General features: G+C 69.3%; 54 protein-coding genes (2 of these 54 cut by a window edge). 8 read left to right on the top strand and 46 right to left on the bottom strand.

Annotation, left to right across the window (positions count from 1 at the left end):
* Window positions 1-906, bottom strand: partial view of a ferric reductase-like transmembrane domain-containing protein gene (locus ACOGW9_RS11240; RefSeq protein WP_419853915.1) — the 5' portion only. Its footprint begins 453 nt before the window's first position; the window shows 906 of its 1,359 coding nt (coding positions 1-906); it begins with the start codon at window positions 904-906; its stop codon lies off the left edge, out of view.
* Between the two features lie 168 nt (window positions 907-1,074).
* Between ACOGW9_RS11240 and ACOGW9_RS11235 the strand changes: the two genes are divergently transcribed.
* The 3 genes from ACOGW9_RS11235 to ACOGW9_RS11225 all read left to right on the top strand — a co-directional run bounded on the left by ACOGW9_RS11235 (window position 1,075) and on the right by ACOGW9_RS11225 (window position 5,239).
* On the top strand, window positions 1,075-1,872 hold the full coding sequence (locus ACOGW9_RS11235; RefSeq protein WP_419853916.1) for an RNA-binding domain-containing protein: 798 nt from the start codon (window positions 1,075-1,077) through the stop codon (window positions 1,870-1,872).
* Window positions 1,873-1,907: 35 nt separating this feature from the next.
* A complete protein-coding gene (locus ACOGW9_RS11230) occupies window positions 1,908-4,454 on the top strand; it encodes an HAD-IC family P-type ATPase (protein WP_419911266.1) in 2,547 nt (848 codons plus the stop codon).
* A 200-nt stretch (window positions 4,455-4,654) separates the two neighbouring features.
* Window positions 4,655-5,239 carry a hypothetical protein gene (locus tag ACOGW9_RS11225; protein WP_419853918.1) on the top strand — a complete coding sequence of 195 codons (585 nt, stop codon included), beginning with the start codon at window positions 4,655-4,657 and terminating at the stop codon, window positions 5,237-5,239.
* A 153-nt stretch (window positions 5,240-5,392) separates the two neighbouring features.
* On the opposite strand, the gene ACOGW9_RS11220 is transcribed toward ACOGW9_RS11225, so the two are convergent.
* Window positions 5,393-5,593 (bottom strand): hypothetical protein, encoded by a 201-nt coding sequence (locus tag ACOGW9_RS11220; RefSeq protein WP_419853919.1) that lies wholly within the window; start codon window positions 5,591-5,593, stop codon window positions 5,393-5,395.
* Window positions 5,594-5,996: 403 nt separating this feature from the next.
* Here ACOGW9_RS11220 and ACOGW9_RS11215 point away from each other — a divergent pair, with 403 nt between their 5' ends.
* Window positions 5,997-8,450: a fibronectin type III domain-containing protein gene (locus ACOGW9_RS11215; protein ID WP_419911263.1), complete on the top strand. Its 2,454-nt coding sequence runs from the start codon at window positions 5,997-5,999 to the stop codon at window positions 8,448-8,450.
* Window positions 8,451-8,658: 208 nt separating this feature from the next.
* On the opposite strand, the gene ACOGW9_RS11210 is transcribed toward ACOGW9_RS11215, so the two are convergent.
* Entirely contained in the window at window positions 8,659-9,234 is a 576-nt protein-coding gene (locus ACOGW9_RS11210; protein ID WP_419911261.1) for a hypothetical protein, read from the bottom strand.
* A 178-nt stretch (window positions 9,235-9,412) separates the two neighbouring features.
* Between ACOGW9_RS11210 and ACOGW9_RS11205 the strand changes: the two genes are divergently transcribed.
* Entirely contained in the window at window positions 9,413-10,081 is a 669-nt protein-coding gene (locus ACOGW9_RS11205) for a response regulator transcription factor (RefSeq protein ID WP_419911259.1), read from the top strand.
* A 56-nt stretch (window positions 10,082-10,137) separates the two neighbouring features.
* Window positions 10,138-11,766: an ATP-binding protein gene (locus ACOGW9_RS11200; RefSeq protein WP_419911257.1), complete on the top strand. Its 1,629-nt coding sequence runs from the start codon at window positions 10,138-10,140 to the stop codon at window positions 11,764-11,766.
* Window positions 11,767-11,829: 63 nt separating this feature from the next.
* Here the strand turns inward: ACOGW9_RS11200 and ACOGW9_RS11195 are convergent, their stop codons facing one another.
* The 18 genes from ACOGW9_RS11195 to pyrR form a co-directional block, all read right to left on the bottom strand.
* On the bottom strand, window positions 11,830-13,062 hold the full coding sequence (locus ACOGW9_RS11195) for a serpin family protein (protein ID WP_419911255.1): 1,233 nt from the start codon (window positions 13,060-13,062) through the stop codon (window positions 11,830-11,832).
* Window positions 13,063-13,280: 218 nt separating this feature from the next.
* Complete coding sequence (locus tag ACOGW9_RS11190) at window positions 13,281-13,568, bottom strand: hypothetical protein (protein WP_419911253.1); 288 nt, start codon at window positions 13,566-13,568, stop codon at window positions 13,281-13,283.
* Between the two features lie 82 nt (window positions 13,569-13,650).
* Window positions 13,651-14,226 (bottom strand): YfcE family phosphodiesterase, encoded by a 576-nt coding sequence (locus ACOGW9_RS11185; protein ID WP_419911251.1) that lies wholly within the window; start codon window positions 14,224-14,226, stop codon window positions 13,651-13,653.
* Window positions 14,227-14,307: 81 nt separating this feature from the next.
* The gene (locus ACOGW9_RS11180; RefSeq protein WP_419911249.1) at window positions 14,308-15,204 is read right to left on the bottom strand and encodes a methionyl-tRNA formyltransferase; all 897 of its coding nucleotides are present in this window, start codon (window positions 15,202-15,204) and stop codon (window positions 14,308-14,310) included.
* Window positions 15,205-15,315: 111 nt separating this feature from the next.
* Window positions 15,316-15,885, bottom strand: a complete 570-nt coding sequence (gene def, locus ACOGW9_RS11175; protein ID WP_419911247.1) for a peptide deformylase — start codon at window positions 15,883-15,885, stop codon at window positions 15,316-15,318.
* Between the two features lie 38 nt (window positions 15,886-15,923).
* Window positions 15,924-17,780, bottom strand: a complete 1,857-nt coding sequence (locus ACOGW9_RS11170) for a hypothetical protein (protein ID WP_419911245.1) — start codon at window positions 17,778-17,780, stop codon at window positions 15,924-15,926.
* A 26-nt stretch (window positions 17,781-17,806) separates the two neighbouring features.
* Window positions 17,807-18,967 (bottom strand): methionine adenosyltransferase, encoded by a 1,161-nt coding sequence (gene metK / locus ACOGW9_RS11165; RefSeq protein ID WP_419911243.1) that lies wholly within the window; start codon window positions 18,965-18,967, stop codon window positions 17,807-17,809.
* A gap of 125 nt (window positions 18,968-19,092) precedes the next feature.
* Complete coding sequence (coaBC, locus tag ACOGW9_RS11160; RefSeq protein WP_419911241.1) at window positions 19,093-20,352, bottom strand: bifunctional phosphopantothenoylcysteine decarboxylase/phosphopantothenate--cysteine ligase CoaBC; 1,260 nt, start codon at window positions 20,350-20,352, stop codon at window positions 19,093-19,095.
* Window position 20,353: 1 nt separating this feature from the next.
* Complete coding sequence (rpoZ, locus tag ACOGW9_RS11155; protein WP_323672173.1) at window positions 20,354-20,692, bottom strand: DNA-directed RNA polymerase subunit omega; 339 nt, start codon at window positions 20,690-20,692, stop codon at window positions 20,354-20,356.
* Between the two features lie 13 nt (window positions 20,693-20,705).
* The gene (locus ACOGW9_RS11150; protein WP_419911239.1) at window positions 20,706-21,326 is read right to left on the bottom strand and encodes a guanylate kinase; all 621 of its coding nucleotides are present in this window, start codon (window positions 21,324-21,326) and stop codon (window positions 20,706-20,708) included.
* A 10-nt stretch (window positions 21,327-21,336) separates the two neighbouring features.
* Window positions 21,337-21,672: an integration host factor, actinobacterial type gene (mihF, locus tag ACOGW9_RS11145; protein ID WP_419864354.1), complete on the bottom strand. Its 336-nt coding sequence runs from the start codon at window positions 21,670-21,672 to the stop codon at window positions 21,337-21,339.
* A 67-nt stretch (window positions 21,673-21,739) separates the two neighbouring features.
* A complete protein-coding gene (gene pyrF, locus ACOGW9_RS11140) occupies window positions 21,740-22,474 on the bottom strand; it encodes an orotidine-5'-phosphate decarboxylase (protein ID WP_419911237.1) in 735 nt (244 codons plus the stop codon).
* A gap of 279 nt (window positions 22,475-22,753) precedes the next feature.
* Window positions 22,754-23,764 (bottom strand): dihydroorotate dehydrogenase, encoded by a 1,011-nt coding sequence (locus ACOGW9_RS11135; protein ID WP_419911235.1) that lies wholly within the window; start codon window positions 23,762-23,764, stop codon window positions 22,754-22,756.
* Window positions 23,757-27,101, bottom strand: a complete 3,345-nt coding sequence (gene carB / locus ACOGW9_RS11130) for a carbamoyl-phosphate synthase large subunit (protein ID WP_419911233.1) — start codon at window positions 27,099-27,101, stop codon at window positions 23,757-23,759. The genes ACOGW9_RS11135 and carB overlap by 8 nt, the downstream gene beginning before the upstream one ends.
* Window positions 27,101-28,291: a glutamine-hydrolyzing carbamoyl-phosphate synthase small subunit gene (carA, locus tag ACOGW9_RS11125; RefSeq protein WP_419911231.1), complete on the bottom strand. Its 1,191-nt coding sequence runs from the start codon at window positions 28,289-28,291 to the stop codon at window positions 27,101-27,103. Before carA ends, carB begins: the two co-directional genes overlap by 1 nt.
* Complete coding sequence (locus ACOGW9_RS11120; protein ID WP_419911229.1) at window positions 28,288-29,649, bottom strand: dihydroorotase; 1,362 nt, start codon at window positions 29,647-29,649, stop codon at window positions 28,288-28,290. The genes carA and ACOGW9_RS11120 overlap by 4 nt, the downstream gene beginning before the upstream one ends.
* Window positions 29,642-30,721 carry an aspartate carbamoyltransferase catalytic subunit gene (locus ACOGW9_RS11115; RefSeq protein WP_419911227.1) on the bottom strand — a complete coding sequence of 360 codons (1,080 nt, stop codon included), beginning with the start codon at window positions 30,719-30,721 and terminating at the stop codon, window positions 29,642-29,644. Before ACOGW9_RS11115 ends, ACOGW9_RS11120 begins: the two co-directional genes overlap by 8 nt.
* Window positions 30,718-31,263, bottom strand: coding sequence for a bifunctional pyr operon transcriptional regulator/uracil phosphoribosyltransferase PyrR (gene pyrR, locus ACOGW9_RS11110; protein WP_416246650.1), 546 nt, complete (start codon window positions 31,261-31,263; stop codon window positions 30,718-30,720). Before pyrR ends, ACOGW9_RS11115 begins: the two co-directional genes overlap by 4 nt.
* Before the next feature lie 213 nt (window positions 31,264-31,476).
* On the opposite strand from pyrR, the gene ACOGW9_RS11105 reads away from it, so the two are divergent.
* Together ACOGW9_RS11105 and ACOGW9_RS11100 are read left to right on the top strand one after the other, a co-directional pair.
* Window positions 31,477-31,707 (top strand): CopG family transcriptional regulator, encoded by a 231-nt coding sequence (locus tag ACOGW9_RS11105; protein ID WP_419911225.1) that lies wholly within the window; start codon window positions 31,477-31,479, stop codon window positions 31,705-31,707.
* 6 nt (window positions 31,708-31,713) lie between these two features.
* Window positions 31,714-32,145 (top strand): type II toxin-antitoxin system VapC family toxin, encoded by a 432-nt coding sequence (locus ACOGW9_RS11100; RefSeq protein ID WP_419911223.1) that lies wholly within the window; start codon window positions 31,714-31,716, stop codon window positions 32,143-32,145.
* 81 nt (window positions 32,146-32,226) lie between these two features.
* Here the strand turns inward: ACOGW9_RS11100 and ACOGW9_RS11095 are convergent, their stop codons facing one another.
* The 25 genes from ACOGW9_RS11095 to ACOGW9_RS10975 all read right to left on the bottom strand — a co-directional run.
* Window positions 32,227-32,598 carry a hypothetical protein gene (locus ACOGW9_RS11095; protein ID WP_419911221.1) on the bottom strand — a complete coding sequence of 124 codons (372 nt, stop codon included), beginning with the start codon at window positions 32,596-32,598 and terminating at the stop codon, window positions 32,227-32,229.
* A gap of 91 nt (window positions 32,599-32,689) precedes the next feature.
* Window positions 32,690-33,112, bottom strand: a complete 423-nt coding sequence (locus tag ACOGW9_RS11090; RefSeq protein WP_419911219.1) for a hypothetical protein — start codon at window positions 33,110-33,112, stop codon at window positions 32,690-32,692.
* 123 nt (window positions 33,113-33,235) lie between these two features.
* Complete coding sequence (locus tag ACOGW9_RS11085) at window positions 33,236-33,664, bottom strand: hypothetical protein (RefSeq protein WP_419911217.1); 429 nt, start codon at window positions 33,662-33,664, stop codon at window positions 33,236-33,238.
* A 39-nt stretch (window positions 33,665-33,703) separates the two neighbouring features.
* Window positions 33,704-33,985, bottom strand: coding sequence for a hypothetical protein (locus ACOGW9_RS11080; protein WP_419911215.1), 282 nt, complete (start codon window positions 33,983-33,985; stop codon window positions 33,704-33,706).
* Window positions 33,982-34,749, bottom strand: a complete 768-nt coding sequence (locus ACOGW9_RS11075) for a type II secretion system F family protein (RefSeq protein ID WP_419911213.1) — start codon at window positions 34,747-34,749, stop codon at window positions 33,982-33,984. Before ACOGW9_RS11075 ends, ACOGW9_RS11080 begins: the two co-directional genes overlap by 4 nt.
* Before the next feature lie 97 nt (window positions 34,750-34,846).
* Window positions 34,847-35,620 (bottom strand): hypothetical protein, encoded by a 774-nt coding sequence (locus ACOGW9_RS11070; RefSeq protein WP_419911211.1) that lies wholly within the window; start codon window positions 35,618-35,620, stop codon window positions 34,847-34,849.
* Complete coding sequence (locus tag ACOGW9_RS11065; RefSeq protein ID WP_419911209.1) at window positions 35,614-37,614, bottom strand: ATPase, T2SS/T4P/T4SS family; 2,001 nt, start codon at window positions 37,612-37,614, stop codon at window positions 35,614-35,616. The genes ACOGW9_RS11070 and ACOGW9_RS11065 overlap by 7 nt, the downstream gene beginning before the upstream one ends.
* A 3-nt stretch (window positions 37,615-37,617) precedes the next feature.
* A complete protein-coding gene (locus ACOGW9_RS11060; RefSeq protein WP_419911207.1) occupies window positions 37,618-38,427 on the bottom strand; it encodes a hypothetical protein in 810 nt (269 codons plus the stop codon).
* Window positions 38,424-40,796, bottom strand: coding sequence for a hypothetical protein (locus tag ACOGW9_RS11055; protein WP_419911205.1), 2,373 nt, complete (start codon window positions 40,794-40,796; stop codon window positions 38,424-38,426). The genes ACOGW9_RS11060 and ACOGW9_RS11055 overlap by 4 nt, the downstream gene beginning before the upstream one ends.
* An 83-nt stretch (window positions 40,797-40,879) precedes the next feature.
* Window positions 40,880-42,805, bottom strand: coding sequence for a hypothetical protein (locus ACOGW9_RS11050; RefSeq protein WP_419911203.1), 1,926 nt, complete (start codon window positions 42,803-42,805; stop codon window positions 40,880-40,882).
* A gap of 177 nt (window positions 42,806-42,982) precedes the next feature.
* Window positions 42,983-44,230 (bottom strand): multidrug effflux MFS transporter, encoded by a 1,248-nt coding sequence (locus ACOGW9_RS11045; RefSeq protein ID WP_419911201.1) that lies wholly within the window; start codon window positions 44,228-44,230, stop codon window positions 42,983-42,985.
* Between the two features lie 34 nt (window positions 44,231-44,264).
* On the bottom strand, window positions 44,265-44,690 hold the full coding sequence (locus ACOGW9_RS11040; RefSeq protein ID WP_419911199.1) for a transcription antitermination factor NusB: 426 nt from the start codon (window positions 44,688-44,690) through the stop codon (window positions 44,265-44,267).
* A gap of 38 nt (window positions 44,691-44,728) precedes the next feature.
* The gene (efp, locus tag ACOGW9_RS11035) at window positions 44,729-45,295 is read right to left on the bottom strand and encodes an elongation factor P (RefSeq protein ID WP_419911197.1); all 567 of its coding nucleotides are present in this window, start codon (window positions 45,293-45,295) and stop codon (window positions 44,729-44,731) included.
* Between the two features lie 107 nt (window positions 45,296-45,402).
* Window positions 45,403-45,891, bottom strand: coding sequence for a type II 3-dehydroquinate dehydratase (locus tag ACOGW9_RS11030; RefSeq protein WP_419911195.1), 489 nt, complete (start codon window positions 45,889-45,891; stop codon window positions 45,403-45,405).
* A gap of 16 nt (window positions 45,892-45,907) precedes the next feature.
* Entirely contained in the window at window positions 45,908-46,966 is a 1,059-nt protein-coding gene (locus ACOGW9_RS11025; protein ID WP_419911194.1) for a 3-dehydroquinate synthase family protein, read from the bottom strand.
* 23 nt (window positions 46,967-46,989) lie between these two features.
* Window positions 46,990-47,706 (bottom strand): hypothetical protein, encoded by a 717-nt coding sequence (locus tag ACOGW9_RS11020; protein WP_419911192.1) that lies wholly within the window; start codon window positions 47,704-47,706, stop codon window positions 46,990-46,992.
* Between the two features lie 55 nt (window positions 47,707-47,761).
* On the bottom strand, window positions 47,762-48,622 hold the full coding sequence (aroE, locus tag ACOGW9_RS11015; RefSeq protein ID WP_419911190.1) for a shikimate dehydrogenase: 861 nt from the start codon (window positions 48,620-48,622) through the stop codon (window positions 47,762-47,764).
* 71 nt (window positions 48,623-48,693) lie between these two features.
* Entirely contained in the window at window positions 48,694-49,803 is a 1,110-nt protein-coding gene (gene mltG, locus ACOGW9_RS11010) for an endolytic transglycosylase MltG (protein ID WP_419911188.1), read from the bottom strand.
* Window positions 49,804-50,047: 244 nt separating this feature from the next.
* Window positions 50,048-50,464, bottom strand: coding sequence for a Holliday junction resolvase RuvX (gene ruvX, locus ACOGW9_RS11005; protein ID WP_419911186.1), 417 nt, complete (start codon window positions 50,462-50,464; stop codon window positions 50,048-50,050).
* Between the two features lie 13 nt (window positions 50,465-50,477).
* Window positions 50,478-53,090 (bottom strand): alanine--tRNA ligase, encoded by a 2,613-nt coding sequence (alaS, locus tag ACOGW9_RS11000; RefSeq protein ID WP_419911184.1) that lies wholly within the window; start codon window positions 53,088-53,090, stop codon window positions 50,478-50,480.
* Between the two features lie 62 nt (window positions 53,091-53,152).
* Complete coding sequence (locus ACOGW9_RS10995; RefSeq protein WP_419911182.1) at window positions 53,153-53,422, bottom strand: hypothetical protein; 270 nt, start codon at window positions 53,420-53,422, stop codon at window positions 53,153-53,155.
* A gap of 1 nt (window position 53,423) precedes the next feature.
* Entirely contained in the window at window positions 53,424-53,807 is a 384-nt protein-coding gene (locus ACOGW9_RS10990) for a hypothetical protein (RefSeq protein ID WP_419911180.1), read from the bottom strand.
* A complete protein-coding gene (aspS, locus tag ACOGW9_RS10985; protein WP_419911178.1) occupies window positions 53,804-55,627 on the bottom strand; it encodes an aspartate--tRNA ligase in 1,824 nt (607 codons plus the stop codon). Before aspS ends, ACOGW9_RS10990 begins: the two co-directional genes overlap by 4 nt.
* The gene (hisS, locus tag ACOGW9_RS10980) at window positions 55,627-56,979 is read right to left on the bottom strand and encodes a histidine--tRNA ligase (protein ID WP_419911176.1); all 1,353 of its coding nucleotides are present in this window, start codon (window positions 56,977-56,979) and stop codon (window positions 55,627-55,629) included. The genes aspS and hisS overlap by 1 nt, the downstream gene beginning before the upstream one ends.
* A 52-nt stretch (window positions 56,980-57,031) precedes the next feature.
* Window positions 57,032-57,316, bottom strand: partial view of a RelA/SpoT family protein gene (locus ACOGW9_RS10975; protein ID WP_419911174.1) — the end only. The gene runs 1,989 nt beyond the window's last position; the window shows 285 of its 2,274 coding nt (coding positions 1,990-2,274); its start codon lies beyond the right edge, outside the window; the stop codon is at window positions 57,032-57,034.

Here is a 57,316-nt window from a genome sequence, read left to right as displayed (position 1 = left end):
TTCTACGAGCACTTCGACTCCGGTGAGATCGGCGTCATAGAGCTTCGCCGTCCAGTCGCCGAGCCGACGGATGAAAAAACGCAGATGCCCCGACCGGGGCGGTGCCGCCACCGTGAACACATGCGGTTCGGACAGGCCCTGCTTCTGCACCTTGATGACCGCGAACTGCCCAGGCCGGTAGTCGAGTTCCTTGCCCATCGGCTCAAGCACCAGGTCGGTGGCGGTGCCGACCCGGGCGGCAGACACGACCCGGTAACGCAGCCCCCGCCGGAACATGTCGCGCACGATGACCCGATAGGCGAACGCGACAAGCCCCGCAGCCATGATCACGTTCAGGTACGTGCCCCACCCCGACCAGTTCTGATAGGGCTTTTCCACGGTGTAGATGTGCCAGGCCGCGAAGACATAGACGACACCGAACAGCTTGTGCGTGAGCCGCCACCAGCGGTAAGGCATCCATCTCAAGATGCTGAGCACGAACAGCGCAATGCCCATGATCAGCGCGGCGCTGGCCAGCGCAAGGCCGGTGTCCGACGCCGAGCGGGACAGTTCGAGAAACCCGTCTGCGACCTCGGCGGAACCGGCGTGGAACAGCATCATCGGGATCGACAGCGCACCGGCCCAGCGGTGCACGCGATAGGCGCTGTCGAGACCGCCGAAGATGGGTTCGATTAACGGGATGCGAACCGCCAGGACGAAGCTCCACGCCATCAGCGTCATCGACGCCGCGCCGATCGTGAGGCCGGAGACCGATGCGGTGCCCTGCGGACCCGATCCGCCCGATACCGCGATCATCGACACGAACGTCGTCACTAGCACCAGCAACGGGCCGATCCAGCCGCGGTGGGGCCGCAGGATGCGCACGCTGGGGATCTTCAGCCGCCAGTCGTGACGGCGACCGAGCATGCGTCGGAGCCGCGGCGGCCGAGGACGATCCCCAAGTCGCGACGCCGGACACATAGGGCAGCGAAAGTAACATGGGCCTGATGCGATGCAGAGTCGCGTTGGCACCGTGAGTGCTGCAGTGAGCCTCACCGCCAGCGGTCGCGGCGACGCCGTCGGCGGCCACCGCTGATGTCGGGCGGGCTGGGCTGGATCGGGCTGCTGTTCGGCGGCCTCGTGCTGGGGTCGGTAGCCCGTCTCGTGCTGTGGAAGCGGATCTCGCTGTCGTGGGCTGCGACCATCCTGGTCGGGATCGTCGGCGCGGGCGTGGGCACCACGCTGCTGTCGGTGTTCCGGGGCAGCGGGGCGTTCGAGTTCACCCTGCTGTCGGCGGCGTCGGCCCTTGGGGGCTCGATCGGGGTGCTCGCGATCTACGCGCTGGTGGCCTCGCGGCTGGGCGGCCAATCGGCCACGCCGGTCGAGGACATCATCGAGGCGGGCGAGTCAGATCGGGTGGAATTCAAGCAGACAGCGCGCCACAACATCCACACCGGCGGCCGAGACCCCAAGGTCGAATTCGCCGTGGCCAAGACTGTCGCCGGTTTTCTCAACAGCAGCGGCGGGACGCTGCTGATCGGCGTCAGCGACGACGCCGAACCTGTCGGGCTCGACGCCGACCTCGGGCACATGAAGCAGCCCGATCTCGACCGTTACCAGCTCTGGCTGACCGACATGCTCGAATCCGCGCTGGGAAGCTCGGTGCTGGCGTCGGTCACGGTCTCGTTTCCCAGATGCGGCCCTCACCGTGTCGCCCGCATCGACGTCCGCCCGCACGCCCGGGCGGTGTTCGCCAACCCGTCGGGCGGCCAGCGATCAGCCGATTTCTACGTTCGCACCGGCAACTCCACCCGGCTCCTGCTCACCGACGAGGCCATGGCCTACGCCGCTGCCCGCTGGCGGTGGTGGCGCCAGGTCATCCGCCGAACCTGAGGAAACCGCCCGCGCACGTGTCCAGCAACCCCGTCATGGCTGATGCCCGCACCGGTCTCACCGAAGCCGACGTGCGCGAGCGCACAGCAGCGGGCAGCACCAACGCGGCGGCGACCGCGCACACCACTCGCAGCATCAAAGACATCCTCGTCGCCAACACGCTCAATTCCGTCAACATCGTCCTGCTGGTGCTGGGAACCGCGCTGGTCGCGATGGGACGCACACGCGACGGCGTCATCAACCTGAGCTTCATCATCGCCATCGTGGCCATCGGCAGCTTTCAGGAGATCCGCGCCAAGCGCCGGCTCGATCGCATCGCCATCCTCTCCACGCCGACGGTCACCGTGCGCCGCGACGGGCGCGATGTGCACATCAGCCCCGCCGGCGTCGTGCTCGACGACATCGTGGTCGTCGGCCCCGGCGAGCAGATCGTCGCGGACGGCATGCTGATCGAGGGCGGACCGGTCACGATGAACGAGTCGCTGCTGACCGGCGAGTCCGAGCCGGTCGCCAAGCGGATCGGCGACGAGCTCCACTCGGGCACGTTCTGCATCAGCGGCACCGCGTCGGCGCTCACCACACGGGTCGGCAACGACTCGCTGGCGACTTCGCTCACCGCGGCGGCGCAGGGGTCGACCGCTGCCAAGACCCCGCTCCAGCGCCTCGTCGACGACGTGCTGCGGGTGCTCATCACCGCCGCCGCCTTCTTCGGCCTGCTCTTCGTCGCCCAGGGCATCGTCTCGGAGACCTCGGCGGTGCGCGTGGTCGAGACCGCCACAGTGACCGCCGCCATCGTGCCCGTCGGCCTGTTCTTGATCTTCGTCGTCACCTATTCGATGAGCGCCGCCCGGCTCACCCGCCATGACCTGCTCGTGCAGCAGCTCAACGCGCTGGAGTCGATCAGCCATGTCGATGTGGTGTGCTCGGACAAGACCGGCACGCTCACCGCCAACCGGCTGCAGCTCGCCGCCATGGAGCCCGTCGGTGAGCAGACGGGCTCAGGGCAGGCCGCAGGGCAGGCCGCCGATGACGGCCGCTCTCGGGAGGCCGTGGCCGAGGTGCTCGGCACGTTCGCGAACAGCGTCACCAGCGCCAACGCGACCACCGGTGCGCTGCGTGCAGCATTTCCCGGTCGGATCGAGGCACTGGCCGACGAGGTTCCCTTCGAGTCGGCCAACCGCTGGAGCGCGGCGTCCTTCGGCGGCGCCTCCTACGTGCTGGGCGCCCCCGAAGCGCTCGAGCCGCACATGCCCGCCGGCTTCGAGGGGCGCGACACCATCGACCAGTGGACCGCGGCCGGTCACCGTGTGCTGCTTTTCGCCGCCGGCCACGGCACCGACGCGCTGCACGACCATGAGGGCCGACCGGCGCTGCCCCCGCTCGAGCCGCTCGCCCTGGTGGGGTTCGCTGACGAGCTGCGTGACGACGCCCGCGAGACCGTCAGCGGGCTGCTCGACGATGGCGTCGCCCTCAAGATCATCTCCGGCGACAGCCCCGACACGGTCGCGGCACTGGCTCGCCAGGTGGGCCTGCCAGAAGATCTCGCCGTTGTCTCGGGCCCCGAACTCGACGAGCTCGACGAGAGCGAGTTCGCCGCGGCAGCCCGCCGAGCCGATGTCTTCGGCCGCATCGCCCCGCACCAGAAAGAGCGCCTCGTCACCGCCCTGCGAGACGGCGGCAGCTACGTCGCCATGATCGGCGACGGCGTCAACGACACGCTCGCACTCACCGCCGCAGATGTGGGCATCGCCATGGAGTCCGGCAGCAGCGCAGCCAGGGGCACCGCCGACCTCGTCCTGCTCAACGACTCGTTCGCCGCCGTCAGGCCCGCCATCACCGAGGGGCGTCGCATCGTCTCAGGCATGCGCGACATCCTGCGGCTCACCGTCGCCCGCTCCGCGACGCTCGGAATGGTCGCCGTGGCGATGATGATCGTCAACCAGGTGTTCCCGTTCTCCGCAGGCGCCCAGACCGTCTACGGCCTCATCACCATCACCATCCCTGCCGTCGGGCTTGCGCTGTGGGCACGGCCGGAGCGAGCCCGCACCGTCGACGCCGCGGAGCTCACACGCTTCGTCATGCCCGTGGCCCTGGTGAACCTCTTCTACGGCGGCAGCGTGTTCGTCGCGACCTACTACATCACCAGGCACGGGCTGCAGCTATTCGACGGCCGCTTCGACAGCATCGTCGGCTTCGCCCTCGGCGCCGACCAGGCAAGCGCGCCCGAAGTCGCCGCCATCCTCGGCCGCACCGCGCTCGTCGTGTTCCTCATCCTCACGGGGCTGCTGACCATCCTGTTCCTGCAGCCCCCCATTCGCTTCTTCACCGCCCCAGGCCAGCCCCTTCACGCCGACTGGCGGCCCGCCGCGCTCGTCGTCGGCAGCGTCGCCCTGCTCGTAGCGATCATGACCACCGGGCTGCGCTCCTGGCTGCAGCTTGCCCAGATCCCCGGATGGGGCTACACCGCCCTCGTCGCTGCGGTCGTGGCGTGGACGCTCACGCTGCGCGCCGTGCTGCGCCGCACAGTCCCCCTGATCAGCCACTGGCGCCGCACCCCACACGACCACCCCACACCGACGTAGCCATCACGACCAAGGCCGGGGCCGCGCGCGAAGTGCCCTACGCGAACTCCGAAGCCCGAGGCATCCTCACCACATAACCTCACCCCGCCGTCGGCACCGGTATGTGGTTGCCCTGCGAGCACGACTCCACGTGGCCGTACATCGCAGGCTGAACTGGCCCAGCCTGCATTCCCAGCAGCGAGGAACAGCGAGCCACTCCAATGACGAGACTCAGCGATGGCAAACCGATCCACGGCGACTTGGTTGCTGTCATCGACGAGTCATCGCCGGAAGCCGGCGGCGGCATCTACTACATCGTCGCTGCCGTCGTGATCTTCGACTGGCCGGATGTTCGCGAACGCGTAGAGAACGTCGTCGGCGGACGGACCTCGCATTTTCACTACCGCAGCGAGGGTCGTGAGGCGATCGGACGGATGGCAGCCGTGCTGGAAGAGTCGGGCGCGTTGGCATCGGTGCTGTGGCGTTCAGTAGGGCGGCGCCACCAGGTTGAAGCGCGCCGGGACCTGCTCGCTGTGCATGCTCGCCAGTTGGCCAGCGACGGTGTCTCGCACTTGATCATCGAGTCCGGCGATGAAGCGACCGATCAACGCGACCAAGACACCCTGCTGGACACCTTCGCCGCCAGCGGTGTCCCGTTCAGCTACGACTGGCGGTCGAAGTCTGAGCCGTTGCTGTGGACCGCCGACGCCGCTTGCGGCATCGCCTCTGAGTTCCTGCTGGGCAGCGAAAGCGAACACTTCGATCGACTCGCCGACGCGGGGACCATCGAGGTGACGAACGGCTGACCAGACATGCGAAAGCCCCGGCTCCCGCCCTAGTCGACTCGCCTTGCGGCAAGTCCTCGGGCCGGCACTCCGGGACTCACGTCTTCCCTCCAGAACAGCACTGAAGGGCCTCATCAATATAGGCCACTCGGGTTCAGAGGTCAACACCTGCCCTCAGAAGACCATCTGCGTGACCATTGCGACGCTGCGCTCGCCATCGGGGCGCTGGCCGCCGACGCATGCCGCCAGTGGGGCGTTTCCGAAGGGCTGCTCGACACCTGGGATGAACGCGTCCGGGCCTGCAACGAAGCGCTCGCCGGACCGATCCGCCAACGCGATGCGCCCGGGCGCGGCCTCGGCCTCGGCCTGTGACACTCGGCGAGGCTGCGGACCCTCGGATCACGCCCGGTTACACGAACTTCCCGACGGTCCCACATCCGCGGCGGCGTCCGCGCCGGCGGGCGTCCGCGTGTGTATATTGCCGCCCGGCCGGCATCGCTTGAAGATCGAGGTTGCCGGCCACAGCACGTAGTGGTACTGGTAGCGAGATGACTTCAGCCGGGAACCTGCGTGCTCGCGGCACAGGCTGGCGAACGAAGCAGACGAGGGCGACTCGGGTGGCAATGTCGAACCGGAACAGCAGCGGCGGCGCGCAGGGCATGCGACCCCCCCCCCCCCCTTATTCGGCGCCTCTGAACATCGTCGGGGACCCGGCCTGACCGCACGGCGGTCCCTTTCACGCAAGCCGCTGCTCCTGCTGACCGCTGTGACGGTCGGCATGACTGCGATGCTGCTGCCGGCACCCGCTGCCGCACGTCAGCAGGCTGCGGCCCGAATCGAGCCGGGAGGCGCCCAGCCGGTGCCGCAGTATCAGCAGGTGCTGTCGGGACATCGGTCGCAACCGCAGAGCAGCGCGTGCGCGGTGCCGGCCGGCGGCGATTACGACATCGACAATGACCGGCTCATCGAGGTGTGCAGCCTGGCGCAGCTGAACGCCATCCGCTGGGACGGCGACGGCGACGGTGCCGCCACCGCCGCCGGCCATGCTGCCGCCTTCGGTGGCGCGGCGACCGGCATGGGCTGCCCTGCTGCGGGCTGCAACGGCTACGAGCTGACCGCCGACCTCGACTTCGACACTGACGGCGACGGCAACGCCGGGGCCGGGGACACCTACTGGAACGCAGGCAAGGGCTGGACGCCTGTCGACCGGTTCAGCGGCAGGCACGGCCGACACGTCGTGTTCGAGGGGAACGGCCACACGATCAGCAACCTGTTCGTCGACACCACCAGCTCCAACGCCGGGCTGTTCGCCTGCGTGTGCTCATCGGTTGTCCGCAACTTGGGACTCGAGTCGGTCGACGTCACCGGCACGAAGAACGTCGGCGGGCTGGCCGGCACCACCAGTCAGGGCGGAGCGATCACCGGCAGCTACACCACCGGCGAGGTGTCGGGCGGGTCCAGCGTGGGCGGGCTGGTGGGGCAGCAAACGTCTGGATCCATTGTGGACGGCTACTCCACGGCCCAGGTGTCCGCAGACGGGACCGGCGGCAACGAATTCATCGGCGGGCTGGTGGGGAGACTCTTGCTCGGCAGCGTCAAGGGCAGCTATGCCGGGGGCGATGTGTCGGGTGGCACCGCAGTGAAGGTGGGCGGGCTGGTGGGCGTGAACTATGGCAGCATCGTCGCCAGCTACGCCAGCGGCGATGTGTCCGGCACCGGCATTCTGGTCGGCGGGCTGGTGGGCTTCAACCAAGGGCCCATCACCGCCAGCTACGCCGTCGGCAACCTGTCGGGCGCCCAGGCGGCAGGCGGCTTGGCGGCCTATCCCGTCGAGAACTTCGAACACTACGTCCGGATTACCCCCACCACAGCCAGCTACTGGGACACCCAGACCACCGGCGTGAGCTGGCGCAGCGGCGACGGCGACGGCAAGACCACCGCCGAGCTGCAGGGGCCCACGGGCTACACCGGCCTGTACGCCTCCTGGAACGTGGACCTCGACGGCGACGGCAGCGCCGATGACCCGTGGGACTTCGGCACGTCCGCCCAGTACCCCGCCCTGAAGCGTCTCGGGATCAGCGTGGCCGACCAGCGCAGCCAGATGCCAGGCGCAGCCGGAAGCCAGCCCGCCGCCTCGTCGGAACAACAGCCGGCGAAGGCGGATGGGACCTACTCGGTCACTGCCACGGCCAGCGTCGTCGAGGGCGAGACCGCCACCGTGACCATCACCCTCAGTGAGGCGGCGCCGGAGGACGGCGTGAAGTTCGCCTTGAAGCGAGGCTGGCACCGCGACGGCCGTGACGCCTCCAACGCCGACGTGGGCAGGCTCGCCCGCTCGGCCACCGTCCCCCAGGGCAGCCGTACTGCGGAGGTCGACATCGTCACCATCGACGACGGATATGTCGAGGACGACAAGATCTTCGCCGTCATCGTGACCGCTGACACTTCCGGCTGGGCGACCGAGGGCAGCGGCAAGGACACAGCCCAGATCACCATCCGGGACAACGACACAGCCGGGGTGACGGTCAGCCATGGCACGCTGGACGTGCCCGAAGGCGGCACCGCCACCTACACCGTGGTTCTGGACGCCGCTCCAGTAGGCGACGTGACCATTGCGCCGAGCAGCGGTGACGTGGGTGCAGTCAGCGTCAGCCCGGCGTCGGCAGTCTTCGGGTCGCACAACTGGAACGTCCCCCAGAGCTTCACCGTGTCCGGCGAAGCCGACGCCGATGCCGACGACGAGAGCGTCACCATCAGCCACCGAGTGACCGTTGGCCGGGGCACCGTGTACCTCGGCGTGACGGCGCCGTCGCTGACCGTGACAGTGACGGACAGCACCCCGCCCCCCATCCTGAATGTCCAAGAGCCCGAGCCGGAACCGCCGGAGCCAGCTTCCGAACAGCAGCAAGCGACGGAGCAGCCGCTGGACACTGTGGCAGTGCCCGGCCCGGTACAGGGCTTAGTGCTGTCGCTCACCGCAGACGGCGCGATTGACGTGACCTGGCAGGCCCCCCAGTCCGGCGACGCGCCCGAGAACTACATCGTGCACCTGAGGAATCAGGACAGCGGCAAGGGCAAGAACCGCAAGGTCAAGGCCCCAAAGACCACCACCACCTGGCGCAACCTGCAGGCCGGGGCGACCTACCGGGTTTGGGTGCGCGCTCAGAACGCAGGCGGCAAGGGCGAACGGGTCCGGGCCGTCATCACCGTGCCCGCTCCGCCGGCCCAATAACAGCCCCGCAGGAGACCGACGCTCCCGTCGCCTGCCTCGGTGGGCACCTCCTGGGCACGATCGTCCGCGACATACGGCGTCCGAGACATGCGGCTGGACATGCGGTTGGGCGGCTCTGCACGCGACGAACCCCCCTTGGGCCGGTCGGAGGGGGGCCGGCCCAAGGGGGAGGTCTGAGGGGGAGGCCTCAGGGGGTCGAGTGCGAGAGCTATGCGGCCGGGTCGCCTTCGGGTTCGGGGTTCTCGAAGCTGATCGTGTCCACGTTGTCGTCGCGGACGATGGTGAACTCGGTGGGCCTGCGGCACTGCTCGTCTTGCGGGCAGTCTTCGGTGCACATCTCGTGGGCGGGGCTGTGCGGATGCACCTCGGGTGTGCCGTCGGGGTCGGAGATCGTCGCGTCGCCGTCGCCTGTGCCGGCCGTCTTGAACGGGTCGGGCGCATCGCCGGCGGGGTCGCCTGTGGAGCTGCCGGCACTGGAAGCCTCCTCGGGCGGTCCGAAGGCGGCGAACGCGGCCTTCACGCACTCGGCGTAGCTCACCTCGGGTCCGGACGGCTCGGGCTCAGCCGTATCGACTGCGGGACCGCCAGAGGGCACCGGCGGCGGGGTGCTGCCGTCCGCAGCGGCCGGGGTAGCGGCCCAGCTGATGATCAGCAGTGCCAGCAGCGTGACGGCGGCGACCGCGGCGGCCCACACTGCGCTGCGGAGCAGACGCTCGCGGCGCCTGAGGTCCGCAGCGGCCCGTGGCCCGGTGCTCGCTGGGGGGTGGTGGTCGATGACCGACATGTTCTGTCTCCTTGCTGTGGTGGGGTCGTGGCCTGGGTTCTCATCGGGTCGAACTGTCCGGCCCGTGCTGAGTCGACGCCCACCGTGGCAGCCCGACGCTGAAGGGAGCCTGAGAGCGGCTGAGAGCGTTCTCAGGGTGACGAATTGCAGCCCACGCCGGCTGAGACAGACTCGCGGTGTGCGAATCCTGGTTGTCGAAGACGAGCAGCGGCTGGCAGCCGCCGTCCAGCACGGTCTCGAAGCCGAGGGTTTCAGCGTCGATGCGGTGCACGACGGACTCGACGGCCTGTGGCGTGCCCGCGAGGGACGCTACGAGGCGGTGGTGCTCGACATCCTGCTGCCGGGCATGAACGGCTACGAGATCTGCCGCACGCTGCGATCCGAGGACAACTGGGTGCCGATCCTGATGCTGACCGCGAAGGAAGGCGAGTACGACGAAGCCGATGCCTTCGACCTGGGCGCGGATGACTACCTCCGCAAGCCGTTCTCGCTGGTAGTGCTGGTGGCACGGCTGCGGACGCTGATGCGCCGCGGGCAGGCACAGCCGTCGCTTGCCCTCGACGTCGGGGACCTGAGACTCGACCCTCGTACCCGCCGATGCTCGCGAGGCGACACCGACATCGAGCTGACGCCCAGGGAGCTGGAGGTGCTGCATGCGCTCATGAGCCGTTCCCCCGAGGTGGTGCCCAAGCAGGAACTGCTCCACACGGTGTGGGGATTCGACTTCGACGGCGACCCCAACATCGTCGAGGTGTACATCGGCTACCTCAGGCGCAAGATCGACCGCCCGTTCGGGGCTTGCTCGATCCGCACTGTCCGCGGCGTCGGCTACCAAGTGACGAGATGACCGGGGAAACCGCAGCATCCGACCGACGACCGAAGTTCCCGGGCAGGGGCAGTGCGATGCGGGCGCGCCGCTCGGTGACAGTGCGGACCCGGATGACCGTGCTGGTCGGGCTGGCCGCAGCGCTGGTACTGATCCCCGCCACGCTCATTGCACCGGGCCGGATGGGCCAAGCACTGCTCGACGACGTGTTCGACGACGTGTTCGAGTCGCAGTCGCTGGACACCGAAGCTCTGGCCGACCTCATGGCACAGCGAGCCGCAGGCGTGCCCGGTTTCGTCGAGGCCGCCGCGGAGTCGGCGGGCAGCCTCGAGCACGCCGGCCCGCCCGAGGTGGAGATACGCGGCTTCGACCCCGACGAGGCGCGCATGCTGGCCAACGAGGCGCTGTTCATCCACGAGGCGCTGGCCCGCCTCGACGGCCGCGGGCACCTCGACGGCCTGCTGGATGCCACCGGTTCCGAGCGCAGTGCGGGCGTGCCGGTTGCGATGACCAACGGTGCCGTCGCGACCTTCTCGCACCGGGATCGCGCCAGTGCAACCCTGCTCGCGCCCGGCTCTGCCACCGGCCCCATGATCACTCTCTTCAGCCTCAGCGACCTGTTGTACAAGACGGGCGGGTTGGGGCCTGAGACATTCAAGGACGACGGGACGCCTGCGCCCTTCGGCGACCAGTGGTTCGCCGGGCACCAGCGCATCGCGTTCGCCACTCGCAGTGTCGACGGCTTCGACTTCGTGGTGGCGGCCGACACGAGCGGCGTGGCGCTCAGCGTGGACCGCCTGCGCTCCAGCATGTGGCTCGCGACTCCGCTGGCACTGGTGGCAACCGCAGCGGTGGCCTGGCTGCTCACCGGACGGGCGCTCCGCCCGGTGGAGCGCATCACTCAGCGAGTGCGCCGGATCAACGCCGGGACCCTGGGCGAGCGAGTCCCCCAGCCCCACAGCGGCGACGAGATCGACCGGCTGGCAGCCACCATGAACGCGATGCTCGACCGGCTCGAAGGCAGCGACACCCGGTTGAGGCAGTTCGTGTCCGACGCCTCCCACGAGCTGCGAACGCCGGTTGCGGTGCTGCGCAGCGAAGCCGAAGTTGCCCTGCGCAGCTCTGACAGCGTCCCGGCGGCCGATCTCGCAGCCGGCGTGCTCGTCGAGGCCGAGCGGATGCAGCGCATCGTCGACGACCTGCTGATCCTGGCCCGTCACGACGAGGACCGCAGCCGGGCTTCGACCGAGGCGATCGATCTCGACGACGTCGTCTTCGAAGAGGCCGCCAGACGCCGGGCTGTACCGGTCGACGTGACCGCTGTCTCTGCTGGCAGGGTGGCTGCCCCACGCGAGGACGCCAGGCGCATCGTCGCCCACCTGCTCGACAACGCAACCCGCCACGCCCGCGAGCGTGTCACGGTGAGTCTGACAACCCGCCCCAGCCCCGACCCTGCTTCGACGACGGGCTACGAGGCAGTGCTGAGCATCGACGACGACGGGCCCGGCATCGACGTGGCCGACCGCGACCGGATCTTCGAGCGTTTCGCCAGGCTCTCAGAGGCCCGCGACCGTGACGCCGGAGGCACCGGGCTGGGTCTCGCGGTGGTGCGCGCCCTCGTCACCGAATCGGGCGGCCACATCACCGTCGAGGACTCCCCCTCAGGCGGGGCTCGCTTCACGATCGTCCTGCCGACAGCTCCTTGACAGCGGGACCCAGTGGTGCCCCGGCGCTGACCTCGCGAGCATCGAACGGCTCTGCGGGACCCGTCACTCCGCGGGATTGACGACCCGGCCCACGAACAGCAGCGCACCGGTGTCGTGGTGCACGATGGCCCACAGGAATGGACGATCGGCAACGATCGTGACATCAGGCGTCGGAGGCGCCGATTCGGTGAACGCCATGGCCGTGGCCGCTGCGGCTTCGGTTCCCTTCTCGTCGACGATCACTTTGGCGCCGTGCAGCGCCGAGGTGACGAAGAGGTCCGGGGCGATGCCGTCGAAACCCGCGCCAGCGCAGAATCCCTGCGGGCACAGCCACTCGAAGAGATCTGTGGGCGGCAGCGTCTGCTCCCAGGTGGGCATGGCCAGATCCACCATGCCGTCGCCGGCCGTGCGGTCGAGTTCGATCAGGGCCGCCGCGTCGAGCGAGGCTTCGACTGCTCCCAGACCATCGAGCTCGTGGGGAACGACGAGCCACATCGCCAGCTCGCCGCCCTCGTAGGGCAGTTCCACCGCGTCGGCATTGTCGAGCCGGGCGTAGCGGCGCCACTCCGGCTCGCGGTCGCGCATGAACGGCACGCTCACCCTCTGGCCGGCGCCGGTAGTGAACGTTTCGTCGCTGGTCAGCTCGGCCAGGAACGGCAGCTGCCAGTCGGCCTTGAGATACACCGTGTTCACCAGGATGAGCCGCTGGTCTTGGACGGTGTCGCGGTTGACGATCTCGGGGATGAGGTCGCGAGTGCGCTCCGAGATCCACCGGTTGACGATCCGCGCAGCCTCGGCGCCGTCGGAGGTGTCGATGGGCTCGATCGACGCTCCGTAATGCCCGGCGGCGGTCTCCACGAATGCAGGTTCCGGCGTGAAGTCGTCGTCGGGGAACAGGCGGTTGGCGACTTCGACCGTCGTAGGTGCCACCGAGGCCTGCTGCACCATGAGATCGACGGCGTTCGCGGCGCTGTGAAGACCGGTCGGGGGGAATCCGAATATCCCGTCGAGCACAGTCCCGGTATCGGCTGAAGCTCCTGCGCGGCTCAGGCTGAACGCGGACCCGATGCTCAACGGGCTCGAGACGGCATTGCCCTCCAAGTGTCGATGAAACTGCCATCCGGCGGCGTTGACACCGGCCACCCATTCGGCCGTCGGGGCATCGGCGTCAGCCGGCAAGCGCAGTGCCGCCAGCTCGGCCGATGACGAGTCCAGTGCACCGGTGGTCCCGGAGGCACCGCATGCCGCAGCGAGCACCAGCAGCAACGCCAGCGACGCCGCTCTCATCTGAGCCATGACCCGCAAAGTACAGCGCACCTGCCGGATCGGACGCGCGGGCGAGGCTGCAATCTGCGAGCTGATCCCTTTGAGGTTCGCGAGAACTAGAGCGTGTTGACCAGAACCCAGCACGCCGTGCCGGGTTTGTACGGAGCGCTGCGAGAACGGGCCTCCGATCAGAACCGTCGACTACGCGGCAGCTCCGGGCGGCAGCGCGGGTTTGGGCCGGTACCGGTTTACGAGCTGCCGGTGCGCCGTATGAGCGCCCGGAAGCCTCGCGTGGTGGCGAAGTAGACCACGATGATTGCCACCACGGCGAGGGCCGGGGAGTACGGGCCGATCACCAGCCCGCAGAGGGCGATGGGCACGAGCGTCAACCACTTGACGGCAGTGCCTTGATATCTGCTGCGGGTTGCTGTCCACGAGTCGTCACCGTCGCTGACGCGCTCCCCCCCGAGGTTACGGGCGACCCAGCGCACCGACCGGTCGAGCGCTGTCTTAGGCGGGGCGAGGTTTCCCGGCACGGCTTGACCCTACTCGCAGCGGTGAATGAAGCCGCTCTGGCCAGGGAATGCCGCTGACTTGCGGGCTGGCCTCCAAGCCGCATCAGATCTCGCGGTCCCAGGACTCGGTGGGTTCGAGGCCGCCGGGGGTGAGCTGCCACAGCGACGGTGTTGCGCGGCCGTCTTCTATGTCGAGATAGCCGACGGTGCCGAGCTGGGCGCTGAGGTTGCGCGGGAACGTGGGCGATCCTGGATTGACACAGAGCACGCCGGACAGCGTGTCGATGCGGTGGACGTGCGTATCGCCGTACACGCACACGTCGAGCCGCTCGTCGGCGCCGAAGTGCCGCTCGATTGCGTCTGCCACGGTGTAGAACGACAGCTCGGGTACGGGCAGGTGGTGGGTGAGGCCGACCCGAACGCCGCTGAAGGTGTGCGCCCACGCGTTGGCCAGCAGCGGATGATCGGGCTGCACGTCTCGCCCTGACGAGCCGTCGTCGCCGTTGCCGCGGGCGGCCCAAGTGGGCGCGATCTCGTTGAGCCGATCGACCACCGAGATGTCGTAGATGTCGCCAGCATGCAAGATGGCGTCGCAGCCCTCCATGGCCGCGTAGGCCTCGGGCCACAGCTCGGGAGCGGCTTCGGGAATGTGCGTGTCCGAGATCAGCCCGATGCGCATCCGAACACGCTACGAGACTGACCGGCGACGCGATTGGCCGGCGAGAAGACTGATGGGCTGGACTGCCAATCGGGCCCGTGGTCAGCCGAAGCGGGTGCCGGACGGCAGGCGCGCGCCGCGCAGCCAATCTTGGGCATCGATCGCAACCCGGCCGGCGGGCTGCACGACGGCCGGGCGGATCATGCCGTCTCTCGTCGCCACGGAGCCATCGCGCAGGGTTCCGGGCGGATCATCGGGCCCGTCCGCGAGCGGGTTCGCCTTGCGGACGATGAAGCGCTCGCCGTCGAGCGTGGTCCACGCACCGCCGACCCGGATCTGCCGGTCGATGACGGCCGTCGGCTGGGACCAGTCGATCTGGCGGTCCGCTGGGGTCAGCTTGCGTGCATAGGTCGGCTCGCCTGCTTGCGGTCGGGGCGCGCTGAGGCCCCCATGGAGCGAATCTGCAAGGCGCAGTGCGCCATCTCGCGCGAGGCGGCGGCGAAGGCCCGCTGCAGTATCGGCCGGGCCGATGGGCACCTCGCGGTGCCAGTAGACCGGTCCCGTGTCGAGCGTCGCTTCCAACGCCATGAGTGACACGCCCGTGCGATCGTCACCTGCCAGCAGCGCCCGTTCGACCGGAGCGGCGCCCCGCCAGCGCGGCAGCAGCGAGAAGTGCAGGTTGAGCATGGGCATGACCGCCAGCAGGTCCTCACCGATGAGCTTCCCGTAGGCCACCACGACCGCGCAGTCGGCGTCGCAGCCGGCGAGATCGGCCGGATCGTGGCTGACCGGCAGGCTCAACCCTTCGGCGGCAGCGGCGACCGAGCTCGGGGTATCGCTGCCTCGGCGACTACGCCGACGTGGAGCGCCCGTCACCACGACGGGAATCTCGAACCCAGCCTCGGCGAGCGCCTGCAGGGCCGGCACTGCGTCATCCGGGGTGCCAGCGAAAGCGATCCGGCGTGGCCGTGGTGGCGGCAGCGGCAAGCTGAGTGACATCACGGGAAGACCGCCCTGTGATCGGGCCTGCCCGAGGAGGCGAGCCAGCGCGGCCGGATCCCGGACAGCGGTTTCGCCTTGCACACGTTGCGAGCGACAGCCGGGGAGTGCTCAGTCCCCCGCGGCATTGCGGCCCACGAGCGGGACGGGGCCGCTTTGCGCCGGCCCATTGGTGCCGGATTGCAGCTGCGCGAGCTGGACTCGCCACTCTCGCAGTGCCTCCTTGCGCTCGGCCTTTTCGAGATGGTCGACGAGCAGGACGCCGTCGAGATGATCCAGCTCGTGCTGGAACAGGCGGGCCTGTAGCTCATCGGCCTCGATGCTGACCTCGTTGCCGTCAAGGTCACGTCCGACGATGTGCACTTCTTTCGGACGCACGATCTCGAAGGTCAGACCAGGCACCGACAGACACCCCTCGGTGTAGGTCCACTCGCCGTCGCTCTCGACGATCTCGGGATTGATGAGCGTCTGGGGGCCGTCGCCCTCGTAGAGGTCGAAGATGAACAGACGGCGCTGAATGCCCACTTGCGGGGCCGCTAGCCCGATGCCCTCGGCCTCGTACATGGCCGGCAGCATGTCATCGACCATGCGCGCCACGCGGCCGTCGATGTCGGTGATCTCGGCGGCGCGCTGGCGCAGCACCGGATCGCCCATCAGCCGGATCTCGAACGTGCCTGCCATGGATTTCGGAGGCTACCGGCGTGCCCGCGCACGCCCAGTCAGGCGCGCAGAGGATCGACCGCTACTCGCAGCCTCCCCGACGGTCGCTCTGCGGTTGCCAGAGCGTCCAGCAGCGTGTCGCTGTCGTCGCTGCGAATGCGCCATGTTCCGTCGGCGGGTCCCGCTATGTCGAGCGAGCTGGCATGCAGGCCCGCCGCGAGACTGTCGATGTAGCCCGGGGCCGCGGCGCCGGACACCAGCGCCCACGCTGCAGCGGGCGGCTGTCGCATCGCCGAACGACGCTCGACCTCGGCACGCAGCCAATCGCTGGGATCGGCCTCGGCTGCCGCCGTCAGAACCGGATGATCAGGCAGCCGGGTCTGCACCAAGATGCTGCCGCTGCCCGAACGCGGGCCCACCAAGCGTGCTGCACGCACGAGCAGAGCGAACGCCTCTTCACCGGCCCGGTAGCGGGGCGCCGTGAGTTCCTGGTCGAAGTCGACGAACACGACCGCGTCTGCCGACGGCACCCGGTGCAGCACTGCTTCGGTGCCGATGTAGAGCGCAGGCTGCCGCGTCTGTGGTCGCGGTTGCTGGCGACGGGACGATGCTCCAGCGCCGCCGTCGGCAGCACCGGGGCCCGTGCTGGCGCCGGTTGCATCTGGCGCTACGCCGCCGACTATCTGGGCGACAGGACGGCGAGCCAAGCGCTCCATCTCTTCGGCGACGCCCTTCACCCCGACCCGGGCACGCCGGAACTTTGTGGCTCCGCAGAACTCGCACACCGCGGGCCGGACTTCACCACTGTCGGGGTCGGTGAACTGCTGATTCTCCAGCCGCAGCGCACGGCCGCTCACGTGCGAGCGCGCCAGTTCGCCGCACGAGGCGCAGTAGGCGAGGCGCGCCCGGCCGAGTCGGTTCAGCACGCACACCACGGTGTCATCGCTGCGCAGCAGCTCCGCGAGGTCTTCACCGCACCACTCCCCCGTCGCTGGGTCGTCGTGGCGTCGGTCTGCAATCTGCACTCGAGGCCAGGCTTCGCGCTCATCTGAGCGAGGAGCGGTGGTGACCGATGACGCTGATGACATCGCTTCCGGCGACGGCATCGGCCCCACCAGCAAGCAGCGGGCACCGTCGCGACGGGCCCGCTCGACCGCCACATCACGGGCATTCCACGTAGGTGCCGCCTCCCCCTGGTACGCCTCGTCGTGTTCGTCAAGCACGACGACCACATCGAGCCGGCCGCTCGGGGCCCATGCCCCGGCGCGGGTCCCCACAACCGCATGCGCCGAGGCTGCCCCGGCCCAGTCGCGTGGAGCGAGTGCAGTTGACACGCCCGCTTGGCGCAGCCTGCCCACCAGCCGTGCCGCCCACGCCACGGTAGGCACGAGCACGAGAGCGCGACCGTGGCGCAGTGCTTCGACTACCAACGGCCACTCGTCGACGCACGGGCCGAGACGAACGACGGCCGGCAGCCCACCGCCGGCTGGCGCAGGCACAGCGAACGCTTCTCCGACCCATTCGGGAGTGTCGGCCCCCTCATCGGACACGACGCTCGGCAGACTCACCGGAGGACTCGTCGGAAGACCCTTGACGACGCGATCCGGGCTTGCCGTACGCAAGAAGTGGGCCCTGGTGCCGGCCCATCGCCACGCGGCCCAACTCGCCAACTCGACCACATGCGGCGGCGGCCCCACGCCGACGACGCTGCTGATCGGCGCCAACTCCAAGTCGGCGGGCATCGGTGCATCGAGCGCGGTCACCCAGCCGCGCAGGCGGCGACGGTTGAGCACCACTCGCACGATGGTGCCGACGGTGACCGGTACACGTCCGGAGGCCATCTCCGGCGGCAGGAGGTACGTGAACTCGCGGTCGATGGCTGGCTCGTCCACCAGCACCTGCACCGCCTGCCGCATCGACGCAGTCTGCCTTGGGTGGCTCCTTAGAGGCCCAGTGCGGACTTGAGTTCGTCGACCCGGTTGAGGCGTTCCCAAGGGAATGTCGCGCCGTCAGGTTCGCGGCCGAAGTGCCCGTAGGCCGCTGTCGCCTTGTAGATGGGGCGTCGCAGATCCAGTTCAGCCACGAGCGCCGCTGGCCGCAGGTCGAACACCTCAGCCACTGCCGACGAGATGGCCGCCGGATCGACTTCTGCAGTGCCGAACGTCTCCACCAGCACCGAGACGGGGTGGGCACGCCCGATGGCATAGGCCACTTGCATCTCGCAACGGTCTGCTGCCCCGGCCGCCACGAGGTTCTTCGCGACCCAGCGTGCGCCGTACGCCGCCGAGCGGTCGACCTTTGACGGGTCCTTGCCGCTGAATGCGCCGCCGCCGTGACGGGCATAGCCGCCGTAGGTGTCAACGATGATCTTGCGCCCCGTCAAACCGGCGTCGGCGACCGGCCCGCCGCTGACGAAGCTGCCCGATGGGTTCACGAGCAGTTCGAAGTCTTCCTCGGCGAACTGTTCGCCAAGCGTGGGGCCGATGACGTGCTCGAGGAGATCGGGGCGCATCATGGCCGCGATCTCGATCCCCTCCCGGTGTTGAGCCGACACGACCACGGTGCGCAGTGCGACCGGCTCGCCGTCGTGGTACTCGAAGCTCACCTGGGTCTTGCCATCGGGCCGCAGGTACGGGATGCGGCCGGATCTGCGGGCCTCGGTCAGCTGCTCGGCCATGCGGTGAGCCACATAGATCGGCAGCGGCATCAGCGCTTCGGTCTCCCGGCAGGCGAAGCCGAACATCATGCCTTGGTCGCCGGCCCCTTGATCTTTGCCGCCGAACACGCCTTTGGTGATCTCCGGCGACTGCTCGTCGAGCGCGATCATCACGCCGCAGGTGTTGCCGTCGAATCCGAGCTCGCCGTGGTCGTACCCGATCCCGATGATCGTGTCGCGGACTACCCGTGGAATGTCCACGTAGGCCTCGGTAGACACCTCGCCCGCCACCACGACCAGCCCAGTCGTGACCAGTGTCTCGACGGCCACGCGGGCATCCCGGTCGTGCATGAGCAGGGTGTCGAGGATGGCGTCGGAGATCTGATCAGCCATCTTGTCCGGATGGCCCTCGGTCACCGATTCTGAGGTGAAGGTCCACTGGTTCAATGTGGCTCCCGATTCGGTCGTGATCAGTCGGTGGTCTGGGCCTGTCGCTGCATGCATTCGGAGCAGCGCGGCAAGGCTAGACGAACGAGGTCGCGACGCAGCAAAGGGTGCGCCAGCGCAGAGAACTACCGGCGCAGTTCGGCGACGGTGTCGAGAACGGCGTCGGCGACCTCGCGCTTGGAGCAGATCGGCAGCGGCCGCACCGTGCCGTCGGCCAGCAGGATCGTCACGATGTTGGTGTCGTGCGCGAAACCTGCGCCGGCCGCCGAGACATCGTTGGCCACCATCACATCGAGGTTCTTGCGAGCCAGTTTCGCCGCAGCATTGTCGAGTACGTCAGCGGTCTCGGCGGCGAAGCCGACCAGCACCTGACCCGGTGGCTTTGCCGCCCCGAGTCCGGCGAGGATGTCGTGAGTGTGCTCAAGCACGATGACGGGGGCTTCGGCGCTGTCGGCGGGGTTGCCCTTCTTGATCTTCTGCGGGGCTACGTCGGCAGGCCGGAAGTCGGCCACTGCCGCAGCCATGATGATCACGTCGGCGCCTGCGTGCGACACCACAGCGGCCTCCATCTCAGCTGCCGAGGTGACGCGCACTTCCCGAACACCCTCAGGCGGTTCCAGCGGGGCGCTGGTAACCAAGGTCACTTCTGCACCGCGATCCCGAGCGGCAGTGGCAATGGCGTATCCCTGCTTGCCCGATGATCGGTTGCCAATGAAGCGAACCGGATCGATGGCCTCCCGGGTGCCTCCGGCGCTGACGGTAACGCTGACGCCGGCGAAGTCGCGGCGCGGCGGCGGTGACTGCCGGGCAGGGTCTGGTTCGGGCAGCTCAGCGAGCACCTCGGCCACGGCTTCGAAGATGGTGGCCGGCTCGGCAAGGCGGCCCGTGCCGATGTCGCCGCCGGCGAGACGACCGGCCTCGGGCACCACCATGTGCACTCCCCGGCCGGTCAGCACCTCGATGTTGTGCTGCACGGCGGCGTGCTCCCACATCTCGGAGTGCATGGCAGGGCACACCACCACAGGTGCCCGCGTGGCGAGCAGCGTGGCGGTGAGCAAACCGTCGGAGATGCCCGCGGCATAGCTGCCGATGACGCGTGCCGTGGCGGGCGCCACGACCACCACGTCGGCCGTCTGGCCCAGCGTCGTGTGCGGGATCGGGTCGTCCTCGCCGAAAATCGACGTCTGCACGCGCTCGCTGGCCAAGGCGTCGAACGTTGCGCGGCCCACGAACCGCTGCGCCGCTGCGGTCATCACCGGGGCCACATGGGCGCCCGCATCCACCATCAGCCGGCACAGGATCACTGCCTTGTACGCGGCGATGCCACCGCTCACGCCCAATACCACGCGGCGCCCGGCGAACGGCGACGCCGCAGCGTCAGGCAAGTCAGGCCTCGAGGTCGGGAACCACTTCGAGCATGGCTGCGTCAGCCTCCGCCGCGGCGAGCGCTTCGGCCTCCAGCCGTGCTCGCTCTTCGGGGTCGAACCGCTCGAACGTGATCTTGTCGGCGTCGATCTCCTCGAATGCGATCGACAAGGGCTTGCGGGCAACCGAAGCAACCTGCGGCGGCACAACCGAGCCGATGCCGCCGTCGAGCTGGTTGTAATACGAGTTGATCTGCCGCGAGCGCATGGCAGCGAGGCTCACCAGCGTGAACTTCGAGTCGACCTTGGAGAGCAAATCTTCAAGCCCTGGGGTGATCATGGTGTCGGTTGACTCAGTCATCGCAAGTCGCAGGCTACCGGCGGGACCTGGTGCGCTCCACGAATGAGGCGATCTCCGACACCGTGCTCGAGATATCCCGGTTCACAACGATGAGATCAGCCATCCGGTAGCCGACGGGCAATTCCTCGTCGGCCTTGGCGAGCCGGCGTGCTACATCTGCATCAGGATCGCCCCGGCGGCGCATGCGCCGCTCCTGTTCGGCGCGGCTCGGCGGCAGCACCATGATCACCAAGGCGGCAGGATCACGGTTCCGCACCGAAACAGCACCCTGCACGTCGATTTCGAGCACCAGATCCCGGTCGAGATCGGGCGGCGGCATCGGGGTGCCATAGCGGTACTCGAAGAAGTCGGCCCACTCCAGGAACCCGCCTGCTGAGATCCGGGCGTCGAACTCCTCGGCCGTCACGAACGTGTAGGCCTCGGCAGGCTCCCCGACGCGACGAGGGCGGGTCGTCCACGATCTACTCAGCAGCAGCGTGGGGTCCTGCGCCACCAGCTCGGCCACGATGGTTCCCTTGCCAGCCCCACCTGGCCCGCACACCACGTACAGCGTGACGCCCCAAGGCGCGCTGTCGCCCGGTGCGCGCCCAAGCGCGCCATGACTCGCAGCGCCGCTGGGCGCCGGGTCGGTCATGCGACTGTCTTCACGCGCCTGAGGCGGAATCCTGTGCGAAATGCTCGCTCAAACGGCGCCGCTGCGTCTCGCCGAGACCCCGCAGCCGCCGGTTGTCGGCGATGCCAATCTCAGCCATCAGTCGGCGGGCCTTGACCTTGCCGAGACCGGGCATCGACTCCAAGGCAGCGAGTGCCTTGAGCTTGCCGACGTTCTCGACAGTGTCGGCTTCGGCCAGCAACTCGTCGAAGGTGAGCAGGCCCATCTTCAACCGATGCTTGACGTTTGCGCGGACCTCGCGGGCCTCCTTGGCCTTGGCCAGCGCCTCGGCACGCTGCTCGTCACTCAGTTCAGGCAGCGGACTCATTGAGGTGCAGTGTAGCTATGCGCCAGATAGGCCCTAGGGACACCGGGCTCGATGGCGGCGAGGCTTCTTACGGCTGACCCAGGGCGGCAGCGACCTCGGCGACGATGGCTGCCGCTGCGGCATCCGGATCGGGCGCTGCGGTGACCGCTCGGCCGATGACGAGCACATCGGCGCCGGCGCCGATGGCTGCGGCAGGGGTGGCGACGCGGCGCTGATCGGCCGACGGCGCCCCGGCGGGGCGTATGCCTGGGACCACCCGGAGCATTCCCGGAACGGTGTCGGTCACCACCGCAAGATCGGGCGCGGCGCACACGACGCCGTCGCATCCGGCTCGCTCGGCCAGTCGCGCGCGGCCAATCAGCGCCTCGGAGGGGGCGTCAGCGTCCGAGGTGAGCACGGTGACGCCGAGTGCGATCGGCACTTCGGCACCCGAGCCCGCATCGGCGGCACTGCGGCGTGCGCTTGCGGCACCGTCGCTCAAGCCGCGAGCGCCCGCGGCCAGCATGTCCGGACCGCCCTGGGTGTGCAGGGTGAGCAGCCAGACTCCCATCTCACCAGCGCAGCGAGCAGCGTGCTCCACCGTGTTCGGAATGTCGTGGAGCTTCAGGTCCAGGAACACGCGGCTGCCCGCCGACACGATGTCGCGCACGATCTGCGGGCCCACTGCGAGGAACAGCTCAAGGCCGACCTTCATAACGCCGAAGTCGGCCCCGAAACGCTCCACGAGCGCTAGGGCAGCGCTCCGATCGGGCACATCGAGCGCGAGGGCCAAGTGGTCACGAGCTGGGACGCACCCGAGCACGGATGCCGTTGCTGTGGCTGTTGGCGGGTTCAACTGGTCTCCGCCGTGTCGTAGACGGCATTGACCGCTGCCTCCATTGCCTCTGTGAGCCACATGGTGCTCCATCCTTCCATTGTCGCTCTCTCACCGAATCGCAATCGAGCAAGTACTCAGCGCAGTGACGATCAGGCTGAGCATCACGATCACTCGGTACCATCCCATTGCTCTTTCGTGGTTCATGTATTTCACTCCTCGCCAGAGGTTTCTGTCGGTTGCCGGACGGTTCAATCGCAGCACGGCTCAGTCGCCGGATGGGTCGGTTGCCGGGTCAGCGGCCTGGCCTGCAGCCTTGCGAGGCGCGGCGCCCATCCGGTGGGCGCGCCCCGCGAGTGAGGCTGCAGAGCGGACACCGTGCCGCTCGCACCAGCGCCGCAGTTCGCTGAGCACGTTGCGAGGTGCCCTGGGGTCCCAGAACGAGGCAGTGCCGACCTGTACCGCACTGGCGCCGGCAGCCATGAGCTCCACTGCGTGTTCCCCCTTGGCCACCCCGCCGACGCCCACGATCGGCACGCCGCCGAGCGCCGCACGGACGTCGTAGACGGCCCTCACCGCAACCGGGCGGATGGCCGGACCCGACAGCCCCCCGCCGCCGTTGCCGAGCGTGGGCTGCGCTGTGACCGGGTCGATCGACATCCCGAAGACGGTGTTGATGAGCGTGAGCGCCTCGGCTCCAGCGCTCACGGCCGCTTCGGCGATCTCGACAAGATCGGTGACGTTGGGGGTGAGCTTTGCCCACACGGGCACGCCCGCAGCAGTTGAAGCGCTGACGGCATCGGCCGTGGCCGACGGATCGCAGGCAAACATCTGGCCGCGGCCTTCGAGGTTCGGGCAGCTCACGTTCACCTCCAGCGCCGTGAGCCCGGCACCTGTGAGCGCCGCTGCTGCCGTGGCGTAGTCGGCGACCGTGCGGCCCCAGATGCTGGCCACCACCCGGGCGCCCGTGCGGGCCAGGCGCGGCAGTTCGCGCTCCGCCCATGCGGCGACGCCCGGGTTCTGCAGCCCTACCGCGTTGAGCATCCCCGCAGCGGTGCCCACCACTCTCGGTGCCGGGTTGCCGGCCCAGGAGAACGGCGAGAGCGATTTGGTCACGATCGCCCCGAGCGATGCCAGATCCATGTACGAGCCGAGCTCGGTGCTGTAGCCGGCAGTGCCGGACGCCGTCATGACCGGGTTGGGCAGCTCCACGCTGCCGACTCGCACTGCCATGTCGACGCCTCCGCCCCGGACGGCCCGGGGCAGTGACTCAGGCATGCTCGCGTCGCATCGACGCATCGAGTTCTGCGTGGAATTCCTGCAGCGGCCGCACTTGCAGGTCGCTGGCAAGCCACTCACGCAGGCCCGTGGCTGCGGCGCGGGCCGCGGCCACGGTGGTCAGGCACGGGACGTGATGTGTGCGCGCCGCCGCCCTGATGTGGCGGCCGTCGATCTGCGCCCCTCGACCCCTCGGCGTGTTGACCACCAACTGAATGCGACCTGCAGCCATGAGCTGCACCGAGTCCTCGCCGGGCGAGGTCTCGAGGCCGTCCACCGACAGCTTCGCCACTTCGGTCGTGACCGCAATGCCGTTGCGCCGCAGGTAGTCGGCCGTGCCGGCCGTCGCAGCGATGTCGAAGCCGAGCTCAGAGAGCACACGGGCCGCCTCGAGCCCCTCGGGCTTGTCGCGGTCGGCCAGCGTGAGCAGCACCGTGCCGCCGGACGGGAGTGCATCGCCCGCAGCAATCTGACTCTTGGCAAACGCCAGCCCGAAGGTCGCGTCAATGCCCATGACCTCGCCCGTCGAGCGCATCTCCGGGCCGAGCACTGTGTCCACCGAGGGGAACCGGCCGAAGGGCAGCACGGCTTCCTTCACAGCGACATGGCGCGGCCCTGTTGGCTCATCGGCGGGCAGCTGGCCGTTGCGTGACCAGCCAGGGAGCATCCCGTCTGCGACGAGCTCGTCGAGCGTCTCACCCGCCATCACCCGCGAAGCCGCCTTGGCCAGCGACACCCCGGTGGCCTTCGCGACGAACGGGACCGTGCGCGACGCCCGCGGGTTGGCCTCGATCACGAACACCTCACCGGCCTTGACGGCGAACTGCACATTCAGCAGCCCCACCACGCCGAGCGAGTCGGCCAGGCGCTGGGTGTAGGTCACGATCGTCTGCTGGGTCGCGGCGCTGAGGCTCGGCGGCGGGATGGCGCACGCGCTGTCGCCCGAGTGCACGCCGGCCTGCTCGACATGCTCCATGATCCCGCCCAGCATCCACGCGCCGGTGCGGTCGCGCAGCGAGTCGACATCGACCTCGATGGCGTCTTCGAGGAAGCGATCCACGAGCACGGGCCGTTCGGCCGACAGTCCCCCTTCACGACCCAGCGAGGAGAACTGCGCCAGCTCGGCCATGCTGGCGGCGAGCTCGTCGTGGTCGTACACCACGGTCATGGCCCTGCCCCCGAGCACGTAGCTGGGTCGTACAAGCGCGGGAAAGCCGATGTCGTCACAGATCGCAGCCGCCTCGGCAGGTCCGGCTGCGGTGCCGCCTGGCGGCTGCGGGATGGCGAGCGCGGCGCACAGCGCATTCCAGCGCTCGCGGTCTTCGGCCAGGTCGATGGAGTCGGCGGGAGTGCCGCACACCAGCTCGGCGGGCAGCTCCGATGCCAGCTTGAGCGGCGTCTGACCGCCGAGGCTCACGATGACGCCGACCGGATCCTCGGCGTCGATGATGTTGAGCACGTCTTCGGTGGTGAGCGGCTCGAAATACAGGCGGTCAGAGGTGTCGTAGTCGGTGGAAACCGTCTCGGGGTTGCAGTTGACCATGACGGTCTCGTAGCCGGCGTCGCGCAGGGCGAAGCTGGCATGCACGCAGCAGTAGTCGAACTCGATGCCCTGGCCGATGCGGTTGGGTCCCGAGCCCAGGATGATCATGCGGGGGCGGGTGCCGGGGCGGATCTCGTCCTCGTCTTCGTAGGTGGAGTAGTGGTACGGCGTGCGGGCATCGAACTCGGCGGCGCACGTGTCCACGGTCTTGAACGTGGCGCGCACGCCCGCTTCGAGGCGCGCAGCGCGCACCTCGGCCTCGCCGGTGCCCCACAGCCATGCGAGCTGCGCGTCGGCGAAGCCGAGCTGCTTGGCGCGCTTCCACGCACGCCGACTGAGCTGGCTGGGGCTGCCGGCCGCTTCCAGCGCCGCCCGTTCGTCGACGACGGCGAGCATCTGGTCGACGAACCACGGGTCCACGCCGGTGGCGGTGCTGACCTCGTCAGGATCGGCGCCTCTGCGCAGCAGCTCTCCCATCTCGAAGACCCGTTCGGGCGTGGGGGTGGCGATCGCGTCGAGCAGCTCGGCTGTCGTGCGCTCGGCGTACTGCGCCTCGCCGGCGTCGGCATTCAGGCCGAAGCGGCCCTGCTCCAGGCTGCGCAGCGCCTTCTGCAGGCTTTCGGGGAAAGTGCGGCCGATGGCCATCACCTCGCCGACGGATTGCATCTGCGGGCCGAGCACCGGCGCGGCACCGGGCAGCTTCTCGAAGGCCCAGCGAGGGATCTTGGTGACCACGTAGTCGATGGTCGGCTCGAAGCTGGCGGGCGTCTCGCCGGTGATGTCGTTGGTGATCTCGTCGAGCGTGTAACCGACGGCGAGCCGGGCGGCGATCTTGGCGATCGGGAAGCCGGTCGCCTTCGACGCCAGGGCAGAGCTGCGGCTGACCCGCGGGTTCATCTCGATGATGATCTGCTCGCCGTTGGCGGGGTCCACGGCGAACTGCACGTTCGAGCCGCCGGTCTCCACGCCGATGCGGCGGATGCAGGCGAAGGCCGCATCGCGCATCTGCTGGTACTCCACGTCGGACAGGGTCTGGGTGGGGGCGACCGTGATCGAATCGCCGGTGTGCACGCCCATCGCGTCGAAGTTCTCGATGGAGCAGATCACCACGCAGTTGTCGGCGCGGTCGCGCATCACCTCGAGCTCGAATTCCTTCCAGCCCTTGACCGACTGCTCGATGAGGATCTCGCTGATCGGGCTGGCGTCGAGGCCTGCGGCTGCGGCGGTTTCGAACTCGGCGGCAGTGGTGGCGAAGCCGGTGCCCTCCCCGCCCAGGATGTAGGCGGGACGGATGATGACCGGCAGGCCGATCTCGTCGATCGCCCGGCGGGCCTCGTCGATGGAGTGCGCTATGGCCGAACGAGCGCAGCGCAGGCCGATTTCGGTCATCGCCTGGCGGAAGCGGTCGCGGTCCTCCGCTGTGTTGATGGCTTGTTCGGACGCGCCGATCATCTCGACGCCGTAGCGGTCGAGCACGCCGCTGTTGGAGAGCTCGGTGGCGAGGTTCAGCGCCGTCTGGCCGCCGAGCGTTGGCAGCAGCGCATCGGGGCGTTCGCGGGCGATGATCGCCTCGAGCACCGCCGCGTCGAGCGGCTCGACGTAGGTGGCATCGGCGAACTCGGGGTCGGTCATGATCGTGGCCGGGTTCGAGTTGGCCAAGATCACCCGGTAGTCCTCTTCGCGCAGCACCCGGCAGGCCTGCGTGCCCGAGTAGTCGAACTCGCAGGCCTGGCCGATCACGATGGGCCCCGAGCCGATGATGAGGATCGAGCCGATGTCGTCGCGGCGCGGCATCAGCGAGCCTTCCCGTGACTGACGGCAGTGCCGGGACCGGCACCGTTGGGGGTCCCGCCCCAGAACTGCGACATGAGGTCGGCGAAGCGATCGAAGAGGTAGCGCGAGTCGTGCGGCCCGGGGCTGGCTTCGGGGTGGTACTGCACGGCGAACGCGGGCAGGTCGCGGCAGGCGAAGCCTTCGAGTGACCCGTCATTGAGGCACACGTGCGTCTCGTCGACGCCGGGCACCGAGCCGGATTCGATGGCGAAGTTGTGGTTCTGGCTGGTGATCTCGACGCGGCCCGTGGACTCGTCGCGCACCGGCACGTTGCCCCCGTGGTGGCCAAAGGGCAGCTTGTAGGAGCGGCCGCCCAGCGCGAGGCCGAGCACCTGCTGGCCGAGGCAGATGCCGAAGATCGGCACCCGGTCAAGCAACTCGCCGAGCGCGCCGATGACGCTGCCCGCCATCTCAGGATCGCCCGGACCGTTGGAGAGGAACACGCCGTGGGGCTCGCGGGCGAGCACCTCGTCTGCGGGAGTGTGCGCCGGCACCACCTCGACGGTGGCGATGCGCCCGAGGTTGACCGCGATGGCGCGCTTGATGCCCAAGTCGTAGGCCACCACACGCCACGGCCCGTCGCCAGCCGTATAGGGCTCCGCGGTGGTGACCTCGCTGACCAGATCGACACCGGCGGTGCCGGCCTCGGCGGTGGCCGCGGCCGCGAGGCGTTCCAGCGCCTCATCGTCGGGGGCGGGCCCGAAGGCACCTGGCATGGCGCCGTGGTCGCGCACGTGGCGTGTCAAGCGTCGCGTGTCCACGCCCGCGATGCCGGCCACCCCGTGGCGGGCGAGATAGGCGTCGAGATCGCTGTCGGAGCGCCAATTGGAGCGGCGGCGGGCCAGGTCGCGGATGACGACGCCCCTGCAGAAGGGGCGGCGAGACTCCGCATCGGTCGGGGTGGTGCCGTAGTTGCCGATGTGGGGGTAGGTGAACGCGATGATCTGGCCTGCGTAGGAAGGGTCGGTGATGACCTCCTGGTAGCCGGTCATCACGGTGTTGAACACGACCTCGCCCGATGCGATGCCGCTGAGTGCGCCGGGGGGTGCGTCCAGCGGCGCGCCGATCATCTCGCCCTCGAAAGTGGTGCCGTCGGTGAGCACGAGTGCGCCGGGAGCGGGCGCAGCGGGGTTGTCTACGGTCGAAGTCATCGGGTGTTTCCTGCGGCGAGCGCAGCGACGGTACCGGCAGTGCTGCACAGCGCACCGTTGGCCACAGCCGTGCGTCCCGCGACGATCGTCGTCGTCACCATCGCGCTCATTTCACGTCGACGGTGCGGTGTGTTGCGCGCCATGGAAACCGAGCCGCGCTCAGCCAGCGTCCAAGGCCGGCTGAGGTCGAGGACCACCAGGTTCGCGGGCTGGCCGGGCTCGATCGCCCCGCCGCCGAGATGGGTGGCGCCTGCCAGTTCGGCAGGTCGCCAAGCGAGCGCGTCCAACGCCGTCTCGACACTGATGTCTGGGTGGTCGAGGACGAGTGCGGCGCAGGTCTCCAGTGCCGCCACCCCGGGCGGTGCCTCGTCGAACGGCAGGTCCTTCGCCTGCGGCGGCACCGGCGAATGGCCGCTGACCACCGCATCGATGGTGCGGTCGTTGACGCCCGCCACGAGCGCCGCCTGGTCCTGCGCGGTGCGGTACGGCGGCTCGGCTCGCATGAGCGTGTCGTAGCCGTCGGCGTCGACATCGATGAAGTACAGGTGCTCAGCGCCAACCGACGCGGACACGTTGATGCCCTCCGCCTTGGCGGCACGCACCAGCTCGACCGTACGTGCGGCACTGATCCGGTCGAGGTGCAACCGCCCCCCGGTGAGCCTCGCAACGCCGATCGCAGCGTTGGCTGCCAGCTCCTCGGAGGCAGCCGGTTCCCCGGCCAGGCCCATGCGTGCCGACACCGCGCCCTCGGCCATGGCGGCCGTGCCGCCGAGATGGGCTATCGCCGGGCGCACCGAAACGGTCCCACCCAGCGGCCCGGCGTACTGCAGGGCCCGGCGGAGCAGACCGGAGTCGGCCAGCGGCCCCACGTCGGTGAACCAGCGGACGTCGGCATCGGCCAGCTCGGCCATGGGCGACAGGCGCTTCCCGACCCGATCGGCGGTGATCGTGGCGGCGGCCACGACCGCGCAGTGCCGGCCTGCGGCGTTGCGGCGCAGCTCGGCGAGCTGGCCCAGCCGATCGAGCGGCGGATCGGTGTCGGGCTGTGCGAGCACGGCGGTGAAGCCGCCGAGCGCGGCGGCCGCTGTGGCGGTGGCGACGGTCTCGGCTTCCTCGTTGCCCGGTTCGCCCAGACGGCTGAACAGGTCCACCAACCCAGCGGCGACCACGCACCCGGTCGCATCGATGACGTGTGCCGAACCGTCGCGACTTGTGCCGGGAGGATCCACAGCCGCGATCCGGCCGTCCAGCACGGTGATGTCCGCGTGCCGCCGGCCGGTGCGCTCAACGATCTCGCCGCCTGCGACAAGCAACGTCTCACCTGCGCCCGGCGACTGCTGCTCCGCCATCTCAGGCACCGCCTCCGCCTATCGGTTCCGCCTCTGAGGGCACCGGGTCGGGCGGCCCGTCTGCGTTGGGCAGGGCCGTGCCCGATCCGATCAGGCGGAACAGCACCGCCATGCGGGCGGCCACGCCGTGCGATACCTGCCGGGTGACCAGCACCCGGTTGGCGGCCAGGTCCTCGAACACCGCGCCCGCGATCTCGATGCCGCGGTTCATCGGGCCAGGATGGGTGATGACCGCGTCGGGACGCAGGCGCTGGGCGCGTTCGGCGGTGAGGCCATAGCGGGTGACGTACTCGGGCACCGACCCGATCAGGCCGTCCGCCATGCGCTCGCGCTGGCAGCGCAGCAGCCCCACCACGTCGAGCTCGTCGAGCACGTCGTCGAGACTGTGCGAGATCTCGACCCGCTTGGCCGCATCGGTCTGGAGCCAGCAGTCGATCCACTCGCGGGGCTGCGCGGGCAGCAGCGTGGGCGGCGCGACGAGCACGATGCTGGCTCCCAGAGCGGTGTACGCCTCGATGTCGCTGCGCGCGACCCGGCTGTGCACGATGTCGCCGACGATGCCGATCCGGCGCCCTGCCAGCGTGGGCTCATCAGCGGCATCGGCGCCCGGCTGGCCGTCGGCCATCGGAGTGAAGTGGCGCCACAGGGTGTAGGCGTCCTGCAGGCCCTGGGTGGGGTGGGCATGCCACCCGTCGCCGCCGTTGAGCACTGCGACGCCATCGTCGGCCCAGCGGGCGATCTGGGCAGGCACGCCGGCGCTGCGATGGCGCACTACAGCGGCATGGATGCCCATGGCCTGAACGGTCTCGAAGGTGTCGCGCAGCGATTCGCCCTTCGCGAGCGACGAGGACGAGGCCGAGAAGTTGAGCACGTCGGCCGACAGTCGCTTGGCGGCGGTCTCGAACGCCAGCCGGGTGCGGGTGGATTCCTCGAAGAACAGCGTGGCCACGGTGCGACCGCGCAAAGCAGGCACTTTGGGGATCGGCCGACGGCCCACCTCGACGAATCGGTCAGTGAGCGACAGCAGCTCGGAGATGCCCTCGGTGCCGAGCTCGCCCAGCGTCAGCAGGTGCCCGCTCACTTGCGCATCTCCCCCAGCAGCACGCCCTCGAGCGTCACGTCCACCATCTCCTCGCGGCTGGTGGGCAGGTTCTTGCCGACGAAGTCGGGGCGGATGGGCAGCTCGCGGTGACCACGGTCGATCACCACGGCGAGCTGCACCGCTCGGGGACGCCCGAAGTCGTTGAGGGCATCGAGCGCGGCGCGGATGGTGCGGCCGGTGTAGAGCACGTCGTCGACCAGCACCACGGTCATGCCGTCGAGGTCGAAGGGGATGTCGGTGACGGCTTCGGCCATGACCGGGCGCAGTCCGATGTCGTCGCGGTGCATCGCCACGTCGAGCGTGCCGAAGGGCACGTCGGTGCCGTCGATCTCGAACAGGAGCCGCACGATCCGCAGGGCGATCTGCACGCCGCCGGTCTGCAGGCCCACCACGAGGACGTTGTCGAGACCCTCGTTCCGCTCGATGATCTCGTGACTGACACGGGTGAGTGCCCGGTGGACCCCGCTGGAATCGAGAATGGTGGTCCGTGCAACGAAAACGCCCCCGTAGGGGGGCGTCATGCGTCGCTCGCGGTCTGCCACGCGCAGGTCCTTCCTGTCCGTACGAGCCTCACCGGACCCGCTTCACGGTCAGAACCGCACCCTAGCGCGGGCCTCCCGCGACCCGGCGCGCAATTCCGTGTCCTGCACAGATCTGACTCAGGAGGCGTGATCATGCACTCGATTACTCATTTGCATGCTTAATTTTCCCCATGCTCGTGTTATTCTTTGCTCATGCGCACGACCATCGAATTCGACGAGGATGCAGCTCGGGCGCTGGCACGTCTGCGCCAGGACACCGGCATGGGCGTTTCCGAGGCCGTCAACCACCTCGTGCGGCGCGGGCTTGCAGCCTCATCAGACGCTCGCCCCTTCGTCCAACGGACCCATCCGCTCGGCATCCAGATCGACGTCAGCAACGTGGCCGAGGCCATCGATGTGCTCGAAGGCTCGCGCACGAGGTAACTGCGGGTGCTCATCGACGCCAACGTCCTGCTGTACGCCGTCGACGAACGGAGCCCGTTCCACGACGCAACGCGTACGTGGCTCGAGGGAGCGCTGAACGGGCCACGTCGGGTCGGGCTTCCTTGGCAGTCGCTCGCCGGCTTCCTGCGGATCGTCACGAACCCGCGAGCAGTACCGAACCCGCTCGGACCCGCCGAGGCATGGGCGTTCGTCGACGACTGGCTGAGCGCTCCCAGCGCGTGGATTCCCGAACCTGGCCGGGGGTACCGGAACATCCTCGGGCGTCTGGTTCGAGAACTGCATCTCAGCGCCAACCTGATTCCCGACGCCGCGCTCGCCGCCCTGTGCATCGAGCACGGTCTGGCGATCGTCTCAGCAGACTCCGATTTCGCCCGTTTCGCTGAGCTGCGCTGGATCAACCCGACATCGAGTGCATGACACTGGACCAGAGGGGCTGCAGCGCACTGCGACCCCTCACCGGCGCACCGCTGTGCATCGTTCCGCACCGGCAACACTCGCTCAAGCGCAGGCGGGCAGGGCGGTGCCGGCCAAGTCGGCCACGTCGAGCTTCTTGAGGCTGAGCGCGTGGCGGCCGTGTGCCGGGGCAAGGCCTCGCAGCAGCACGGGCGACCAGTCGAGCGACACGTCAGCTTGGACGGCGTCGCCGCGCCGGCAGACCGAGCAGGCCGGGGCGGTGCAGCCCGGCGGCAGGACACAGCGACGACCGGGACCGTCGCTGACGGCGCACGAATCAAGCGTGCTGATCGCGACCCGGCGGGCCTCGTTGGCGGCCTGATTCCGCAGGCCCATGACCTGCGCTGTGTCGGCAGCGGCAGCGCTGAACAGCGCGCACATGGCAGCCAACGCCAGCGCGACGAACGGCGTGCTCATTGCCGCGTCCTCGCATGCTCGAGGGCGCGCCCGACGATCGGGCCTTCGACGCGTGCTGCCAAGCGCCGCGTGGCAGGGCCGGTTTGAACGCTCACCGCTGGGCCGCCGGGTCCTCTGGCACCGGAACGGCGACTCGGGTGCTGACGACGTCGCTGAAGAGCGACGAGACAGCGAGCGGGCAGACCACGTCAACCTTGACGGCGGCAGGTTCAGTCTTCGATGGCACACGGTGAACGGCGGCGGTCGCGCTGAAGCGCTGATCGGCCGTGTCGCAATCGGCGATCGCCGCGGCGCCGACGACACGCTCGGCGATGCCCGCAGCGTGCCGGTCGATCTCGGCACTAGTAGCGGTGTCTGGTGGCGATGCGAGTGCGCTGGCGGCGTAGTGCGCCGCTTCGACGCTCGCAGCCCGGATGGACCCTGAGGCGCGTGTGGAGTCGCCGGAATAGTCCACCAGCCAGATGCCGAACACCAGCACGGCCGCCACGCTGAGCATGCCGACGCTCTCATCCATGAGCCGATCCTTCCTGAGAGGACTCACCCCGAATTGGTTGCCTGCGTCCCAGCCGGCCATGCGCTAGCTGTCCAGAAGGCAACGCGCCAAGGGGTGAGTGGGCCGCACGGTCACCGGCACGGCTCAGCACGGCGGTGCCACCGGTGCTCGCAGCGCTGCGCCCTCGGCCGACGGCGGGCGGCGACAGGCCACACCGAGCGCACCACGTGAGCCGAGCCAGCCCGCCGATGAAACTCTCACCGAAACGATGACCGAGCACGTCGGGTCCGCTCGCACTTCTACCGCAGTGGGCTGCACAGCGGCGAGCTGCGCAGTGCGGTCGGCTGCTGCCCTCGCCGCCGCTTCGCGGACCTTGGTGGTCAATTCGTCGGGTGGCGACTCCAGCTGGCAGTCCCATGCTGCTGGCAGCAGATCGGTCACTGCGATCGCGGCGGCATCGGCGGCACCTTGCGCGGCAGCCGCGCCGACCTGCCGTGTGAACAGAGAGATCACCAACGCCATGAAGACCACCAGCACGCTGAACAAGCGCAGAATCGAAAGCGAGCTGTCCATGTCAAGCCACTGCGACAGGATGCGGACTGATCAGATGGCCTAGCCAGACTTCGGAGTGCATTTCTTGCTGCCGTCCCAATCGCCGCCGACGGCTTCGCACAGCTTGTCGGTTGTGATCTTGCTGAGATCGACCGTGCTGTCATGAGCTTGCGGGGCGTTATTGCCGAGCGTGGTCCACATGACCGTCACAACGAGAATCGAGGCGGCGACGGCGGCGGCGATGAAGATCAGCTTGGTGACTGGTGAATCCATGTGTTTGCTCCTTGCCCGCTTCTGCGGGCGGTCGGGATCATCGGTATCGGAAAGGCGCTCGTTGCTCACGCCGCGGGGAGGGTCATGACGACGGTCACCATGACGACGGCTGAGGCGACCACTGCGAGCAGCGAGGCGGATGCGCCTACTGAGCGGGCGAGGCGGTCGATGGACTCGCGGCGGCGGTCGTCCATGGCTCGCACGACACGGTCGAGAACTCGGTCGAGGAGCTGCGAGGCCGCGGCGCCGGAACGCTCGGCAGCGTCGACCGTGCGCAGCAGTGACGCCGTCGGCGAATCCCCGAGCTGCGTCGCCACCGCTGCCAGCGGGTCGCGCCCGCCGAGCACGGCTGCGTTGACCGCGCCGGCGGCGGGTGCGAATGCGGGGTCGGTGACGCGCTCGGCGGCGTCGAGCACCGCCACGCTGATCGGATGCCCAGCCGCCACGAAGAGGCGTATACGGCGCAGCCACAGCAGCACGGCTGCATCGGCGCGGCGCCGGTGACCGGCGAGCACGGCGCCAGCCATCAGACCGGGCACGGCCCACGCCGTCACCACGGCGACCAGCAGTGCCCAGGCCAGCGCCGTTGCCGGCGAGGTCTCCCCGCTGGCTGACAGCCGACCTGCGGCAACGAAGCCGACAGCGATGGTGCAGACAGCCACGATCACTGTCAGGCTCGCGAGCCGCGCCGGACTCCAGCCCAACGCGGTCAGCCTCCGGCGGTTCCGGCGGCGACGCTCGCTCGACGCCAGCAGCCCGATCGCGGCACACGCGCTCACGGCGGCCATCAGCCAGATGCCGAGCGCGCCCACCGGCGGCCACGGCCCGCTCATCGCAGCATCTCCCCAGGCCGACGGCGCCCGGCCGCGGACGACACGGTCACCGGAGCATCTCCCCAGGCCGATGGCAGCTCCCCGTCGGGCGTCACCGTCACCGGAGCATCTCCCACGCCGCACTGAGCGGCCGGGCGCTGATCGCCACAGCGACCACGACAGCGGCGAGCCCGACGCGCTGGCCCTGCGTGCCCGACAGCCACGCCCACGCGTCCGGGCTGACCAGCGCGCTGCCGAGCGCAACCCCGGCGCCGAGAACTGCTGCGAGCCCGAGCTGAGGCAGGTTGGCGGCGACGTGACGGTGAAAATGGCGCGCTGTGGAGGCGGCCTCCGCAGCTTCGGCTTCCAGCACGCCCAAGATCGGCACCCACTGGCCGCCGCTCGCCGCAGCGACCGCCACGACATCGGCCAGCCAGGCCGCGACCGCGCCGTCGGCGCCCGCTGCGAACCGCTGCGCCGCCGCCTCGACCCCGACGCTGCGGCATTCCTCGACAAGCCTCGCTGCGGTGTGCGCGATCGGTCCGGTGGCCAATGGCGCCGAGGTCTCAAGCGCATCCACCACTGTGCGCGACACCTGAGCCTGATTGGCGAGGATCGCTGCAAACTGCGCCACGGATTCTGTCGCGCTGACACGCTGGCGGCTGCGGACGATGCACGCGCCGCACCACGCACCGATGCCGACCACCGCGCCTGCGAGGCCAGCCGCCGTCGGCCCGAAGGCCAGTCCGGCTACGAATGCAGCTGCTCCAGTGATGAAGAGGGGCCAGCGGGACGATTCCTCGCCGCGCGAACGGGCCCGGTGGCCGGTGCCGAGCAGCAGCCACAGCGCTGCTGCGCATCCCGCTGCGCCGAGTGCCGCGAACTTCAGCACGCTGTGTCCTCGGCGACGAGCGGCTCGTACGGCGGCGGGTCATCGATGGGGATGAGCGGACCGGGATCCCACAGCACTCCCCGCGACAACCCGTTGTCACGCGCTGGCGCGCCCGTACGCGATTCCGCTGGTCGCGGCGGTTCCGCGTGCGGATCCAGTGATTCCGACTGCAGATCCGGTGGCTCGTCGCCCTGCAACGATGCTTTTGCCTGCGGCTGCGTCGCGCTGGGTGGTTCGGCCGCTTGAGACTGGCCCTCTGTCGGCTGCTCTGCTCGCACCGGCGGCTGCGCCTTCGCTTGCGGCTGGGTGTGAACCGGCGGGTCGGCAGGCGGTGCAACCGTGCCGGGGTTCGGCGTCACCGGAACGTCGACGATTTGCGAGTACGCCGTCGGCAGCTGGGCGTCGCCACCTGCTGCGGGCAGGCCGGCGGACGCATACACCTCCGCCATGCGGCCGACGGGGCGGCCGGCTGGGGTTGCCCAGCGGTCGCCCGCTCGCAGCGCCCACAGACACGTCGTGGAGATGACCCCGGTGACATCGTCAATGCCGGTGAGCTGCGTCACGTCAGCTACGACCCGCTCGCCGGCGTCATTGCGGCCCATCCACACGCACAGGTCCACGGCCGCCGCGATCTGCCGGCGGGCGTAGTCAGGTTCGGCGCCCTCAGAACAGGCGTACGCCACGAGCTTCTCCAGCACGCCCTTGCCCGGCTGCGAGTGCAATGTGACCAGGCAGCCGTCGAGGCCCGACGACATGGCATCCAGCAGCGCCTCGCAGCCCTCGCCGCGGATCTCGCCGACGACGAGCTTGGCGGCATTTGCCCGCTTGGCATCACGGATGTGGTCAGCCATCGAATGGCGTCCGTAGCCGTCCTGGTTGGCGTCGCGGGTCAACCGCTCAAAGGTGTTGGGGTGAATGCCGTACTCGGCCAGCCGCAGCTCGGGCGTGTCTTCGATGGTGTCGATGCGCTCGTGGTCGGACACAGCAGCGAGCAGCGCCTGGCACAGCGTGGTCTTGCCCCCGCCCATGGCGGCTGCGACCACCACATTGGCCCGGACCCGGCCGGCGATGGCCTCGACGAGCACGCTGCCGAGCTGGCTCGACACGACGCCGAGGTCGTCCAGACGCATCCGGCCCGCCATGTTCGAGCGGAGCACCACGTTGGGCGGACTCGTGACAAACGCTTCCGCGTGAAGTCGCCAGCGGTCTCCGACGCGCACGTCCAGCCGCGGGTCGAGTTCATCGAAACGCTGGGGCCGATCGCCCGAATAGCTCGCGAGGAAGCGCACCGCCTCGATGAGATCGTCGTCGGCTGCGAACGGCGACGGGCGCCGCTCCACCCGGCCGTCGGCGTACTGCACGAGCATCGACTCGCCGCCGCGTATCTGGAATTCCTCGATGTCGGGCTCGTCCAGCAGCTCCGAGAGAGCATCGGTGGCGGCACGCGCAGCGGTGCGCCGCCGCACTGCGCCGTCGGTGCGGTCGAGCCGCTGCGGGGCGCACGCCGATGACGCCAGCGAGCGCCCGAGACGGTGGAGCTGCCGGGCCGCGCTGCGAGCGCCGACCCGCTTGAGGCGCACCACCCGGTTCGCCCCCAGTGCCGCGGACAGCTCGCCGGTGGGATCGCCGCGCCTGCCGCCTGCTGTGGGCAGCCATACAGCAGTGCGCGGCACTTCTCCGGAGATCGCCGCCTGCCACGCCTTTGCCGAGCGAGAGGCACCCTCGACACCGCTCGCGGCGCGCACAATCGGGGTGCCGAGCAACAGCATCACCTCGCTCGACGCGGCCGATGCAGCGGCGATGGCATCGATCTCGGCCCCGCAGCTCAGCCACACCACGCACGGCTCGCCTCCCTCGTCGGTGCGCGGCATCGACAGCACGTCGGTCGCGAACCAGACGCGGCCCGCGGCAGCGGACAGTCCGGACTGCAAGGCGTCGCGCACCCAGTCGCACGCCGCGGACGGCACGGCATCGTCGCTCAGTACCAGCAGCACTGCTCAGCCCCCCGCCTGCTCCCCGAGTTGTTCCGGTGCCGGGGCCTCGTTGCCGGAACCCGCCGGGGTGTCGCCGCCATAACCCCACTGCGCGTCGCTGCGGGGTCCCGACTGGGTTTGGCTGCCCCTTCCGTAGGGCGCTTGGCCGCCGAACTGCTGCGACGGCATGGGCGAGCTGCCAGCACCCGCCGGTCGGCATTCGGGCCAGCCGTCGGGCGGTGCCGGCCAGACCACGAGCCCGTCGAGCTCAGCCGCATGCGCATAGCGAGCTGCGCCGGCTGCATCGACATGCACCACGATGCTCCCGTCCGCGCCGCCCGCCAAGGTGGTCACGTCGAGTGCGCAGCCGCCCAGCACACCGGCCACGACGGCGCGGCTGCCGGCACGCGGGCCGGGCTCGGGCCACGCGGAAGTGTCCGCGCTCAGGCGTATGGCAGTGTGTGCGCCGGCGGCTGCGCCAGGCGAGCCGAGCAGGGCCGGCGTGACGAAGGTTCCCGCCGGGACGTCGAAGGCCACGACGTTGCCAGCAATCGAATCAGGATCGACGAACCGGCCGGCGAGATCCTGCGGAACTGCTGCGACCTCGTACGCGCCTGGCGGCTGGCCCGCGAGCCACGCCTCGGACGTCACCGCCACGAGCGCTGGCGGAGACTCCCGGTGCGGGCGACCCCACAGCCAGATCGCTGCCACGACGACAGCGACGATCAGCGCGGCAACGCCAAGCCGCCACGGTTCGATGCCAGAGTGCGCCACGCCGGGCGCGGCAGACGCCTGATCGTCGACGCCGAATCCGGGGCGGGCAGGCATCGTCACGAACCGCTCCCGTCGCCGGTGACAGTCACGCGGCCGTCGGCGTAGTCGCCGACCGAGCGAATCCAGTCGACGCCCTCGCCGAGCGTGATCCAGCAATCGGCATCCGTCTCCAGCGGGTCGTCACCAGGCTCGGCGCGCCGCTGGCCGCCCGAGTCGGGCACTGGCTGCAAACACACCTGTGCAGACCAGAGGTATGCGCCCGGAATGCTCAGCACCCACGCGCAATCGGTGCGAGCCGATCGCGTCGAGCCGGCCTGCCTGACGGTGCAGGCTGCATCGACCTCCACCGGGTCGGCTCGCCACCGCCGCACTGTCTGTTGCTGCTGCGGGCTGAGCGCATCCCAGCGAGCGACCAAGTGCCGGGTGCCGTCGATGGGGTGGTCGTCGGCGGCCATGCGAACGCGGTCCGCCGGGTCCCACGGCTGCAGCTCTGACCAAGTGGTGCGCACCGATGTCGCCACCCAGCTGCAGCGGCCCTCAGCCACATTTAGGGATCCGGCCGTCTCCATCCAGCCGCGCCCCGGTGCTGTCTGCAAGTACGCACCGTCGCCGGGCATGTCGGTCTGATGCCGGCGCCGGCCCGCGGCCGCCACGTTCGACTTCCAGGTCAGCTCGTCGGCATCGGTCGCGAGCAGCGACTCCGGCGGCAGCAGATCGCACTCGGGAACCGGCGGTGGTGCCGTGTCGACGGGGCGCTCGGGCCTGGGCCGGCCGACCGGGTCATCATCGAACGGATCATCCTCAACCGGATCATCATCGACCGGGTCGTCCTCAACCGGATCATCATCGACCGGGTCGTCCTCCTCGTCCTGTTCCCTTTCGTGCGTCGTCGTGGTCGTAGTGGGGGCCGTGGTCGTGGTGGTCGGCGTCGGCTCTTCATCGGGTTCCGGCGCAGGAAGGCAGGCGTAGTCGTAGGAGCCGTTGATGCGCGTTCGCACATACGGCGGCAAGGTGCCGAAACTCGAGCAGTCGAAGATGCATACCCGGTAGGTCTCCGCGCCGCGGACTGGGTGAGCGTGCTCCTGTATCTGCGTGCTTGCCAGCTCGCCGATTGCGGGGCAATAGGTGCGGATGGTGGTCTCATCGCAATCGCCGGGCGTCGTGCACTTGTTGAGCAGATCGCTCGCGGTAACGCAGCTTCCGCCGTGGTCTGGGCGGTAGGTCGTGCCCTCGATGCCGTCGCAGATGTCGGGATCACTGCCCCAGCTGCGGCCCGGCAGCTCGTCGCAGGGCACGTACGAGAGCAGCCCGTTTGCACAGCGGTGGATGCCCAACTCGGCCAGCCGCTCGTCGCTCTCGCCGGCGAGGTGATGCAGCGGCCGCGCGCCGCCGTCGGGGCTGTCGTCAGGGCCGCCGCTGTCTTCCTGCTCGGTGCCGGTGTCGGGCTTCGAGCCGGGCGCTGACGATTGGCAGGACAGCACTGACGGACCGGTGCCGACCAGCGCATCGCCGTAACGCGGCACCGAGCCCGATGGGCACTGCTGGGTCGGTGCCGCGGATGGGGCGCCGAGGACCGTTCGCGAACACTGGCCTCCCGCAAGCTGCCAGCCGGCGGCACAGGGGGCCAGCGTCGCTGGCTGGGTTTGCAATTCGACCTTGGTCTCGTAGATCGGCTCGGTGGTGTAGTGCACCGACTCGACCGTGTGCCAGTAGCCGGTCTCGCGCTCGGAGTACACCGGCTCGGTGTCCCAGTAGCCGGGCTCTGTAGAGGTCGTGGTCGTCTGCCACTCGTAGACGGGAACCTCACGGGTGACGGTCTGGACGATGTCAGGGCCCGGCCTGCAGCACACCGAGCGCGTGCGCGTCTCGGTGGAGGTCTCGGTGACGGTCTCGTTCCAGCACGTCATGCCCGTGACCGGATGGAAAGCGCAACGCTCCACCTGCCGGGTTCGCGTGACTTTCGCCTTGTACGGAACCTCGTAGCTGACGGGCGGACCGGGCATCGTGACCTGAACCCTTTCCGTCCGGGTGCCCACTTGCGCGCGCACCGGCGGGACGAGCGGGTACACCACGGTGCGCGGCGGCACCCAGACCCGCCGCGTGCCGGTCTGCACCTGCTCGGTACCCGTACGTATCCACACATCCGAAGTTGTCGTATGGCTGTGCACGCGCCGGGTCCGCCCGGTGTCCACACGGCGCTCGATGCGACGCTGACACAGCAAGCTGCTGCCAGGTCCGGCGATGCCATTCCAACCGGCGGGGCAGCCCATCGAACGGGCCACGGTCTCGGTACGCACGGTGAGGCACGTTCCGCTGGCGCTGTCGAGCGCCATGCCAGCGGGACAGCTCAGCACCGGTGCCACCGACGTCTGCGCCGCGGCCGCGTTGCTGCGCCCGGCCGCCAGGGCGAGTGGGAGGACAGCCAGCACGACGGCGAGTGTCCACCAGGCTGCTCGCTGTGCGCCGATTCGACGTCCGCCAAGAGACTGAGCCGGTCTGCGGCGCAGGGCGCTCATGAGGATGCCTCGGTCAGCGGCGCAGCCTCGGGCCACCAGTAGTTCTCGGTCGGCGGCGGCCAGTCGGCTTCGGCGCACGGCGGCATCGGGCGCGGGTAGGCGTGATCTGCGGGGGTGAGTGGCAGAGAGCCCGGCGGCCACGGCTTCTTCACCCGCCGATCTGGCGGCTTGGCTGCCGCTTCGGCGATGACGTCCTCGGCCGGCGGGCAACCGAGGATCTGCTCTAGCGACTTGAACGGCGAGAGGTACATGCGCTCGTGCCAGCTTGCGCCCGGTTCCCATTTCGTGGCCGAGAGCTCCCAGGTGACCTCAGGAGCTTCCGCTGCGGCATCCCGCAACGCCGACCACTGCTCGGGCGTGCAGTGCGGCGACAGCTCAGGTCTCAACAGCTCGCCGTCGACCAGTGCGCCGACAGGGATGCCGGTCTGGCACCAGAGTGCCAAGTGCCAGCGATGATCGCGGTGCGCCTGCCACGCCTCGGCTTGGGGCATCTCCACCCACTCGCGGACGGCGATCCACTGGTTGCGCACGCCCGAGCCCCACGCACGGGGCTCGTTCCAGTCGATGCTCGCGGCGTGAGCGTCTTTCTCACTTTGGAGCCACTGCACTGCGCTGGCAAAGGCATCGCTGTCGCAACCGCCTTCAAACAGCGCATTGCGCAGCACCCGGAAGCTGAGCCGGGACCAGGTGAGCCACATGGCCTCGACCTGTGCCGGATGATCAGTGCCAGCGTCTCGTCGCTCTCGGGTCGACGCATCGATGAGGTACGACCGCCCCGGCTCATGGCAGACGACTGCGAGTGCGTGTCCCGCCGCGCTGAGGTCGGCCACCCAGGCACGGTCGACGGGCGGTGTTGTGAACTCAAGGCGCAGACCCCGAGCCCACAGCGACTCGAGCTGGCGGGTGCGATGCGACGCGGTGTACGCACCGGGCGTGATCGTGGCCAGATCGCTGCACGCCTCCCACAGCGTGGCGGGGCCGTGACTGACAGCGGCATGCCCGACCAGTGAGTCGGCGACCGCGCCATGTGCTGCCAGACGGGTCAGCCACGACTTCGCTTGTGCCGACCAGTCGCCGGGGAAGAACCCCGCGTCGGCCAGGCTGTGGCCGCCGAGCGCAAGCTCCATTGGCTCGCCCGGGCTGTACACAAGCAGCTTCGCAACGTCGTTGGCCGTGGTGCCCCACGAGTGCATTGGTCTGCCACCGGGCGACCGCATCCCCACGATGAAGGCCTCGACGGCTGCCGCCGCTCGGTCACGCTGCTGGGGGCTGTGCCCAACATCGATCCCGAGCGTCTGCGGCGTCGGATGCGGGGGGCACAGCGAAACGTGGTCGTAGGCGGCGCGGCGATCGACCGTCAAGTGGGCCTCGTACACCAGTCCGGATGGATCGATCACCAGCTCCCAGGCCGATTCCGTGCCGGCGCGCCTCCGAGCGACTCGATCGCCCCGCTCGAAGGCGTCCCGTGCCGCCGGCAGATACGGCGGCATCGCTGCCCATCGCTGACGCTGATCAACGACGTATCGCGTACCGGCCCCGGTGTCTTCGAGCAAGGCCGACTGCGACCCCGTCTGGATGGGCCGACGAGCCGCTTGTGAGGGGGGATATGGCGGTGAGGGCATCCAGACGCGTCCGGCGCCGATGTCGACTGATGGCGGCAGCTCAGGAGTCGGCGGACGAGCCAAGTGCACCGGGAAGCTGCCGTCGCCGGCAGTGATCGGCCGCGCTTCGGTGGCCTGTTGCGGCAGGAGCGGATCGTCACGCGCCTCGGACGTGGCAACGCTCGGCGCTGCCGAGATGGGCGTGCCGAGATCGACGGGCTCTGCGTTGCTCCCGCTGCAGGCCGCAGCAAGCACGACTATTGCCGCAGCGGCGCACATGCTGCGACGGACCCTTGTGTCTTGGCGCTGGGGGATGACCATGGCACCGCTCCTGAGAACTCGGTTCCCGCAGCCGCCTCGTGCTGTCGAGGCCATCGCTGGGGTGCCGTGGAGTTCTATGCGCGCTGTATAGGTTCATTCCAATCATTTTCCATATATTTCATATCAGCCCTGTGCAAGGCCGCTGCGCCGACCATCCCTGCGGCGCGGGTGCGGACCTCAGCGCGCGTTCGGCGCGTGGGCAGTCGGCGGTGCCAGCCGGTGGCGGCGGGCCCACAGGGCGAATCCGAGCCCGATCGCTCCGTAGCCGGCGTAGGCCACGACCAGCGGGGTCACCGAGCCATCGATCATACGGTCGATCAGCATCGCCAGCAGCGCGCCGCCGCCCGCCGAGATCGTGCCGATCACCGCTGATGCGGTGCCAGCCAGCTCACCCATCGGCCCCATCGCCTGAGCCTGCATGAGCGGGTTGACGAAGGTGCGCACGGCATTGATGACAACGATCGCGGCAAACCAGCCGAAGAAAGACGGCGTGCCGCCGGCCTGCCACGACCAGAGCGCGAGCGCGCACGACAGCACCACGGTGGTCGGCAGGAGCGTCACGATCATCCGGTCAGCACCGATCGTGGTCACCAGCCGGCTGCCGGTGAACACCACCAGCCCCATGCACACGCTCATCCCGGCGAAGTAGTACGCGAACACGTCGCCGCGGCCGTACACGTCATCAAAGACGAGTTGGCTGCTGCCCAGGAACGCGAAGAACGAGCCCATGTCGAACATGACCGCCAGCGCCGAGCCGATGGTGAGCTTGTTGGTGAATACCGCCGTGATGGCCTCGCGGGTGCGCACCAGGGTGAGGGGGCGCCTGCGCTCGTTCGGCAGCGACTCGGGCAGTCGGATGATCCACAGCGCCAGCACCACCGTCAGCACCATCGGGGCGCCCATCACCCAGCGCCACGACCCGAGCGCGAGCACTGCCTGGCCGATCAGCGGCGCGATCGCGGGCACCACCATGAACACCGCTGCGACCGCCGAGAGCACGCGGCCCAGCCGGTCCCCCTCGTAGAGGTCGCGGCCGATCGCCAGCGACAGTGCGCGGGGCCCTGCGGCTCCGATGCCCCAGACCAGCCGGCTCGCGATCAGCACGCCGAACGTCGGCGCCAGCGCTGAGCCCAGCGCCCCAAGCGTGTACAACGCCAGCCCGGAGTACAGCACCGGCTTGCGGCCGAACCGGTCGGTGAAGGGGCCGTAGAACAGCTGCGCGCCGGCCAGGCCGAAGAAATACAGCGTGACGGTGAGCGCCACCTGGGGCGAATCGGCAGCGAGACCGAGCCCAAGCCGGATGTCGGTGAACGCGGGCAGCGCCATGTCGATGCCCAGCGCCGTGGTGGCGCTGATGGCGCCCAAGAGAAAGACGAGCTCCCGCTCGGCGATCCGTCGCGGGCGCGGATCGCCGTCGGGCGTCACGCGGTATCCGTCATGATCGGGCCGTGGGTGGCCGTCACCGGCTGTCGAGTGCGGCGGCCAGGACGCCGTTGGTGAGGGCGCCGCTGCGGTCGGTGGCGCCCAAGCGGTGCGCCAGCTCGATGGCTTCGTTGAGCACCACCGCAGCCGGTGCGTCGCCGCGCTCGAGCTCCAAGAGCCCTTGCAGCATGATCAGCCGATCGCACACACCCAGACGCTGCGGGGTCCAGCCCTCGGCCAGCAGCCCGGCCAGCCGCTCGGTCAACTCAGCGCGCCGTGCAGCGACGCCGGTGGCCAGCTCGAGCGCGAACGGATCAAGGTCGGCGACCTGCTCGGCAAGCACGTCGGCCAGCTCGCACGACTTCATCTCGGCCTCGTACAGCAGTTCCACCGAGCGCTGGCGCGCCTCGCGGCGGCGGGTCGGCTCGTCGGGGGCGGCGAAGGGGTCGCTCGGGCGGCTCATGGCTGCAGCTCCGAGCGCGTCGCGGCAACCCCGCGGGGTCAGCCGCGGGCCCGCTCGATGTAGTCGCCGCTGCGGGTGTCGACCTTCAGGCGTTCGCCCGGCTCGATGAACAGCGGCACCTGCACCACCAGCCCGGTGGACATCGTTGCGGGCTTGCGGGCTCCCGACACCCGGTCGCCCTGCACGCCGGGATCGGTGTCGGCCACCTCGAGCACCACCGATGCGGGCAGTTCCACGCCCAGCACCTCGTCGCCGTGACGCACCACCGTGGCCATCTCCCCTTCCACCAAGAAGTTCGTGGCACTGCCCGCCGCCGTTCGGCTGACCGGGAGCTGCTCGTAGCTGTCGGTGTCCATGAACACCAGCGAGTCGCCGTCGGCGTACAGGTACTGCATGTCGCGGTTGTCTATGACCGCGCGCTCCATGCGCTCGCCGGCGCGAAAGGTGCGCTCGAGCGTGGCGCCGGTGCGAACGTTCTTCAGCGTGGTGCGCACGAACGCGCCGCCCTTGCCCGGCTTGACGTGCTGGAACTCGGCAAGCTGGAACAGCCCATCGGCGAGGTCCAGCGTCATCCCGTTGCGGAAGTCGGCGGTGGAGATGGCCATTTCAACCTCTTCGGATCAACAGGTTCGGATCAACGGGATCGGATCGGCGCCTGCGACGGCAGCCGCTGGAGGGCGCGTTGTCGGGACGGTACAGGCGATGGCTGCGGTCACGACAGGCGCTGGGGCTCGCTGCCGGGATCTGAAACGGGTCCGCCGGGACCAGCCGCTTCGATGGCGAGCGCGACCGCTTTGGGGTAGCCGGCGCCGCCCTCGCCTGCGACGCGGGCCGCCGCCAGCGGTTCCACCACCGAGAGGTGACGCCACGGTTCGCGCTCGCGGGGCTCGGACAGGTGCAGCTCGACGATCGGTCCGTCGAACGCCGCTAGCGCATCGTGCAGCGACCAGCCGTAGTGGGTGAGCGCTCCGGGGTTCACCACGATGGCCTCCACGCGGCCGATGCCCGAGTGCACGGCATCGACGAGATCGCCCTCGTGGTTGCTCTGGCGATGCTCGAGGTCCCAGCCGCGTTCAGTCGCCGCGCCGCGAGCCGCCTGGACATGTTCGAGCAGCGTTTCGGTGCCGTAGATCTCGGGTTCGCGAGTTCCCAGCAGGTTCAGGTTGGGTCCCGACAGCAGCAGGACGACGTGACGAGGCATCGGTTCTGGCTCCTGACTACATCTGGTCGAGCGCGCTGCGCAGCACGCCCGTTTCAACGCCGGGCACTACCTCGAGGCCGCTCGGCCCGTCGAGCACGAAGGTGATGCCGTCGGTGGCCTTCTTGTCACGGCCGAACAGCTCGATGATCTCGTCGGCATCGACGCCTGCCGGCAGCTTGGCGTCGAGCCGGTAGGCCGCCAGCACCCGCTCGTGCTCGGCGACCCGCGCATCGTCGATGCGCCCCAGCAGGCGGGCCACCAGCGCGGCGTAGCGCAGCCCGACAGCGACTGCTTCGCCGTGCCGAATGTCGAAGCGGCCTTCGATCTCAAGTGCGTGGGCCAGCGTGTGCCCGTAGTTCAGCAGTGCCCGGCGGCCGCTCTCGGTCTCGTCGGACGCGACCACTTCGGCCTTGATCGCCACGCACGCTGCGACGCGTTCGTCGATCGGCAGTTCGCCGAGGTCGCCGCTGGCGGTCTTGGCAAGCCAGGGCTCTGCAGCGGGGCTTCCAATGAAGTGGTACTTGGCCAGCTCGCCGTAGCCAGCGCGCAGCTCGCGCGCGGGCAGCGACTCGAGCGCCTCGGTGTCGCACAGCACTGCTGCGGGCTGCCAGAACGCCCCGACCAGGTTCTTGCCTTCGGCGAGGTTTACGCCTGTCTTGCCGCCCACCGCAGCATCGATCTGACCTAGCAGCGTGGTGGCGACATGGACCACCGCGACGCCCCGGTGGTAGACGGCCGCCGCAAAGCCGGCCACGTCGGTCACGACGCCCCCGCCGACAGCGACCACCACGTCGCGACGGGTGAGGCCGAAACCGGTGAACCCGCTGCACAGCTCGCCGATCGTGGCCAGCTCCTTGGCCTGCTCGCCGTCGGGAATCTCGAAGGTCTCCGACGGGATGCCGGGATCGACGTCCACGCCGATGCCCGGCTGGGTGACGACCGCAGCACGCTGAGCTGCGGCAGTCAGCTTTGACTCGCGCAACACCGAGGCGAGCTGGTGGCGCGCGCCAGCACCCACCAGCACGGGGTAGGAACGATCCCCGAGCGGCACGTCGACGCGGATGGTGCCCGCCATAGACGGCGAGGGTACCGATGCACCTACACGCTGAACCCCGTGGGCATTGACCACCAGATCACTGCCAGTGCTCCGGCCACCAGCGAGGGTCCGAGCGCGAACCGGTGGTCGGTGCTGCGGCCGAGTGCGACGATGCCGATCGCGCCCACCAGGGCCGCGAGGGCGAAGCCGGCCAAGAGCCCTGCGAGCACGGTCATGATCCCGCCGAGGCCCAAATGCAGTCCCAGGTAGCCGCCGAGGCGCACGTCGCCATAGCCCAAGCTGCCGCGCGATGCCCGCCAGATCATGTGCATCAGGCCCCAGCCGAATATTCCTCCGATCGAGGTCGCCACGGCTGTGCTCCCAAGACCCGCGAGCCCGCCCTCGGCCGCTGCAGCCACGCACAGCAAACCGATGGCCAACGCCGTGGTCGCTCGCAGCAGCCGCGTCGGGATCAGGTGGGTGCGCAGGTCGATCCCCGAGATCACAACCCCGGCCCAGCCGAATGCGAGCAGCGGGGCCGCATAGGCGCTCGAGCCGGCCCGCACCACCAGTGCAACCCCGACTGCAACACACGACGCGATCGCCGCTGCGCGATGCAGGCGGACGCCGTAGCAGCGCTGGGCGCAGCGTGCAGCCACAATCCCTGCCGCGGCACCTCCCAGCACTACGGCGGCGAGCGTCACGGCGTCGACGCCGAATGTCACGGTATCGACGCCCATTGTCGTGCTCAGTGCCGTGCTGGGTGCTGCGCTGATCACGCCGATGGCCCTCCGGTCGCCGCCAGCCTCGCAGGGCTGCGCTCGGGCCGGGGAGTTACCCGGCGATGTCCAGACCGACGGCTGCCCCCATCGCCCTGACAGGTGCGTCGCGGCCGGTCCACATCTTGAACTGCTCGGCGGCCTGGAACAAGAGCATTCCCGTGCCGTTGAGGAACTGGGCGCCCGCTTCGTCGGCGACTTCGAGGATCGGCGTCACTGCTGGCATGTAGATAAGGTCCACAACGATCTGTCCTTGGCGCAGCAGCTCTGCTGGGGCCGGCATCGGATCGGTCCCGCGCATGCCCAGCGGTGTTGCGTTCACGACCAGGTCGGCGTCCCTTATCGCGCCGGGAGCGCCGACCATCACCGACATCGAACTGCCGATGCCGGCTGCCGTAGCAGCCCTCTTGCCCAGTTCGGCTGCCTGCATGGCTCGCTCGACGGAGCGATTCACAATCGTGACCGAGGCACCCTCGCTCACCAGCGCCACCACCACGGCGCGCGCCGCGCCGCCGGCGCCCAGCACCACAGCGTGCTTGCCGGCGAGCTCGACGCCTGCTTGGCTGCGCAGCGAGTTCACGAAGCCCACGCCGTCGGTGTTCTCGCCGATCAGACGGTCGCCGCTGCGACGCACGCAGTTGACGGCGCCCAGCATTTCTGCAGCAGGCGACAGCTCGTCACATGCCTCCGCCACTTCGGCCTTGAGGGGCATGGTCACCGACAGTCCGTCGATGCCCAGAGCGCGCATCGCCGCCACTGCATCCGCGCCCCCGCCGGCCGGCACCTCGAACGCCACATAGGTCCAGTCCAAGCCCAGGTGAGCGAATGCCGCGTTGTGCAGCGCCGGGCTCAGCGAGTGCCGCACGGGGTCGCCGATCACGCCCGCGAGACGTGTCGTGCCGCTCGGTCCGATCATCGACACATTCTCATCGTCGCGCGCTGGCGCGTGTGCGATCTAGCGAAATCTTCCCCCGAGCCTGTTTGCCGTCAGCCGCAGAGGCCCAGCTCCTGGCAGATCGCCTTGTCGCGCAGGAACTCCTCGTCGGTTTCCGAGAACGACAGCGTGCCGTCAGGCGATGTCAGGACGAAGTACATCCAGGGCCCGTCTTCGGGATTCAACGCAGCCTCGAGCGAGGCGCGCCCGGGCGCTGCAATCGGTGTCGGCGGCAAGCCGACCAGCACCCGGGTGTTGAAGGGCGAGTTGACCGCGAGCAGGTCGGCCGTGAGCTCCCGCTCGCCTACCGCGTAAACGATGGTGGCGTCGATGCCGAGCGACCAGCCCCGGGCCAGCCGGTTGTAGATCACCCGGGCCACCTTGGCCCGGTCTTCTGGGCGCTGTGCCTCGCGCTCGATCATGCTGGCCACGATCAGGGTCTCGTACGGCGTCAGCCCTACCCGGCGCGGCGAGTCGGCGTAGCCCAGCTCGCCTAGCACCGCATCGAGGCGATCGACCATCAGCGCCACGAGCTGCTCCGCGCTGGTCTGGGAGTCGTAGAAGTACGTGTCGGAGAAGAGCTGCCCTTCGGCGGGGTCGATGACACCGGGGGGAAGGATCGGGGGCGCCGGTGCAACCAGCGAGAGCACCGGCCGGGCGCGCACAGCCGCGAGAAACTCCCGACCGCTGAAGCTCAAGTCCGGCACCTCGTCAACCAAGTCGACCATCTGCGCGAGCGTCAAGCCCTCGGGAATGGTGAGCGACAGCGAGGCGGCCTGCGCAACCCGGCTCGGCCCCGCTTCAAGCACGGCCATGGTCTCCCACACCGAGGAGTTGGACTGGAACGTGTACTCGCCCGCCTGGAACGCAGGGCCGCCCTTGAACCTCACGTACCACTCGTAGGCCCGCGAACTCGGTATGACGCCGTGCTCGGCGAGCAAGTCCGAGATGCTCGCCGTGCTCGAGCCCAGCGGCAGGGTCAGCACGATCTCGCCGGTCGGCTCACCGGGCGGGTCGAGCTGGTCGTTCACCCAGCGATAGGCACGGCTGCCCACCATCCAGGCGACGGCACCGAGCAGGATGAGGAATGCCAGCGCGCCCCAAGTGCCTGGGCCGCGGCGGGTGCTGACCACCTCGTAGTCGATGCCGCGCCGGCCGCCCACCGTCGGTGCGCCTGGCCCGCCCGGTCCACCGGGGACTGCGCCCGACCCTGAGCGTTCTGCGGACGCCGCGCTTGAGGGCCGGCGCCGGGCGAGCAGGCCCGGCTCGGCGGGCGCGGATTCGTCCTTGCTCCCAAACCCGACAAGGACTGCCGCCCGTCCGGCCAGCCTTCGCACCGCAGGCAAGGTTCTCAGCGCAGAAGAGGCGTGGGCCCGACCGCTGCGAGGCGCTGGGCCGTCGTTCCCGTCAGCCACCGCTGTCCAGCCACGACTGCAGGATGACCGCGGCTGCCACCTTGTCGACGACCTCCCGGCGGGCCGGTCCGCGCACACCCCCCTCGGCCAGCATCCGCTCCGCGGTCACCGTGGTGTAGCGCTCGTCGACCAGCACTACCGGCACGTCGAGCGCTGCTTCGATCTCGCCGGCTTCGGCCCGCACGGCCGCCGCCGCTGGTCCCTCGCTGCCGTCGAGCGAGGTCGGCAGGCCGATCACGACCACCTCCGCACCCACATCAGCGACCATACCGGCGAGCGCACGGTGGTCTCGGGCACGTTTGCCGCTGCGTTCGAGCACCTCATAGGGCACCGCGACCGAGACATCGTCCGGCGCGACGGCCACACCGATGCGCACCGAGCCGAGGTCGATGCCGATCGCCCGCATCATGGGGCGCGATCTCTCAAGTCCCGAGTGCGGCTGCTCGAGCCTGGGCCAAAGCGTCACCGATGCCGTCGGGATTGCGGCCCCCGGCCACCACCAGCGGCGGGTCGCCCTTGGCACCGAACCCGCCGCCCACCGTCCGGGCGGCGTCGGCGAGCAGGGCACCCGCCGACAGCGTCCCGGCGGGATCCACCGCAGCCACCAGGGCCACTCCCCCGCCCGGGGGCGCGGAGGCCAGCACCACGGCACGGATGCCATCGCGGTCGCGCACCGACACGGCGAGATCCCGCAGTGCATCGCGCTCGAGATCGCCGAGGTCGGCGATGACCACGCCGTCATCTGCGGTCGCAGCGAGCTCGCCGGCCCGTCCCGCCGACAGGGTCCGCTGCAGATCGCGTACTTGCCGGCGCAGCTCCTTGGTCTCATCGACGCGACGCTGCACTGCGGCGGCGATCTCGTCGGGCTGGGCATTGAGCAGCTCCGCCACGACCCCCAGCGTGTCCTCAGCTTCTGCGAGCCGGTCCACGGTGGCAAGACCGGTGATGGCTTCGATGCGGCGCATGTTGGACCCGATGCTGGACTCCGAGACGATCCGCAGATGGCCGATGTCGCCGAGCGCTGCCACGTGGGTGCCGCCGCACAGCTCGACCGAGTGCGGCCCTGCTTCGAGCACCCGTACCACGTCGCCGTACTTGTCGCCGAAGAAGGCAATGGCGCCGATCGACTGCGCATGGCTCATCGACGTCTCGTAGTGACGGCAGCGGCCGTTGGCGATGATCTCGGCATTCGCGACGCGCTCGATCTCGCGCAGCTGCGGCGGGCTCACGCCTTCGTAGTGGCTGAAGTCGAATCGCAGCCGATCGGGTGACACCAGCGAGCCGGCCTGCTTGACGTGATGACCGAGCACCTCACGCAGCGCCCAGTGCAGGATGTGGGTGCCGGTGTGATTGCGGCGGATGGCGGCGCGCCGCTCGTTGTCGATCTCGGCGCTGACGAGCGTGCCGGCCTCGACGACGCCGCTGCGGATGCGCCCGACGTGACGGTGCAGATCTGCCAGCGCGTAGGTGCAGTCGAGCACGTCGATGATGCCCTCTGGGCCTGTGATCGTGCCGATGTCGCCGATCTGCCCGCCGCTCTCTGCGTAGAACGGAGTGCGATCCAAGAACACCTCGACGAGGCCGTCGCCTTCGACTGCTCCGTCGTGCCCGTCGCCTGGTGGCAGCTCGAAGACGGCCAAGACCCGGGCCTCGTCGGTGCTCGGCGAATCCCGCACGAAGTGGGTCGGCCCGAACTGGGCCAGCAGCTCCCGGTAGCGCTCATCGGCGAATGTCGGTCCGCCGGTCCGGCCCGCTCGTGCCCGGGCACGCTGCTCTTCCATGGCGATCTCGAAGCCGTCGCGGTCGAGACTGAAGCCACGCTCGGCGAGGATCTCCTCGGTCACCTCCACCGGGAATCCATGCGTGTCATGGAGCACAAAGGCGATCTCGCCGTCGAGTACTTTCGAGTCAAGCCCCGTAGTCGCCTCGTCGAGAATCTTCTGCCCGGCGGCGAGCGTGGCCCGGAAGCGCTGCTCCTCGCGGGCTACCACCTCGGAGATGAACTGCTTGTTGACGACCAAGTCGGTGTAGTGGTCGCCCATCACCTCCACCACGATCTCGACCAGCCGCGGCATCACCACGTCGGTGACGCCGAGCACCCAGGCATGGCGGACGGCACGGCGGATGATGCGCCGCAGCACGTAGCCGCGGTCCTCGTTGGAGGGGAAGACGCCGTCGGAGATGAGCATGGCGGTCGTTCGGGCGTGGTCGGCGAAGATCCGCATCGAGACATCGGTCTCGGGATCGGCGCCGTAGGTCTTGCCGCAGATGCGCTCGGCTTCGGCCAGCAGCGGCACGAAGAGGTCGATGTCCCATGCCGCCGGAACGCCCTGCAGCACGGCCAAGATGCGTTCGAGGCCGGCGCCGGTGTCGATGCCGGGTGCCTCCAGCGGTGTCAGTTCGCCGGTGCCGTCGGCCGCGAACTGCATGAACACGAGGTTCCAGATCTCGACGAAGCGATCCTCGTCTCCGTGGGCGGGACCGCCGCCGGGGCCGTGTTCGGGACCGAGGTCGTAGAAGATCTCGCTGCAGGGCCCGCACGGGCCGACGTCGCCAGCAGCCCACCAGTTGTCCTTGTCGAGCCGCTGGATGCGTTCGGCCGGAACGCCGACGGATGTCTGCCAGATCTCGGCGGCCTCGTCGTCAGAGACGTGGACGGTCACCCACAGCTTGTCGGCGTCGAGGCCGAGCACCTCGGTCACGAACTCCCACGCCCACGGGATCGCCTCGGCCTTGAAGTAGTCGCCGAAGCTGAAGTTGCCCATCATCTCGAAGAACGTGAAGTGGCGATTGGTGCGGCCGATGTCGTCGAGATCGTTGTGCTTGCCGCCCGCCCGGACGCACTTCTGAATGGTCACCATGCGGCGTGTGGGGGGCACCTCGGAGCCGAGGAAGTACGGCATGAACGGCACCATGCCGGCCACCGTGAACAGCAGCGACGGCTCGTGGGGAATCAGGCTCGCGGAGGCGCGGACTTCGTGTCCTCGCTCGGCCCAGAACGAGCTGAACGCCTCACGCAGTTCCCCAGCGCGCATCGGAGCAAGGATAGCTATGGCCCTTCGCGGCCTCCATGGCCGCCGAGGCCCTTTGCGGCCTCTTAGGCGGCTTCGCGGCGGTGGCGGCGCTCGGCCCAGCGGCGGTCTCGCTCGTCTCGCAGGCGCTGCTCGGCGTCGTGCATCTGGCGCTTGCCGTCGCGCCATGCGACACGGAGATCCCGGCGCATCCGGCGTGCTGTGCCCAGCGCCGTGGCGGTCCCTCGCACGGGTGCGTAACGGTCCAGCAACGAGCGCAACCGTCGCTGCAGCCACAACGACGCGCCGGCACCCAGGCCCGCGCCCAATGTCAGCCATCGCAGCCGCTTGAACACCTCAGCGCTCCCCCGTGTCGCCGCTGGCACGAGTTTCGCGCTCAGGATCGCCGAGACGGTCCTTCAAGACAGAAAATGCCGATCTGACCTTGTCGACTGGCGCCGCCGCGGCGCGGGCGGTGGCCGCACCTGCGGTCTCGGCCAGCCCAGCGACCTTCTGCGCCACGTTCAGCAGATCGCGCAGCCGGCCGATCTCGGTCTGGGCCATCTCGGCGGTGTCTGCCAGTTGGCCCAGCGCCGGCCCGACCTTGGCGTCGAAATCCTCCAGCTTGCGGCGCAATTCCCGCATCAGGGCGAATGCCTGGGTGAGCACCGCGATGAGCGCGACCAGCGCCACCACGACGCACACGGTCACCACCACCGCGGCAAGGTCGCCGGAGCTCATGGCAGATCCTCATCGTCGGCGACGAGTGCGAGGCCGAGTTCTTCGAGCTGGACGCCGGAGATCGCGGACGGGGCGTTGGTGAGCGGATCGGCGCCGGACTGGCTCTTGGGAAAGGCGATCACCTCGCGGATGTTCTCCTCGCCGCACAGCAGCGCCGCCAGCCGGTCGATGCCGAAGGCAAAGCCTGCATGCGGCGGCGCTCCGTAGCGGAACGCGTCCAGCAGGAACCCGAATCGCTCCTGCGCGGTAGCGGGGTCGATGCCCAGCAGATCGAAGACCTGCTGCTGGATATCGCCCCGGTGGATCCGGACACTGCCCGAACCCAGCTCCCAGCCGTTCAGCACCAGGTCGTACGCCTGCGAGCGCACGCCCAGCAGCGTGTCGGCATCGAAACCGCCGCCTGCGGCCATGCGGGCCGAGGCCGCCGCGACCACATCGAGATCGTCGGTATGGGGCATGGTGAACGGGTGGTGGGCCGGGATCGGCAGACCGTCAGCACTCACATCTTCGAACAGGGGAAAGTCGACCACCCACAGGAAGTGCAAGCCGCCCTCGTTCACCGGCGGGCGGCCCAGCTCCAGCCGCAGCAGGCCGAGCACTCCGCTGGCTCGCCGCCACGTGTCGGCCACCAGGTAGCACATGTCCCCCGGCTCGGCCCCGAGACGCCCCAGCACACCGTCGATCTCGGCGTCGGACATGAACTTGGCGACCGGCGAGGTGACGGCAAGCCGGCCGTCGGTTGTGCTGCGGGCGCCCTCTGCCAGCGGCTCGCCAGCACTGACCCGCATCCACACGAGACCTTTGGCGCCCCAGCGCTGGCACTGCTTGGTGAGATCGTCGACTGCGTTGCGGCTGATGTCGCCGCCGCCGGGCACCCGGATGCCCCGCACAGCAGGGGCCTTGAAGGCGTTGAACCCGGTCTCAGCGAACAGGTCGGTGAGCTCGGTGAGCTCGAGCCCGAAGCGCAGGTCGGGCTTGTCCGATCCGTAGCGGTCGATCGCCTCGTGCCAGGTGATCTCTCCCATCGCTGCGGGGCGCATGCCGGTGATCTCTTCGGCCGCCTCTGCCACGGCCTCGCTGATCACAGCCCGTACTTCGGCGCCGCTGGCGAAGCTCATCTCGAGGTCGAGTTGCGTGAACTCGAACTGGCGATCGGCTCGCAGGTCTTCGTCCCGCAGGCAACGAGCGATCTGGTAGTAGCGGTCGATGCCGCCCACCATGCAGAGCTGCTTGAACAGCTGGGGACTCTGCGGCAGCGCGTAGAAGCGGCCCTGATGCAGGCGGCTGGGCACCACGAAGTCGCGGGCGCCCTCAGGTGTCGACGCCACGAGTGTCGGCGTCTCGATCTCGATGAACTCCGCTGCCTCCATTGAACGGCGGATCGCTGCATTCACGCGTGCCCGATTCACCAGGTTCGAATGCATGCGTGGATTCCGCAGGTCCAAGTAGCGATGGCGGATGCGCAGCATCTCATCGACCTCGGTGCGGCCGTCAATCTGGAACGGCGGCGGCTCCGAATGCGACAGCACCTCGACGTTTGCATCGCCGATCTCGATCTCGCCGGTGGCCAGATCGGGATTGGCGGTGTCCTCCGGTCGTTCGCGGACTGTGCCGGTCACCGCCAGCACGTATTCCGGTCGCAGATCGTGAGCGTGGTCCACGACGCACTGCACGATGCCGGTGCGGTCACGCAAGTCGACGAAGGCCAGGTGCTCGCCATGCTCACGGCGCCGGGAGACCCAGCCGCACACGGTGACGTCGCGGCCGATGTCGGCGCGGCTCAGCCGTCCGCAGTAGTCGGTTCGCATTCGGTCGCCCATCACGTACCACCTTCCGCATTGAGCTCGTCGAAGATGCGCCGCAGCGCGCCCAGCACTTCGCCACGCGGCACGGTCTGCTGCGAAATGCCGGCGTCGCCGCCGTCAGGGCGCCGCAACGGTCGCACGGTGACGGTGCCGGCGTCGATCTCGTCGGTTCCCACGATGAGCGCAATCTCGGCGCCGGAGCGGTCCGCAGCGCGCATCTGCGCTCGCATCGACCGGTCGTCGAATGCCCGGTCGGCCCGGATGCCCACCGAGCGCAGCTCATGGGTGAGATCGCGTGCGGCGGCGCCGCCGGCCGTGTCGATCACCCACACTTCGGCCCGCTGTGCCGGGACATCGAAGACGCCTTCGGCATCGCAGGCCAGCAGCAGGCGCTCGATGCCCAGCGCAAAGCCGATGCCGGGCGTCGGCGGACCGCCGAGCGCCTCCACGAGCCCGTTGTAGCGACCGCCGCCGCAGATGGTGTCCTGGGCGGCGTCGAGGCTGGCGGCGCGGAATTCGAAGGTGGTGCGGGTGTAGTAGTCGAGACCGCGCACAAGCTTGTGCTCGACCTCGTGGGAGATCCCGAGTGCGTCCAGCCCCTCGCGCACTCGCTCGAAGTGGGCCGCCGTAGCTGCAGTGAGGTAGTCGGTGATGCGTGGAGCTTCCTCGGCCACGGCAGCTGTGGCTGGCCGCTTGGAGTCCAAGATGCGCAGCGGATGGCGCTCGATCTTGTCCCGGTCCTGGGGGTCCACATCGCCGGCCCGGCGCTGCAGGTAGCTGCTCAGCGCCTCGCCGTAGGCAGCGCGGGTGTCGGCGTCGCCCATCGAGTTCACCAGCAGCGGCACCCGCTGCAGCCCGATCGCGTCGAAGAACTCCGCAGCCAGGGCGATGATCTCGACATCTGCGTCGGGGTCGTCGGTGCCGAGCGTCTCCGCCCCGATCTGGTGGAACTGGCGGTAGCGGCCGGCCTGGGGTGCCTCGTAGCGAAAAAACGGCCCCTGGTACCAGACCTTCCACGGGGTCGTGGGACGGTGCTGGGCGAACGCCCGGCACACCGATGCCGTGCACTCGGGCCGCAGCGCCAGGTGGCGGTCGCTGCGGTCGAAGAACTCATACATCTCCTTGCCGACCACGTCGGTGCCCTCGCCAATGCGTGCGAACACGCCGATGTCCTCGAAAATCGGGGTCTGCAAGTAGCCGAATCCGGCACGGTCGGCTGCGGCGATAAAGGCACCCAGCAGCGCCACCCAGCGGCCCGATTCGGGCGGGGCAAGATCGTGCGTTCCGATCGGCGTCCGGAACGTCTTCGAGGCTGCTGCATCGCCGCCGTCAGGAGGGCTCGCAGGGGTCGAAGGCGTACCGGACATGACCAGCGCAGGCTACGGCCCCACCGCCGCCAGTCCTAGCTGCCGCAGAACCTCAGTACTCGGTGCGGGCCAGACCTTGGATGGCGCGGTAGGCGTCGAATACGCCCGGCACTTCGCGCAGGGCGGCGAGCAGCTGGTCCAACAGGATCGGGTCGCCGATCTCGACCTCGATCTGCATCACGGCCACCTGGTCGTCGCCCACGAACGTGTCGCAGCTCGCGATCGACAGGTCATGGCGTCCCGAGACCACCTGCACCACGTCGAGCAGGAGCCGGTTGCGGTCAAGGCCCCGTACCTCCAGCGACGCGACGTACTCGCCTGCCCAGCTCTCGTCCCA

The organism is Candidatus Poriferisodalis sp. (assembly GCF_965203655.1).
Classification (GTDB): domain Bacteria; phylum Actinomycetota; class Acidimicrobiia; order Acidimicrobiales; family Poriferisodalaceae; genus Poriferisodalis.
The sequence above is the reverse complement of the archived record's forward strand: the minus strand, read 5'-3'. Positions and strand labels throughout refer to the sequence as shown.

What these genes read in the sequence shown, in the direction of transcription:
- ACOGW9_RS11235 (WP_419853916.1), top strand. Translation starts at nt 1,075, where the DNA reads ATGTCGGGCGGGCTGGGCTGGATCGGGCTGCTGTTCGGCGGCCTCGTG.
- ACOGW9_RS11230 (WP_419911266.1), top strand. Translation starts at nt 1,908, where the DNA reads ATGGCTGATGCCCGCACCGGTCTCACCGAAGCCGACGTGCGCGAGCGC.
- ACOGW9_RS11225 (WP_419853918.1), top strand. Translation starts at nt 4,655, where the DNA reads ATGACGAGACTCAGCGATGGCAAACCGATCCACGGCGACTTGGTTGCT.
- ACOGW9_RS11215 (WP_419911263.1), top strand. Translation starts at nt 5,997, where the DNA reads ATGACTGCGATGCTGCTGCCGGCACCCGCTGCCGCACGTCAGCAGGCT.
- ACOGW9_RS11210 (WP_419911261.1), bottom strand. Translation starts at nt 9,234, where the DNA reads ATGTCGGTCATCGACCACCACCCCCCAGCGAGCACCGGGCCACGGGCC.
- ACOGW9_RS11200 (WP_419911257.1), top strand. Translation starts at nt 10,138, where the DNA reads ATGCGGGCGCGCCGCTCGGTGACAGTGCGGACCCGGATGACCGTGCTG.
- ACOGW9_RS11195 (WP_419911255.1), bottom strand. Translation starts at nt 13,062, where the DNA reads ATGGCTCAGATGAGAGCGGCGTCGCTGGCGTTGCTGCTGGTGCTCGCT.
- ACOGW9_RS11185 (WP_419911251.1), bottom strand. Translation starts at nt 14,226, where the DNA reads ATGCGCATCGGGCTGATCTCGGACACGCACATTCCCGAAGCCGCTCCC.
- ACOGW9_RS11180 (WP_419911249.1), bottom strand. Translation starts at nt 15,204, where the DNA reads ATGTCACTCAGCTTGCCGCTGCCGCCACCACGGCCACGCCGGATCGCT.
- def (WP_419911247.1), bottom strand. Translation starts at nt 15,885, where the DNA reads ATGGCAGGCACGTTCGAGATCCGGCTGATGGGCGATCCGGTGCTGCGC.
- ACOGW9_RS11170 (WP_419911245.1), bottom strand. Translation starts at nt 17,780, where the DNA reads ATGCGGCAGGCGGTGCAGGTGCTGGTGGACGAGCCAGCCATCGACCGC.
- rpoZ (WP_323672173.1), bottom strand. Translation starts at nt 20,692, where the DNA reads ATGACTGAGTCAACCGACACCATGATCACCCCAGGGCTTGAAGATTTG.
- ACOGW9_RS11150 (WP_419911239.1), bottom strand. Translation starts at nt 21,326, where the DNA reads ATGACCGACCCGGCGCCCAGCGGCGCTGCGAGTCATGGCGCGCTTGGG.
- mihF (WP_419864354.1), bottom strand. Translation starts at nt 21,672, where the DNA reads ATGAGTCCGCTGCCTGAACTGAGTGACGAGCAGCGTGCCGAGGCGCTG.
- ACOGW9_RS11135 (WP_419911235.1), bottom strand. Translation starts at nt 23,764, where the DNA reads ATGCCTGAGTCACTGCCCCGGGCCGTCCGGGGCGGAGGCGTCGACATG.
- carB (WP_419911233.1), bottom strand. Translation starts at nt 27,101, where the DNA reads ATGCCGCGCCGCGACGACATCGGCTCGATCCTCATCATCGGCTCGGGG.
- carA (WP_419911231.1), bottom strand. Translation starts at nt 28,291, where the DNA reads ATGACTTCGACCGTAGACAACCCCGCTGCGCCCGCTCCCGGCGCACTC.
- pyrR (WP_416246650.1), bottom strand. Translation starts at nt 31,263, where the DNA reads ATGACGCCCCCCTACGGGGGCGTTTTCGTTGCACGGACCACCATTCTC.
- ACOGW9_RS11105 (WP_419911225.1), top strand. Translation starts at nt 31,477, where the DNA reads ATGCGCACGACCATCGAATTCGACGAGGATGCAGCTCGGGCGCTGGCA.
- ACOGW9_RS11095 (WP_419911221.1), bottom strand. Translation starts at nt 32,598, where the DNA reads ATGAGCACGCCGTTCGTCGCGCTGGCGTTGGCTGCCATGTGCGCGCTG.
- ACOGW9_RS11090 (WP_419911219.1), bottom strand. Translation starts at nt 33,112, where the DNA reads ATGGATGAGAGCGTCGGCATGCTCAGCGTGGCGGCCGTGCTGGTGTTC.
- ACOGW9_RS11085 (WP_419911217.1), bottom strand. Translation starts at nt 33,664, where the DNA reads ATGGACAGCTCGCTTTCGATTCTGCGCTTGTTCAGCGTGCTGGTGGTC.
- ACOGW9_RS11075 (WP_419911213.1), bottom strand. Translation starts at nt 34,749, where the DNA reads ATGAGCGGGCCGTGGCCGCCGGTGGGCGCGCTCGGCATCTGGCTGATG.
- ACOGW9_RS11050 (WP_419911203.1), bottom strand. Translation starts at nt 42,805, where the DNA reads ATGGTCATCCCCCAGCGCCAAGACACAAGGGTCCGTCGCAGCATGTGC.
- ACOGW9_RS11040 (WP_419911199.1), bottom strand. Translation starts at nt 44,690, where the DNA reads ATGAGCCGCCCGAGCGACCCCTTCGCCGCCCCCGACGAGCCGACCCGC.
- efp (WP_419911197.1), bottom strand. Translation starts at nt 45,295, where the DNA reads ATGGCCATCTCCACCGCCGACTTCCGCAACGGGATGACGCTGGACCTC.
- ACOGW9_RS11030 (WP_419911195.1), bottom strand. Translation starts at nt 45,891, where the DNA reads ATGCCTCGTCACGTCGTCCTGCTGCTGTCGGGACCCAACCTGAACCTG.
- ACOGW9_RS11025 (WP_419911194.1), bottom strand. Translation starts at nt 46,966, where the DNA reads ATGGCGGGCACCATCCGCGTCGACGTGCCGCTCGGGGATCGTTCCTAC.
- aroE (WP_419911190.1), bottom strand. Translation starts at nt 48,622, where the DNA reads ATGATCGGACCGAGCGGCACGACACGTCTCGCGGGCGTGATCGGCGAC.
- ruvX (WP_419911186.1), bottom strand. Translation starts at nt 50,464, where the DNA reads ATGATGCGGGCGATCGGCATCGACCTCGGCTCGGTGCGCATCGGTGTG.
- alaS (WP_419911184.1), bottom strand. Translation starts at nt 53,090, where the DNA reads ATGCGCGCTGGGGAACTGCGTGAGGCGTTCAGCTCGTTCTGGGCCGAG.
- ACOGW9_RS10990 (WP_419911180.1), bottom strand. Translation starts at nt 53,807, where the DNA reads ATGAGCTCCGGCGACCTTGCCGCGGTGGTGGTGACCGTGTGCGTCGTG.
- aspS (WP_419911178.1), bottom strand. Translation starts at nt 55,627, where the DNA reads ATGGGCGACCGAATGCGAACCGACTACTGCGGACGGCTGAGCCGCGCC.
- hisS (WP_419911176.1), bottom strand. Translation starts at nt 56,979, where the DNA reads ATGTCCGGTACGCCTTCGACCCCTGCGAGCCCTCCTGACGGCGGCGAT.